A 57671-nucleotide genomic window follows, 5' to 3' on the forward strand; every position below is an offset into this window, starting at 1 on the left:
TCAAGGCATATTACGATGATGGCATTAGGCGGTGCCATTGGGGCAGGTTTATTTAAAGGAAGCAGTTCAGCAATTGATATGGCAGGCCCATCCGTACTAATTGCTTACTTGATAGGGGGCATCATCCTATTATTCATCATGCAAGGTTTAGCTGAAATGGCGGTCCGTAATACCGGTGCAAGAACATTCAGGGATCTTGTCCAATCTATTTTAGGAGAGTATCCTGCCTATTTCCTTGATTGGATCTATTGGAAAATGTGGGTATTGAACATCACGGCCGAATCAGTCGTTGCGGCTATTTTCATTCAATATTGGCTGCCTAAATATCCAATCTGGATACTGGCATTAGCTGTTTCTGTTTTAGTTACAGCAATCAACTTGCTATCAGTAAAGGTTTTTGCTGAAACGGAGTACTGGCTTGCTTTAATTAAAATTACCGTCATCATTGTGTTCATCATGGCGGGATTATTGTTGCTGCTCGTGACGTTTGGTGATCATACAGCAGTCGGTTTCTCTAATTTGACTGACTATGGCGGTTTCTTTCCGAATGGATCAACAGGTTTAATCACTGCGATGCTGGTGGTAATTTATTCATATGGCGGTACAGAAATTATCGGGGTCACATTGGCAGAAACGAAAAATCCTGAAAAAGTGGTTCCAAAAGCCGTTCGCAGTACATTGGTCAGGATCATTTCTTTCTATATCATTCCATTTTTCATCATCGTTAGTTTAATTCCTTGGAACGAAGTAAACGGGGTGCCTGAAAGTCCGTTTGTGATGGTCTTTCAAATGATAGGGATTCCAGGTGCTGACCATATTATGAACGCCGTTGTTCTAATAGCAATTATTTCATCGATGAACTCTGGATTGTATGGTTCATCCCGCGTTCTGTATACACAAGCCGTGGACGGTCGCATTCCGAAAATCTTTTCAAGTTTATCCAAGAAGAAAGTTCCTGTTTATGCAATATTAATGTGTACTTCCACTTTATTTGGTGGTGTACTGGTTTCCTTATTTGCTGGAAGCAAGACCTTCGATTTCCTGATGGGATCGCTGGGATATACCGTATTATTCATCTGGTTGATCATTGCCTTCGCCCATTTGAAATCACGTAAACAACAGCCCGGAAAAACTAGTGCCTATTCAGTTAAATGGTTCCCGTATACGACTTGGGCTGCGATTATCGCTTTAATTACGATCCTGATCGGAATCATTTTCACGACATCCATCATCGTAACGATCATTACACTTTGCATTTACATCTTTATTACCTTAACGTATGTATGGAAAAGACGCATTAACAAAATCTAGCAGAAGTGATAATTAATAAACTAACTGGTGCTTGAGTTTAACGAAGAGTTGCGGCAGCAGCTCCTATTCTTATTGTGCTAACGAAGCAGTTTAGTTGAAGAAGAAAAGAAGGAATGTTATAACAGTTAATGGAATTTTAATACAGTATTTAAGTTATACAACTTACACAAAGAGCAAGTTTGGGGGAGGTAAAGAAATGCTGAGGAAAAAATCATTAATAGGAGTTTTTTTCCTCAGCAGTATGGTTTTATCAACTGGTTGTAATAGTTCAAAAATAACCGAAGAACAAGCAATAACAACTGTTAAAACAGTGGAAGACGACGATTATGGTAAAATTAAAATTATTTCTGTAACTCATAAGAATGGAGATTATGTAGTCAAGTGGGAACGAAAGAGTAATTGTGAAAGTGGAACCGATTACGTCAGTGATATAAGTGGTAAGTTGACTCACGGTATATATAGAATATGTTAAATATTAATTATTCAATGGCGAGTTCAGTATCAATCTTGTTAAACTAACTGGGTGCTTTAGTTGAAGAAAGCCATTAATTGGACCTAAACAGGTCCTTTTTATTAACAAAACGTTAGTTCGTATATAATGAAAATCGAAGAGGTGATTGAATGTTCATACGGGACCTCGGTAAAATTAATGGCAACCTGCGTCTTTTTTACATTTAGCATTCGATATGCAACGTTTGTTTTCCTTACGTAGATCCAATTTCTCATCAACTTCGTGCAGCAGTAAAGCCTTGCGAGTTTATTCGGGGGGCATTCGAGGATGTGGTTGGAGTAGGTGGACCTAAGAGAATAAGATGAATAGTTTTATCCTCTTTTCTTAAAAAGCTTTGTAAAAAGGTCACGAAAAAAGTTCTTTTTAGGTGTTTCGACTAGATTTTCAACAGTGTGCTGATGATGTTTGGTGAAAAAATTCCAAATGATTTCTGTTGCATTTGGCCCTAATGGGTCGGTATATGAACCATTTGAGCTCCCGCCAGACCATGCGTGCCCCATTTGATCGATCATCCATAGTTCCATTAAAAGTTCACCGCCCCCATCACCGTATACATGTTTAGTACAACTTTTTCCATTGATAAGGTCTGATTTGACCTGGTAAGGTGTAATATCAGCTCTTCCTGTACCACCTTCTACAAGAAAATTAGTTTGTGCCCACTGTATGATAACCTGTTGTCCATTAATGGGATGTACAACTGTATCGCAGATACCATGGAAAACAATAACAGGCATTTTCTTCTTGAACTTTCCCATTTCCTGAAAGGCGCTGTTACCACATGCATAGGGGTCCGAAACGCCATTTTGCATGCTTTCTTTAGCAGCCTTAGCCATTGGATCGGTTAGAAAAAATACATTCGCAGCATCATAGGGAAGTCCCGCACATACTCCGATACCGCTAAATATATCTGGATAGGTAACTCCAAGAATGCAAGCAAGTGCCGCACCTGCAGATAAGCCAACTGCGTACACCTTACTTGAATCAATGCGGTATGTACCTTTAATCTGATTAATAATCGCATTAATTAACTTGGGATGTCCCTCTCCACGGTGCTGGTTTTTATCCAAAAACCAGTTCCAGCAGCCAAAAGGGTTATAAGCAGCCGGATTCGAAGGATTAAACAGGTGATTCATGTCAGGATAGAGTACGAGAAAGTTTTCTTTTTCAGCAAGCTCGTTCATATTTGTTCCAGCAGCAAAATCATCCGGATCTTGTTCACATCCATGAAGCATCACCATCAAAGGAGTATCTTTTTCCGCTTGATATTCGCTCGGAACATAAAGTTTGTACCTAAAATCCTTATATGAAAAATTTAGAAATTCCCCCAACTTTATCAACCCTCCTTAACTTAAACTAAATGTTTCCATTATACTTCTACATGTTCCTATTTTTATCGAAAGAAGCATTCCATTCAATATTTGATGAAATAACATGCTGCTCAACCTCCTACTATGTATTTTAAGAGACGAAAGAGGAAAGTAAATCCTTCTATTTTCCTTTAGCCGATATGTCTAAAGTAGTAATATTGGATTATTGTATAAATATTTAGAAGAAGATTGGCATGAAATTCTATTAGAAATAATGACTAACTTTTTTCAAAAAAGATACGTTTTTGATTCAAAAACCTTCCTTTTCCATTCTTCGAGAACCGAAGGAAAGAATATGTGAACTTTGTGTCGGCGAAATGAAAATGAGTTATTGGACAAAACGAACATAATACCACTAGAAGAGAAGGTGCTTATTGAACTAACAGGTGCTTTACTTCAATAAGGAGTAAGGCTTTTTTCTTGTTCAACGAAAGGGGCAGGTTAGTTGAAGAAAGAATGGTAAAATAAAATCTAATAATATTATTTTTACTTGGTGGTGTTTAACATAGATAAATTGAAAATATATGAAGAATTGAAAACCTTAAAGGAAAGTCTATATAACCCTTTTCCATACAAGGATACTGATAAAATACAAGAGGATTTCTATAAGGAACTTTCTGAGGAGGATTGTCTGACAGGCGATTTAAACACATTTTGGATGAATATTGCAGGAAGCCTAATCTATGTATTGAGAGGAAATTCAAAAAGAATTCCCCAAGGACAAATAGAATGGCTTCATTTTTCTTTCTTTGATATATTTCATCAATATCGCTTTTTAGAAGAAAAAATGGCTGATTATCCAACATTTTATGAAGAGTATAGGTATAATGAAAAAGCACGAAAATTATTATTAGATTATTTATCTTTTAACTAATCCTTAGTCAGCTAACGGGTGCTTGAATTGAAGATGGTGGTCACTGCGGAGAACTTTTTGCTTGTTGTGTTATCAAATACAATTAGCTAAAAAATACTAGGAGGTTTATGCTGTGAGCATCTTATTTAGTATGAATTAGCTCTCTCCTTGTAACCACCAATAAATAAACAAGCATAGTCCTTCTATAATCCATAATGCAGGAAATACATTTAACATTGCAGATTTCAGGTGTTGTCCATCCCGAAGAAATCTCTTTGAAGCTAACACTGTTAATATTACTGTCACAACAAAACAAGGGTAAGAAAGGAAAAGTATCCATCTGAAAATTTCCTTTTCTGAACCAGGGGCATCAAAAATCATCCCCATCATAATACCAGGTATAAATCCTATTACAATCAAAATTCCAAATATCGATTGAGTTGTATTTATTAGTTTTTCTACCCTTGTATCCACCAAACCCACTCCTATATTCACCCTGTAAATTTACATCAATATTACCATAGACTCCAACTCTTTAGTCCTAAGTACCTTAACAAAATTAAAGTATTTTGTTAGTTGGTTAACACATTCATTTTATTTACTTTCTTCAAGGCTTTTCAATAATGTATCGGCAAAATCAAAAGCTTCTGTATGTCCCAATTGTGGCTATGTAGCTCTTTACATTGATGAATTTAAAGAATTTAAACAGTAAATATGTTTTATAATCTAAAGTAGCCACTGCTTCAATAACGAAGGATATTATTGAAGTAACGGGGTGCTGATAAGAAAGCCGATTAAGGAGAAAATAGAGAGTGTGATTGAGGTAACGGGTCCGTTAGATGAACATGAGGAGGACCGTCAGGAGACGGTCTTTTTATTTACTATTATTGTTCGCTCTAATGTGCATTTCCACTGAATAACTAGCTAATTTAATACGCTTGTGTTGATTAGTCCTCATTTGTATCTAAATAAGGTTTGCCGCCAGCGTAACTAGAGTGAGTTGATGGATCCTCACTTGTTGTGTCTAAATAAGGATTATTAATCTGAATTGAAGTATTCTTACTTGTATCTAAATATGGAAGTCCTCCATCATAATTATCAGTTTTTCTTGGTAGTTTATGAATTTGTTCTCGCATAAAAATTCACCTCCGTTATTATATGTTGTGTGGTTGTGGTGATAAATATCAGGAAGTTTGGAGGGAATTAGAAAAAACAGGTTAGTTGTAATGGGAGGGTGGTTTTAGAGGTGAAAACTTCGGTACCATGTAATGGGTAATACATATAATAACTACAGTTAATCTACTAAATTTAGACGAGGAGAAAATTTTATGCTTACCGAAGCCGATGCATTTAGAGTAGGCAATATATTAACTGTAAGACTCATTGGTCAATTCCCCACACCATGTGATGAGGTAAGAGAACTCGTAAATTACCCGGCTAATGGAATTGGTTCTGCTCGAGTTTTTCTTAGAGAAGGCAGAAAACCCGGAATGGAAAATATGTACTGCACCCAGGGATTGGGGGGAATATGGAATATAAATTCATTGATACGTGACAAATATTCTAAGACTGTTGAGATTTTTATAAATGACCATTTTGTGAGGGAAATTCGAGTCATAGAAATCTCATCAGAAGGATGGCATAACATCCATTGAATGAAGCTTTATCAATAATTGAAATTGAAGAAAAACACTTTTAATTTAAATGGGATTAATAATATACACCACGGGGGATTCCGCCTCCTATGGTGTATTTTTTATTTGACTCGCTTTACCATATCCAAAATGTCAATAACTATCATAGCCGCTTGAAAGGCTGGATGGACAGGTTTAATGGCGTGGCAACTAAATACCATGAACATTATTTGAGTTGGCTTCAATTCCTGGGCGTGATTCGTTTCCGTAATGATTCTGCAACAATAAGCAAAATGGTTATTGAGAGTTGTCTGTTATCCACCAATGCCACTTATGAGAGGTTAAGAATATCGACATTTAAGTTATAATGCCTTTTCCTTGCTTGATTAACGGAATAGCTTACTTGAACAAGATTCTTAAGTATTACGAACTGATTGTATAATTTTTATGATATATTAATTAACTTTTTTCTCTTTTATTCATCCTTCTCTTCAATTTTTATTCAGTAGATGAACCCTCAACTGGCGTATAAATGCTACACCAAAAATCTGTATTACTATGAACTTGTAAAGAAGATAAATTAAATAGCATTTTTCCTGCCTTGGAATGCCTAAATTCAATTAAAACTTCTGGTGCCATACTTACCTGATTTTCTTGCCATAAAGACTCAAACTCTGGATTAAGATTAGTCATTTCTTCGAGAAATTGAGTGTACCATTCATCTCCCATATATTGGCCATAATAAACCCGAAAGATGGATAGAAAACCTTTCACAAAATGCTCCCAATTGACAGTTAAAGCCCTCAACTCTTTCCTAGTAAACACTAAGCGGATTTTTCTTCGGGGCAAATCTTTTTGACCCGAAAGAACTGTTAGAAGGCACTGGGAAACGTATGCGTCACATCAAAGTAAGGACAGTGGTGGAAGCAGGGACTGATGAATTGGCAGAATTGATCCGACTGACCTGGGCCGATGCAGACACCGACTGTTGCCAGCCTGAATCCAAAAGCTAGGGGCACATACTGATGGCCGATTGTGAAGAAATGTACTTAAACTATCTGACAGATTAGTTTAAGAAGGATTTTAAATCCCCTTGGAGAATTTTTAGATTATCCTATTTAAAGAGAAGTGATTTTTAGTTGAAATATGAGCAAAAGGATTTCACTGAAGAACTAAAGATAAAGATAAAAAATACTGATTCGGCAATAAAAAAACATATCGAAAAATTGTTAAATGAGAATAAAACTGTTTTTTTAAGAAGAACTTACAATTTGATGCTGATTTCAATAAAGATGGCGATGACCCTTTTAAGCCTGGGTATAGTTCCTCAGTTGCAATAGGTATTTCTGATATACCTGACAAAAATGGTGAACTTATTGACTTACATATTATTAAAATATGGGAATGTGAACGCACCCTCTTAGGTATGCCAATTTCAAAACACATACCAGGAAGCAAGATTATCGGTGAACTACTTGATGAAACATTAGAAGAAATTAAAGAGGAATTAAAGGAATATATTGAGGAAGTATTAGTTGATGCAAATTAGAGTTCTTCTTCAACAAACAGGGGCAAGAGCTGCAGAATAGCAAGGTAAATCTATATCACTTGATCTAGTTATTTCGAGGGAAGGAGAAGTTATCAATGGGAATGACATACGAAGATTGTAAAAAAGTTATTAGAAATATGGAAGAAAGACTGGATTACCACAAGATGTTAGCCAGGTACACTAAACAAACAGTAAAGTTAAAAAAACATCAAGCTGACATAAAATACTGGGAAGAAGCTATAAAGCAAGTAAAAGAGGACTTTGGCTCTGTTTACGATAATAGATAAAACAGCAGAACGGTCTTTAACTCTCGGGGGCGACGCTTCAATAACGAAGGATAACTTTTTCTTATTGAAGTAACAGAGCAAGTTAGTTGAATAAGAAATGATATAATTTGGTATTAATTTGTATAATGAGTATCAGTTTTAAGGAGGTACAAAATGAATCAAATACATAAAAAGTCTGATACTTTAATCATTGTAATAACGAAATTTATGGAATAAACCAACATATGCAGAGTTTTTGCGATTTATTATCGAATCAGAGTTTTAATGTCATTTGTCAAAATTTATTAGAACGAGAGATACCTTTTGATTATTCACAAGAGGAAGATGCTTATCGTAATTTTATGGAGAACGTAGGATTCGCTAATGCTTTGCATAAAATAAAAAATATATTATCAGATGTTAAAGATGAATACGAAAAAATATTTATTATTGGCTTTAGTGAAGGGACGACTATTGCTTGGTTATATAGTGACCAAGATTGTATCGATGGAATAGTCGGATACTATGGTTCACGTATTAGGAATTACGTGGAAAATAACACCACAATGTCCTACAATACTATTCTTTCCGCAAGAAGAACAATCATTTAATGTGGATGAGTTAATTTTAGATTTAGAAAAAATGAATATCGAAATGCATAAATTTAAAGGAAAACACGGATTCAGTGACCCATACTCTCCACAATATAATGAAAAATCAGCAGAAAAAGCATTTAGTGAAATGGTGGGAAAATATGGGGGTAAATATGAATAAAAATCTAATGTCATTTTCTATTATCTTTTTGGGGTTATGTATAGTCTTAGGATCTTGGTTAATATCACAGTCTTTAAAGCTACCAAATAAAGAGGAAATAATAAAACAGGATGATAAATTCAGATATGAGTTAGTTTCACCAAATGAAAGCAACATTATATTATTTGATAAGCAGAGTGGAGACTACTGGAGAAAGTTTATTGAAAGCAGCGGGGGACCAACAAATTGGGAAAAACAACAATCACCTGTCTCACCGTAAGAAACTTAAAACAAACTATTGCTAACGGAGACATTTGTTTAAGATCAGAGCTGTCATTTGCGGCAGTCTTTTCTAGTTCAACGAAAGTGGCAGGTTCGTTAAAGTGCGTTTCACACAAAGTTATAGAAAAAGCCGATTATCCTACTAACAAAAGGGAAATCGGTTTTTTTTAGTCATCAATATTTAATTAAAAGATCTCGTCGAACAAGATTAATTATGACCAACAATTGGGTGTGGTACATATGGTTCTTCTAGGAACGCCATTTCTTCAGGTGTTAATTTAACAGATAGAGCACCTACTGCATCTTCGAGATGAGTGATTTTCGTAGCACCGATAATAGGAGATGTTACTGGTTCTTTCTGAAGCAACCAAGCTAGTGCGATATGAATACGTGGAACACCATGTTTTTCTGCAAGCGATGCAACTCTCTCTACAACGTATCGGTCCGCATCAGCAGTCGCATCATATTTAGATTTTAGAATGAAATCTGTTTCAGAGCGTTGAGTTGTTTCCGACCAATCACGTGTTAATTTTCCTGATGCAAGTGGGCTATATGGAGTCACACCGATTTTTTCTTCTTTACAAAGAGGAAGCATCTCTCTCTCTTCTTCACGGTATATGAGGTTGTAATGATTTTGCATCGATACAAAGCGAGTCCAACCATTTTTTTCAGCTACATGTAATGCCTTTTGGAATTGCCATGCATACATGGCAGAGGCACCAATATATCTTGCCTTCCCAGCTTTCACCACATCATGCAATGCCTCCATCGTCTCTTCAATAGGGGTATTGTAGTCCCAACGGTGGATAATATAAAGGTCTACATAATCTGTTCCTAGTCTCTTCAGACTCTTATCAATTTCACTCATGATGGCTTTTCGAGAAAGACCCGCACCGTTTGGACCTTCATGCATTCGCCCATGTAGCTTTGTTGCAATTACAACTTCATCACGATTAGCATAATCCTTTAAAGCTCGTCCAAGAAATTCCTCGCTGGTTCCCATTGAATATACATTTGCCGTATCAAAGAAATTGATCCCAAGATCAAGTGCTTTTTTAATAATAGAGCGACTTTGCTCTTCATTAAGTACCCATTGATGAATCCATTTTTCTGCTTCACCAAAACTCATACAACCAAGACAAAATCTAGATACATCCAATCCTGTATTACCTAGTTTCACATATTCCATCTATTTATTCCTCACTTTCATTTATTAGCACATTTCGATTTTACTTTGTTATTACACTTTTAATTATGTCACATATATTAAACAAACCCTAAACCCATTCGTATCAAGTTTTTGCCTAATCCTATCAAATCACTTTCTCACTTAACGAATATCTAGTAAAATGAAACCATCTAAGTTGAGGGAATAGGAGAATAAGATATGTCTGAGGAAATCGACAAGCAGCATGAACTAGGCAAACTTATTGAGCGTTATACAGGTCAGGATGGTGTTCATCCTACCTCTATTCCATCATTATTTCTCATTTATGAATCCATTATCACCGAACCTATCTCTAGAGTTAACGAACCGTCCTTTTGCATTATCGTCCAAGGAGAGAAGGAGGTATGGTTGGGAGAGGAATGCTTTAGGTATGGCTCTGGTAATTACATTGTTGCATCTGTTGACTTGCCAGTAACGGGTCAAGTTATCAAAGCATCATCCGATTCTCCATATTTAGCACTTAAACTTGAATTTACATCGAGCGAAATCTTAGAGGTTTTAAGTGACACGGATATTCAATCTGGACAGAGGAAAAATGTGAAACGAGCGATGTTTATTAGTGAAGTAGAGCCTTCTTTGTTGGATGCGGTTATCAGATTAGCTTGTTTGCTAGACAATCCAAAACATATTCCAATACTTGCTCCATTATTTAAGAAGGAAATACTTTATTGGGTTCTACAAGGTCCGAACGGGGAAGCACTGGAGCAAATGGCGATAGAAGGTAGCAATGCCATCCGAATTAGAAATGTAATCGAACATATCATTCATAACTATGAAAAGTCTTTTCGAATAGAGGATTTAGCAGAAATAGCGAATATGAGTGCGGCTTCGCTTCATCGGCATTTTAAAGAGGTGACTGCTATGAGCCCAATTCAGTTCCAAAAACAATTAAGATTACAGGAAGCTAGGCGTTTGTTATTAGCTGAGTCATCAGATGTATCTGATGTTGCATTCAGGGTGGGCTACGAAAGTCAATCGCAATTCAGTCGAGAGTATTCACGCATGTTCGGCTTTTCACCTAGAGCGGATATAAACAGACTGAGAAAAAACTATGTTTAAACTAATAAAGTGTATGAATAATCAGCTCAATGAAGTTGAAACCCTCTGAATGATACCTAGACGTATTTTATTGATAAAAATACAGATTGTGAAGGATCGTACTTAAAAAATTGAAATGATGATGCTAATCTTTCTAATGTTCTTTTTTTGAACAATCATTGCAATCAATAAAGACGAAGACAAAGAGACTTATTGTTGTTAATACAGCAATTAATTTATCCAAGGGACACAACTTCGAGTTCTTATTCTGATACTGGCTTAGGCCATAGCCCTCCTAAAAGGGATAGAGGAAGCACAATAATCCTAAAATAAGTAAAAAAATAAGTAGTAGGGATAGTACCAGCGAAGCTGTCACCACCCGTAATAAGGAATACCAAGTTAATTTCAAAAGTTTATCGCTTCTTTTAGGCTTTATCACAGGGTTCTTGCTCTAATGCGTAACATAGCGAACAAATGACTGTTTTCCCGTTATCTGTGCCAGGGTGCCCAACAAGCTAACACCGCTAAAACTTAGAGTTGAACCTTTTATCGGACGTTTGAAGACTTAGGGCTTTTTTCTTTGTATTTTTTTCGTATAAGAGCGGCAAACAACAGAAAAAGCGGAATCATGATTTCTATCAAGGGAACATAAAAAGCCCCAGTCGTAGAAAAATAGTGACCCATATATTGAAGATTGGGAGTTACCCATATACTGCATATAACTTGAAGGAAACCAAATGGAAGAACAATCGATTTGTAATCTGACAAATCCAGCCACTGGGCTGTCCCAAGTACAAGGGCGTAATAAAAAAACGAAAACTTAACAAACACACCGGCTATCCAAACTGCCATGATAATCGCTTCAACATGCTCAAAAAAATCAGCTAGGCTGATATACCTGACTATATTCATCACTGGATATAACTCTTGCTGAGTAACCCCGCCAAGTACAAGGACTGAAGCTAAATTTGTAACCACCATGGTCAGGATGATAGCCATAACAGAAATCGTCCCCCATTTCCCCACTTTTTCTCGATCTGTCAAAAACGGTAGCAAAAAAGATAGGTAAAGAAGATCGCCAAACCATGCCACAATAAAAAAAGCTCCTTTTAAAGAAGGTATAAACCCATTACCCATGATCGGAAGTATGTTTCGTGGTTCCATATCAGGCAAAAGCATCAAACTCACCATCAGAAGAGGAATAGTAAACAGTGGAAGAAAAACCAATGCTGCGCGCGCCAGCACTTCCACACCGCCTCGTACAGCGAAGGCACAGACTAGAACCATACCGGCAATCACCACTATGATCGGAGTTTTAAAAAGTCCGGTAGTGATGATGAACTCGGCATACTCACGTAGAATGAGACTGTTATTGTGAAGGAAAAAAAACAAAAAGAAAATCCCGAGTGTTTTCCCGCCAAATCGCCCCATAATACGCTCACTATATTGAATGATATTTTCTCCTGGATAAAGCTTGTGCAATTGGAGGACAACAAACACCATCAACAAACCGATGGGACAGTTCCATATCGGAGATATCCAGAGATCCTGCTTGGCATATGTTGCTGTAATGGATGGAACAGTAACAATGCCTGTAGCCAGGATGGACGGATAGATCATAGCACCCATCTGAAAAGCAGATATTTTCCCTTTTTCGATCATTCTTTTTTAACCTCATTAATTAATTTTTTATTAGTATCTCCTTAAAATATTAGGAAAAACATTTTAACGTTCGATAATTATCATTATGATAAATTATTAATTGATTAAATGGTATTTACTCTCATAGTGGCCCCTCAATCCACGAATCGTTTCCGTATCCCCTTATATACAGGATTTTTTCTTATCAAGTTAAACCCTTTTGTACACAAAGGAATTTGTAATGCGAAATTTCTGTTAGGAATGACATGTATGTTAACTGAACATGTACACATTATTCATAAGTTTTATTACGGCTAGACAGGGATGCGTTCGTATATGGAATATCATGTTGAAACCTTTCTTTTCCGAGTAAGGGCGATAATGAATAATACTGACGGAATGGTAAATTCAATGGTTATATTAAAGGGAATAGCTGTTGTCCCTAAAAAACGAGAAAATTCTTGCAGATTCGGAGCTACCCAAATGCTATATAGTGTAATGTAAATCCCGAGCGGAAAGACAAGTGGGCGATAGTTGCTAAGTCCAAGCCATTGGGAAGTGCCAATTACAAGTACATAATAATACATGGATATTTTAACAAATGCCCCAGCAACCCATATAGCGATAACAATAGCTTCTACATGTTCAAAAAAAGTAGCCATACTAATGTATCTAACAATGGAAAAGACCGGATAAGTATAACTGGTTATGGACCCTCCCAATATGAGGATGGTAGCGATATTGAGAGCTAACAAGGTTAGCATAACACCAAATACAGAAATGACTCCACATTTCATTCCTTTATCTGGATTAATTAAAAACGGGAGAAGCATTGCGAGAATCTCATAGTGGTTAAACCAGTTTGCAAGGGGGAGTGCTCCCCTAAAGACAGGTTTCATTCCATCTTCCATTAGGGGAAACATATTCTTGATTTCTATATTAGGAAGAAGCAGGAGGATTACAATCACCCAAAGTATCATTACGATAGGGATGAATATCTGTGCAGATCTTGCGATGACTTCTATACCGCCTCGTACGGCGAGAGCGCAAACAAAAATCATACTGCATATCACAACAATCAGGGGGGTTTTTGGCATAAAGCTTCCTATGATAAATTCACCGTATTGTCTTATGTTTAAACCATCGGCAAATATAAAATAGCATAGAAAAAGGAAACCGACTATTTTCCCGAATAACCTGCCAATAATTTGTTCACTGTATTGGATGATGGTTTTCCCAGGGTATCGCTCGTGTAATTTAGATACAATATATACGAGAATAAAACCGGTAACTGAAGCGATCATCGTTGAAATCCACAAATCGCGTCCGGCATATGTAGCTACCATTCTGGGTACTAGTAAATCTCCAGTTGCTACGACTACTGGATACATCATAATTGCCATTTGAAGTGCTGAAATCTTACCTTTCTCTAACACACTCTTTCACCTCAATTATTTGTCCTTCCTTAACGGTTCGTATATTAATTAAAATACCCTTTAAAATGATCGCTATTCTATTACTTTAGGTAACATCTAATTATGTAAAATAGGCAGGCAAAGAAAATATGTTATTTTTATTCAGTAATCGGGCGCAATCGCAGCAAGAATTGTGCCCTTTCTTTAGGTTAAGGGCCATTATATTGAATAAGAGGTTGCATAAAATCCTACTTTTTTATGCAGTCACCAGGATTCTTAGAAACCGAAAACGTTGATGTATCAATTATGTATAAAAAACTGTATAAACGATAAAAAACGAACAAACGCCAATCCCTTGATATTATGGGTTTGGCGTTTTTTCTAACTTTATATAGTGTCATGTTATGTTAACTTAATATGTATAGGGGATATATTCGTATTATACCGGTCTTCAGTACAAATGGCTTATAATCTTTTACGTCTAGGCACTGAGCTGCCCCAAGTACGAGCACATAATAAATGGCTGAAATTTTTAGAAATATTCCTGTAACCCATATAGCCATTACAATCGATTCAAGATGCTCAAAAAATTGGCCGAGACTGATATACCTAGCAACATTCATTACTGGATATATCTGTCCTTTAATAACACCATCCAGTACAAAAATCGTAATTAAATTTGTAAACACCATCGTTAGCACAACCGTTACAATAGAAATTATGCCCCATTTCCGTCCCTTTTCTGGATTCGTCAAAAATGGAAGAAAAAAACTAATATATAAAAAGTCACCCAGCCATGATTGAACTGCAATCGCACCTTTTAATGATGGTAAAATACCATTGCCCATAATTGGAAGTATATTTTGGACTTTCATATCAGGTAAAAGAAGAAATCCCATTATCAGGAAGGGAAAAACAAATAATGGAAAAAAAGTTTGTGTCACACGTGCTAATACTTCTAGTCCTCCGTATGCTACAGACGCGCTGACTAAAACCAGACTAGCTATTACCACTAGTATAGGAGTCTTGGGAAAGAAGTTTGCAATAAACTCAGCATACTGACGTAGGACAATCCCATTTAAAAAAAGATGGAAAAACAAAAAAATAATTGCAAGGATTTTTGCAGCAAACTTTCCCATTATATGCTCACTATACTGGACAATATTTTGCTTTGGATAAAAAATATGCAACTTCCAGAGAATACTCACTACTAGAAACCCAATGATTGAAGCCCATATTGGTGATATCCAAAGATCTTGTTTTGCTTCTTTTCCGGCAACTGCTGGAAGAGACAAAATAGCTGTGGCTAATACTATAACATATAGTATCATACCCATCTGAAGAGCTGAGATTTTCCCATTTTCGATCAATATCTATTTATTCCCCTTTTTCCCCTTTATTTTCCAATTGGTCTTATGTTTATTTTTCCTCTTCCGTATAATTGTAATAAGTAGGGGCAACATTGGTATGAATATAAAAATAAATGTTATATAAAAAGGAGTAATGGTTCATAAATAATGCCCCATAAAATCGGTTTTTTTGTCTAAATTTGATTATGTAAGGAAATCAGTGTTTCATCTTCCAAAAAAGTAAGCCGAATAGCATAAATTTTAAGCCATACCAGTATGTATCCTAATATAAATCTGCTAACAAGGCTATTCCTCTAACGATATATAGTACTCCATAAATACGAAATATCTTTTTAAAAATTTTACGCAATTGTTACCGGTTCTCGCTTTTCATTTAATTTCTCCTTTAAATATTTAAAAACAGGAAAATTTTCACTTTTGTATTTTTTACCAAATAATGTTTTTTATACACTTCCCTACTTACAAGCTGAATCCCTCAGGGATATTTTGCTGTAACTACCGATAACACTTGATTTTGTGAACAAAAACGCTCTCCAGTTAAGCCCAGTACCAGTGTTGCTACGATGAGGGGCAAAGTAAGAAATAGAATAGCCAAACTCTAAGTGATTTTAGATGTATGACAAAGGGTTTGAATTAATATTGATACATAATAATTATGTGACAGTATTTGTGTAGCACTGTATCTGGTGTATTGTGGCGATAAATATAGTGCAAATTGGCACTGTATCTAAACAGATCATTTTTGTTACGGTAATTGTTTAAAAAAGACTGCTTTACAAAAAGTAGCGATAAACTTTTGATATTAACTTTTTCATGATAATAAAGATAAAAACCCCAGTCATTCTATTCCACAATCGGGCGCGATTGTTGAACAACAAAGGTAGAAAATGATCAAACTTTTTTATAAAACCCAAAATTCAAGCATGGATAAAGGTTAGTGATGAGTAGGAAAAGATTGAAAAAACACATTCCGATAAACCTGCAGAAAAGTATCCTTTTGATAAAGATTTCCGCGAAGTAATCAGCGAACTAATCGAGTGGAAAAGACAAATAAATAAGTAAGGATATAGGTGTCTCAAGAAGTTTATTTGAGACACCCTTATTTTTTGATGGATTTTGGAGTTTTACTAAAAACCTTTATGCCTTTTTTAGGTAACCCTAGTAAATGACTGTCTTTATTCTTTTTTATCTTAAGGCTTATTAGTAATGGAAACTCAATAACATGGCGTCTGTCAATGGTAAGCGGACCGAAGGGAGCATTAGGAGTTGACAGACTCACTACACCAAGACCCTATTGTTGTATCAAATCACTCGTTTTGCGCTTTCTGTCGATTTCTATTCCGTAAGACAGCGATAAGTAGCAAGAACGTTGGGATGACCATTTCGATTGTCATATTATAAAAAGGTACGATTCTAAAAAAATGGACCAATTCCAACAAGCTAGGGATGGACCAAAAACTAAACAGTATCAATAGAAAACCAAGTGGTAATATGACCGGTCGACAATTAGAAAGATTCAACCATTGGGTTGTACCTAGAACAAGTGCATAATAATATACTGAGATTTTGATAAACGTACCTGACACCCAAATCGCCACGATAACTGGATCTATTTGTTCAAATAAATCAGCGATGCTAATATAACGAACAGCGAACATCACAGGATAGAGATAGTTAGCAGTATTTCTTCCAAAGACGAAAAATGTGGTCATATTGAGCAAAACTAAAGTGATCATGATACCAAATATAGAGATGATTCCCCATTTCATCCCTTTTTCTTGATCAGTTACAAAGGGAAGTATAAAAGAAATTAGAATGAAATGGGTGAACCACCCCATTGGGGTAATCGCCCCTATAATGGGAGGGGTAATTCCCTTCTCCAAAATAGGAAGAATATTCTTCGGGTCCATGTCCGGAATAAGTAGAATTACTATTACTCCCCAAAGTAAAACCACAATCGGTACAAAGAATTGGGAAGCCCTCCCCAATACTTCTATACCACCACATACGGCAAAGGCACAGACGAGAATCATGGTTGAGATAACTACGCTAATCGGGGTTCGGGGAAGAAAGCTACCTACAATGAACTCCCCATACTGCCTAATTATTAGGCCATTCACGTGCAGAAAAAAGGATAAGTAAATAATCCCGAGAATTTTACCAGGAATCCGGCCAATAATGTGTTTGCTATATTGGATAATGGTTTGTTTCGGATACAGTCTGTGTAATTGATAAGCAATAAACAAGGTAAATAATCCCATGAGGGAAGCGATTATCGGTGAGATCCATAAATCGTTCTTGGCAAATTTTGCGGTAATCCCTGGGAGTAAGAGATCAGCTGTTCCCACTACTACCGGATACATCATTATTCCCATCTGAAAGGATGAAATCTTTCCTTTTTCCAACATCTTTTACCCCTTATTACTTTTTTATTAGTATATCCATATCATGTAAATATTTAGCCGATCTTAACGATCTCTTTAAAATAACGACCTACAATTAGGAGTAGTACCAGTGTCACATCAATCAAGGGCAAAGTATGACCTGATATTCTTGTTTATCTGTGCACAAATATAGCTATTTTTTGAAATCATTATGTTTTAATACGTTTTAAAAGTTGGTGTGAATTTAATAAACGTTTATATATGTTTTCAATCATATTTGCAAACTTGATATTTCGCAGTTTCATAGATGTGTTCTTTCTTCCCTTATAAGGTATACCTTCAACGTTATGTTGAAAAGGTTGAAGAATTTCCAATTAGATAGGATAGATTTTCTAGATACATCGCAAGATAAAGATAAGTTTCACCACGATTTTCCATACAACCTTGAACAAAAGGAAGGCGCTGTCCATGTTCTTTCGAAAAAATCGAAAAAGGTTCCATCAGCAAAAACAACTCAATACGCAACAACAGGTTACCGGGCAGCAAGTTTTGCTATCTTCCGATCTGGATGAAAACTTACAGGTTCTTCAATCCATGTATCAGGATTGCATGGATGTAGTTTTTCGGACATTTTTGATTGGTGGACAAACAAGAGCCGTCCTAATATATATAGAGGGTTTATCTAATCTTGAAGAGCTTGATGATAATGTACTTGCCCCACTTGCATCAGAAACAGAAGGCAGGGTTCGCAGTCCGCGTGAATTGTTAGAGAAAAAGATACATATTTCAAAAATGAAAGAAGTTAAGACGTTCGCAGAGTGTATAGAGTATATCTCAATCGGGTTCCCCGTACTTTTAGTACATCAAGCAATGACCGGACTTGCTTTGGGTTTGTGCAAATGGGAAAAGCGATCGATTGAGGAACCGACGGCAGAGAGTGTCGTGCGGGGGCCGCGGGAAGGTTTTGTGGAAACATTGCAAGTCAATACCTCCCTGCTCCGACGAAAGATCAAAAGTCCTGATTTCAAAATGAAATCGATGAAAATCGGGCGCTATACTGATACTCTTGTTGTAATTGCTTATATTAAAGGACTTGCTGATCAAAACTTGATCGAGGAGGTCGAAAACCGGTTGCAGCGGATTGACATAGACAGTGTATTGGAAAGTGGCTATATCGAGGAACTGATTGAAGACAATGCCTATTCACCTTTTCCTCAACTCATCAATTCAGAGAGGCCGGATGTAGCAGCTGCTAATCTCCTGGAGGGGCGTGTAGTGATCTTGGTAGACGGTACACCCTTTGTCTTAATTGCTCCGATTAGTTTTTTTTCCTTGCTTCAGTCGGCGGAAGACTATTATCAACGTTACATGATTAGTTCAGCCATCCGATTGTTGCGCTTTGTGTTTATGGTTTTTTCTATTCTTTTGCCTTCTCTCTATGTAGCGATACTAACCTACCATATGGAGATGGTGCCGACATCCTTGCTGATTAGTGTAGCATCTTCACGGGAATCTGTGCCTTTTCCGGCGCTGGTGGAAGCATTAATGATGGAAATAACCTTTGAAGCGCTGCGTGAAGCAGGGGTTCGGCTTCCGAAACAGGTCGGGGCGGCCGTTAGTATTGTCGGCGCTTTAGTCATCGGGCAAGCGGCCGTTCAAGCTGGTCTGGTTTCCGCTCCGATGGTCATTGTTGTTGCGATTACAGGCGTTTCCTCCTTTATGGTCCCGCACTATACGCAAGGGATTGCGTTAAGAATGCTGCGCTTTCCTATAATTTTTCTTGCTGGATCCCTGGGTTTGCTTGGGATTATGCTTGGGGTGATTGCCATCGTCGTCCACTTATGTGGGTTGCGTTCGTTTGGGGTTCCATACCTTTCACCAATCGCTCCGATGCAGAGTGGTGAATTGAAAGATGCCTTGATTCGAGCACCATGGTGGAAGATGAATAAACGACCACATTTAACTGGTGAATTCAATCCATATCGACAGGCCCCCGGGCAAAAACCGAATCCGGGCAAAGGAGACGAATCGTAGAGTAAAGATTTAACGAGAAGGATGTGAGTAAGGATGAAACTCTTTCGGTCTCAAAACATTACAAAGTTGTACCTCGTTCTTCTCTTGTTATCGGTTAGTTTCCTGCTTACCGGTTGCTGGGACAGAAGAGAAGTGAATGATACGGCGCTGGTATTAGGGGCTGCTATTGACAAAGAAAAAGGGAAAAACATCAGGCTTACCCTTCAAATTTTGATTCCCCGGGCTGTGAGCAGCGGGCAGCAGGGAGGAGGGGGAGGCGGAGGAGGTCCTCAGGTCTTGGTGAGATCGGCAATTGGTGAAAATATGGCAGATGCTGCGTCAAAGCTCCAGACAAAATTTCCACGCAAAATCTTCTGGGGGCATTGTAAATCGTACATTATCGGGGAGAAGATCGCGAAAGCAGGAGGTGTTCATGAGCAAATTGACTTTTTACTTCGCCACCCAGAACCTCGGGAACGTGCTTATTTGTATGTTAGTGTCGGGAAAGCAGCAAATATTCTAGAATTACAGCCACCTTTAGAGCTATACGTAGGAGACGCGCTCCGAAAGCTTGCTGAGAAAGGTATTGGTGCGAGTATTACCGTGAAAGATTTTGAACAGATGTTAACAGGTGATACAGGGGCGGCTCTCCTGCCATTGATTAAAAAGTTACCGCCATTGACTGGAAATAAACAAGAAACGATTGCTAATATAATCGGGACTGCTATTTTTAAGAAAGATAAAATGGTCGGTCAAATTGATATCAGTGTAACCAGAGGACTGTTGTGGTTACGCAATGAAGTCGAAGTGACTGCGGTGACGGTAAAACCCAAAAAAGGAGAATCTATATCGTTAGATCCCATTCGTGAAAAGACGAAGCTCATCCCTACCATAAAGAATGGAAAGTGGAAGATCCTAGCCAAGGTCAAATCGGAAGGTACGATTGTGCAAAATGGAAGCCATCTTGACATTATGAGCCCCATCATTACGAAAAGGGTAGAAAAGGAGTTAGAAAAAGACATCAAACAACGATTAAACTTATCCCTGAAACAAGTGAAGAAAGAGATGAATATAGATGCGTTCGGTTTTGGAGATGCGTTTCACCGTAAATACCCTAAAGAATGGGAGAAAGTCAAAGATCATTGGGATAAGATTCTTCCGCAGGTAGACGTAAAAATAGCTATTAAAACGCGTATACGCCGACCTGGTTTGAGTACCACACCGGCGGGTGTTCCGGAAAATGAGGTAGAAAAGAAATGATATGGACTGTGTTAGCAATAACAGTAGTTGTGGTTCTTATCACATTATATGAATGGCCAAAAATAAATCAAAATCAGAAAAAGGAGAAAGCGGCCTTTGTAACCTTAACGGCCATGGGGTGGATGCTTTCCATTCTCCTTCTGTACTTTCCGGACATGCCAGGTCCTACACAGATGATTGAAAAACTTTTCAAACCGCTTGGTAAATTGCTTGAGAAATAGTAGAATCATGGGAAATTAGTCAATAGAAGGAGACAAAAAAATGATGGAGAAAGGAAAAATTTCTGCATTTCAGATGGCACTTATGATATTACCTCCGATAATATCAACCAGTATTCTCGCTGTTCCTGCTGTTACGGGCAGCTATGCGCATCGTGATATGTGGATTTCTCCAATTTTGGCGTCCCTAAACGGATTTTTTACAGCATTTATTGTATATCAGTTACATAAAATCTATCCTAAGGAGACTATCATTCAATACAGTCAGCATATTGTGGGGCGGATTCTAGGAAAATTACTTGGATTGATCATTTTGTTCTTTTTCTTGTACATATCTGGTACGATCTGTAGGGAATATGCGGTTTTTGTTATTGCTTCCTTTTATCCTAAAACCCCGATGATCGTAGTCATTGGAAGTATGGCTCTTGTTTCTGCTTTCGCTGTTCGAGGTGGTGTAGAAGTGTTGGGAAGAGCCGCTCAACTGTTCGTTCCGATCTTTTTGTTCCCACTGTTATTGTTGTTTCTACTCATACCTAACTTTAAACCAGAGAATATGTTTCCGATCCTGGAGCGCGGTATCATGCCTCCAGTCATGGGAGCAGCTCAACCGATGGTTTGGTTCGCTGAAGTCTTTCTGATGTCTATACTGCTTCCTTTTTTGACAGATCGTGAGAACGGGTTGAAATGGAGTATGATCTCGGTGGTTGTCGCTATGTTAACTATGGTTTATCTCGATATAGTTAGCCTTTTCGTGTTGGGAGAATCAGCAACCAATTATACATATCCAGTATTTATTGTTTTCCGAGACATTAGTGTTGCTACCTTTTTTGAACACCTTGAGTCCATCGTGATGGTTGTTTGGGTGCTGGGGGTTTTCGTCAAATTTTCAGTGTTTTATTATGCGCTTGTTCTAGGAACTGCCCAATGGTTAGATCTATCTAACTACCGACCCATTGTATTTCCACTTGGTTTTTTGATAATTTTATTCGGTATATGGGAATATCCCAACTTTCAGGAACTGACCAGATTTGTTAGAACTATCGCTCCCTTTTATGAAACACCTATTATGACGTTAATTCCGATGTTGCTATTACTTATTATAATTGTAAAGAAAAAGATCAGTAAATTGAAAAACAAATCAAACACTATAAATGATTAATGTACATTTGAAAATCATTCGGTCCTGATGTAAGCCACAGAACTACCGATAAACCTTTCTTATAGATTGTGAAGGAATGTATTTAAAGTAACTGCCAGGTGGAACTGCGAATGAGCGAGTATTCGGGAGAAAATCGTATTAAATTGAGGGAGGTAAATATATACACAGTTACTGACCCCACCAACATTGGTGGGGGTTTTCTTTGTCCTAATATCTAACGAACTAACTATATATTAAGTATGTTAATTCAATTATAAGTTAATTGAAATTGAATTTTATTCTATGTAAAACCATTTATTATAAATTATATTTAGTTAATTATTGAAAAACAGATAATAATACGTTAAAATATCAATTATACAAAATATAATATTAATCCAATTATTGAAGGAGTACAAAATGGCGATAATTCTCGACGATTATGATAAGGCAATATTAAGAGAATTGCAGGAAGATGCTTCCATATCAAATCTAAATTTATCTAAGAAAATTGGGCTTTCACCATCGGCTTGCCTTGCAAGAACCAAAAACCTAGTAGAAACAGGTATTATTAAAAAGTTTACGACAATTGTCGATGAGAAAAAACTGGGAATTGAAGTTACAGCATTAGCTCTTATCAACTTATCACCTCTGAATAGGGAAACTATTCATTCATTTTTAGAGGATATAAACAAATATCCGCAGGTTCAAGAGTGCTACACACTTACAGGAAGCCATGACTATATGCTTAAGATTGTCGCAAAGGACATGGAAAGTTATCGGAATTTTATCATTGATTCCTTAATGCAGAATCCTGCAATCAGTGGGGTTGAAACAAGTATGGTTATGAGTACAGAAAAACGGACTGTAAGTGTACCGATTGACGAAGTGTAGGAGGATACGGATTTGAATGCATACAAAGAATCGTTAGATTTAAATACTCTTAGGAAATCCAATCAAACAAATAGAAGAAATCAAATATGGATTGCGTTTCGTACGGCTTTCCCATACACCGTCCCGATTTTTGCAGGATTTGTCTTTTTGGGAATTGCATATGGAATCTATATGAATTCGTTGGGCTTTAGGGCAATTTACCCGATTTTGATGAGTCTACTAATATTTGCAGGTTCAATGGAATTTGTCGCTGCTAATTTTATGCTTATGGCTTTTCATCCGATAAATGCACTGCTGCTAACATTAATGGTGAATGCCCGACATTTGTTTTACGGCATTTCCATGTTAGATAAGTACAGGGGGATTGGGAAGAAAAATTTTTACATGATTTTTGGTCTTTGTGATGAATCTTTTGCGATCAATAGTACGATTAGTGTACCGAATCATGTGGATAAAGGCTGGGTTATGTTTTTTGTTACACTACTTAATCATGTCTATTGGGTAGTAGGTGCAACTTTAGGCGGCATTTTTGGTCATTTTATCAAGTTCAATACAGAAGGGCTCGATTTTGTAATGACGGCTCTCTTTGTTGTCATCTTCATTGAAAACTGGATGAAAGAGAAAAAACACCAAAGTGCTCTGGCGGGGCTTGGTCTATCAACTGCCAGTCTTATTATTTTTGGGGGAAACAACTTTATTATTCCAGCTATGCTTGCAATTCTGGGGGTACTTTCCGTGCTTAGAAAGCGATTGGATGAAGTTGAGGTTAATGAAATATGACTATGAGTTTGATGCAGCAGATTATTACCGTTGTTATGGTGGTTGTAGGCACAATGCTTACAAGGTTTCTCCCATTCATCGTTTTTCCACCAGATAAACCTACACCAAATTATATAAAGTATCTCGGCAAGGTTCTCCCTTCAGCGGTAATTGGACTTTTGGTCATATATTGTTTTAAGAATGTGAGTATACTTTCTGGAAGTCATGCCATCCCTGAACTGATTGGAGTGTCAGTGGTAGCCCTGCTTCACTTTTGGAGGAGAAATATGCTCCTCTCTATTGCTGGGGGAACAATTGTCTATATGATTTTAGTGCAATTTATTTTTTAATTACATGGGAAAAAGTCATTAATCAAAGGGGTAGGTATTTATGAAGAAGAAAATTGATGAGTATCAAATTTATGAAAAACACTACGAGCAGATTTATAATCTAGTAAAAAAATGAAAGAGACATTCAGAAACAAACTCATGTTTGTTATTACTAGATTGTGAAGGATTGTACTTAGACTAAAGCACATTATAGTTTAAGTACAATTCCTTACAATGTTGTTGAGGTCCAAACCTTTTCGATACAATTCCCTTTAAATGGTATTTATATAAGACCGTATTTTTTAAAGCTTTTAAAAATACCATCATCATTGGGTGTATCGGTAATATCGTCAGCTACTTTCTTAACTGCTTCTTTTGCATTTCCCATAGCAATACCATGCTTAACAAATTCCAGCATTTCTATATCGTTCATACCATCTCCATATGCAAAGGTATTCTCTTTATCAATATTTAAATGCTGAATTACCTTTTCAATAGCTGTAGCTTTATGAACGCCAAGTACAGATAATTCTCCACTGTTGTTACCTAGTAGGAAAATTGTACTAGGAATCACGGTAAATGTAGCTTCAAATTCTTTCTTTATCACTTCAAACGGAACATCTGAGCCTAGAAAGGAAATCTTATTTATACCCGCTTCAACCATTTCTTCGCCTTCAATTAAAATATCCAAAAATGGCTGAAAACCTCTTTTGATTTCTTCTCTGGCGTTAGGATGTTCTAGAATATATTTTTCTATAATGGTACCGATATGATTTTTGCAGTTTTTACTAGCAAAAAGGCCATCATTTGACTCAAGGTAAAAGTCAATCCTATGTTTGTTAAAAAACTCAATGAGATGTTCCACGTCTTCAGGTTTCACCATTTCGTGAAAGAGTACCTTTTCTCCTATTTCAACATATCCCCCTGCTGCCGCAATCATACCATCGAAACCGACCTCTAGGATTTCGGAGAATATTTCTGCTTTAGAACGCCCTGTACATATGAAAACAAGGTGTCCATTTTCTCTTGCTTTTAAAATAGCAATTTTAGCTGATTCTGGAATTACTCCGTGGTCATTCACTAACGTTCCATCTATATCTATGAAAATTATTTTTTGCATAGTTACCTCCGATGAATAAATTATTAAAATGGATTACTGGAAAAAATTAATAAATATCGTTTAAAGATTACCTTGTAATCTTAATGCCATTTGGAACAATAGTAAACAAATGCAAACCTTTTAGTCATAAATAACAAGAGGAGGAATTTGTTACAAAAATGTAACATGGTGTTTCTTTAGTTAAAAAGCCTTTTTAAGAATTTCACCATATATATTTGTTCCATATATTCTAGAAAGCAATACCATTTAAGTTATGAAAGTTTTAAAGTTTTAGAGCATTCCTTTGTACTGAGGAGTGCTTTTAATCTTTGTATTAAATCTAAAGGATGTTTATAAGCAATAAAAATATAATTATAATCATTAATTATTTATTGTAAAACGATAAAACGGATGATAAAATCATATCAAAAGAAAGATTTCTTTTACAAAAATTAGAATGAAATTCATAAAAGGGGAGTTACTCATGAATTTAACCATCCAAAGTGATTCTCAGAAGAAACCTTTGAAGACCCAATTCATAAGATCATTTAAACAACTCGTTCGTTTTGGCTGGGAGCAGGCCCTATCATGTTTGTTTCCTGTCGTTATTTTTGCCTCATTGGCTATTACACAAAACATCTCGCTTCCATTCCTGCCGCGGTATGACTGGCTCCTCATCATCTGTCTTCTAATGCAGTGGTGGATGGTGCGTTCTGGGCTTGAAACACGGGATGAACTTAAGGTAATCACTTTGTTCCACCTTATTGGACTTACTCTTGAACTTTTCAAGGTGCATATGGGCTCCTGGTCTTATCCGGAGGAAGGATATTTCAAAATTTTTGGAGTACCTTTGTATAGCGGATTCATGTACGCAAGTGTAGCGAGTTTTCTTTGTCAGGCGTGGAGGAGGCTTAAGGTTGAACTGGTTAAGTGGCCACCGTTTTTGGTGGTAGTCCCGCTTGCCGCAGCGATTTATTTGAATTTTTTCACCCACCATTATTGGTTGGATGTTCGTTGGTGGTTATCAGGACTTGTCATCATCATTTTTTGGCAATCATGGGTCACATACGAGGTGGATGGAACTCGGTATCGAATGCCTCTCGCCCTTTCATTTGTACTCATTGGATTTTTTATATGGGTAGCTGAGAATATCGCAACGTTCTTTGGAGCGTGGGAATATCCAAACCAAACCGATGCTTGGAGTCTTGTCCATTTAGGAAAGGTGAGTTCCTGGCTCTTATTAGTGATTGTTAGCTTTCTGATAGTAGCAACGTTAAAGCAGGTTAAAGGGGAAAATTCCACTAGGATAGGGGAAAGCGTTATAAATAAAAGAGATTGAATACATCTTGAGACGGAATCACCAGATAAAAAAGGTCAAAGACTGTATTAACTGGGTATTACATTTCTTTGTCCCATATACGTATCTTCAGACTGATCTGCTTTTTTAAATCCCTTATGTATCCAGAGCATAAGGGATTTTTTCTAATTAGATCGACATTCAATTAAACACTTGCCCATTGACAAAATCAACTGTAACGATTATATTTACAGTATGATAACTGTAATGATTTTTGTTACATTTGAATAGGTTGGCCAGAATATACGTAAGGAGTGTGTAATGATATGGTAACTTTGTATACGACACCAAGCTGTGGGTCTTGCCGAAAAGCAAAAGCTTGGCTTGAGGAACATCAAATTGACTATATAGAAAGAAACATCCTATCTCATCCTCTTACAATCGATGAAATTAAATCGATTCTTCGCATGACAGAAGAGGGGACGAGTGAAATTATTTCAACGAACTCTAAGGTGTACCAAGAGTTAAAGGTAGATATTGAAACACTTCCACTTAATCAATTGTATAAATTAATCATCGAGCATCCCAAAATGGTACGCAGGCCAATTATCATGGACGAAAAAAGATTACAGGTTGGCTATAACGAAGATGAAATTCGTAGTTTTCTGCCGCGGAGAATTCGAACCTATTTGTACAACGAATTGCAAAAAGAGGCGAATTAAAGGCAAAAGTATAGTCTTTACAGTAAAAAATGTTAACCTTAATTACAAAAGGAGGAAAAACGGATGATTGAAGTATTTGTTAAAGTATTATATAAAGATCGAAATTACCATACCAATGTCATAGTGGAAAAAGATATGTCCTGGGAAAAAATTAAACAGATTGCAGAAGAACAAGTGAAAAAACAATGGGATATTTAATCATTATTGACATAGATAGAAAGCTATGTGCTTAACTATCAAATCTGTAACTTTTACTATTACAGTAGGTTATGAATTTTATAAAAGTTGCAGACGATACCGTTTTCGTAAAAATAGATGAGAAGTTTTATGTCTGAGGAGGCAAGCTCATGAATAGTGATTTTACCCTTGCCATTCATAGTTTAATATATCTTGCGTTACAGACGGACCGTATGTCAACTAGTGATGCAATCTCTGAAAGTGCAGGCGTCCATCCGGTACGCATTCGAAAAGTCCTAAGTTTGTTAAAAAAACATGGATTTATTAAATCCAAAGAGGGAACTGGCGGCGGATTTCTTTTCGCGCTCGATCTAAGTGAAGTGAACCTTTGGGATATCTATAAGATCACCTCTGAAGGTGCACTGCAGCCCAAGTGTCCTGAATCCAATGAAAAATGTATTGTCGGGGCAAATATGCAAAGAGTCCTATGCAGCATTTTCTTCGGTGCAGAAGAACATATGGGAGAATATTTAAAGGATTATACAATCAAAGAAGTGGTTGATCTTGTTAATAATCGGAAGTGACCGATAGTGGGTCGCATACTTCTTTAATTAAAATGTAATAAAAAAGATTACAGATTAATAATCTCTGCATATCCTAAAAATAAACAAAAAAATTAAGAAGGTGAAAAAACTATGTTCTCCAATAATCATACGATTATAAAAACAGGAGATTGGATTAAGGCAGAATCAGCGGAAGGTGAATTAATTATTGGTTATATTGAATCACTGTCTAGTATAGAAGGAATAGTGAAAGTAACCGTTGTTACAAGTGATAATAATCAAACGATTGGTAAAACCATACCTATTTTAAGTAACCGAGTGAAAAAAATGCCTGCTTCAAATGTAACCAATAAGGCACAAATAGAATTTCTCCTAGATTTGGCTTTATCAACCGGAGATAAAGAATGGTTTTTGGCGCTTTCTTCAGAGTTAAACGCGATGAAGCAGCTTGCAAATGGAGTACATTAAGTCTTACAGCGATTCAGGAGTTTTGTTCCTATATCGTTATTCATATCAAAGTCACCATTTAATCAGATAAAGAAAATTCCCAAACAATTTGTTAACGGGTTCCGTTGCCTATCGCAAACATCAAAAATGTAACTAAAAATGAGTGCCAAATTGTATAAGCATTTGGCACTCATTTATTGTTTTATCAGTTTTGATTGATTGGGATAGATCTACGATTTAGGTACCTTTTTTTAAACAAAAGGACAGGATTGTTATTTAAACCTTGACCAGTAGACACCTACTGCTACATAAAGAAAAGGACTAATCAAATTAATTAGTCCTTTAGGAGAAGAGGTTAATTGTTACCCGTTTTTTCTTGGTAATAACTCCAAGCAGACATTGCCCAAGCTGCGATTAAATCACCAACAAAGCTAATAAGTCCAACAATTAACTCCATAATAATCAACTCCTTCAAATTATTATCGCATTGTTTTGTTGTTGTATCCATAAATTTCCTATATGAAATGTAAATTTTACGCAGTAAGAAAATCATGAACACTTTTAAACCAAAGGGGCAGGTTAGCTCAAGATGAATCCAGTCATAATAAAAAAAAGACGGTTATCCGTCTTCCTGTTTAATTCAAAGGTGAGTTTGACTCTTTTTTTGTTTAATGAAATCAGAAATACCAGTTCCTAGGTAATAAATGAAGAAATAGCCAAAAAGAATAAGAGTAGGGCTACGGCTCTTTTTTCTTTTTCAACTAACAGAGCAGGTTAGCTTAAGAAGAAACCATTATGGGTCATTCGAATAAAGCGATAAATTAAGCACAAAATGAAGAGGGAAATGAATTCCGTAATACAAATAAGAAGAAATGTAGGAGTGAAAGTATGGATAAGAACAAAGGGAAAACACCAAATGTATCAGGAAGTTTTCAAGTGATTGAAGACGACCGAAAAGAAACTATTGAGGAATTGAGAAAAGATAACAAATTAGATGAAGAAACGGAATACTATGCACGAATTTTTATGGAAGAGTAATACTTGAAGGGCTGGCTGCTATTGCCAGCTTTTTTTTTTCAACTAAACCAGCTAATAGTTTGTCAATATTTTTCAATAAAAACTTAAAATATCTCATGTTATATTAAAAATATTTCTACAAGTAGGGGCGAACCGTTTAGTTGACGAAGGGACACTTAAAAAAAACCAATTCGCAATAAAAATGGTGCTTCACAACTTTGAAAGCACCTTTATTTCGCACTAATCCCAGATACGGATTCTTGGAACACCTGCGGTTCTTAAATAATCTAATAACTGACCAGTATGAACAGATTCATGATACGCAATGCGTAGGAGCATATCCCCCAGGTCTCTTATGTATCCTGCATCAGAACGGTCAATCTTAATATTTGTTAAGTCTTCCTCAGAAAATGATCTGATTGTAGTTATGAATTGATTACGATAGGGTTCGGCAAATTCCAATTCAGAATTTACAGAAGTAAAAGGTCTGTTTTCAAAAGGGGAATTAAAAACGGATAAACTTCCTTGATTTTTAAGTGCAAGGTGATAATAATGTTCGCTTTCTAGTACGTGTCTGACCATTTCTAGGCAATTCATTGCTTCATTATCTGGCTTCCAACTTAGTTTTTCTTCAGGAATAGATCTCCAGACTTTTATGCTTCTTCTTCTAACTTCATTTAAATTTAAAATAATTAATTCAATTGAATTCATAAAAGTTCCTCCTTTGATAAGCATATTATCATTATACACGAATAAACGTTCGTGCCAATCTGAAGGAGGAATATTTTACAATATTTAGTTGTACTTTATATGAAAGGTGCAAGAGTTGAAGATCCTGCTCCCATTTATGGCAGCTTTTCTTATTGATCTTGAAGAAGGAATTTGTATTTTCCTCCAGAATATATTTAATCAATAATATATAGGAGGAAAAAATAAGTGACGGCAATTATGGTCGCATTAGCGATAACAATACTGGGTTCAGTAGTTGCTTGGCAATTCAGCAAAGGAAAGTCAAAAAAGAGAAAGTATATCATTTGGGGCATTACCATAATGGTAGCAATCGCACCCTTCTTATCATTTTCAATCGGTTTAACATATGCTTTTATTGTTAGAAATGGCTGGGCTGCATTAATAATGTGGGTTTTGTTTCCAATTATTTTCATCTTAGGGCTTATTGTATTATTGGTGGGTGTCTTTAAAGAAAAAGGAAAAGAAACAATGTAGAATTATTTGCTTAGGGGTGAGTATCTAGTTTGTGAAGAATTACACTTAAACTAATGGGTGCTTGACTTCAAGATAGATAACTGCGGCGGTCTTTTTTGCTTGTTGTGCTACGGAACAGGTTATTTTAAGGGAATTAAAAAGAGGATATAGTACATACCGTATCCTCTAATCTTTTGCTGCATACAGTCCGTAGTAGATGGAGGATTAACTGAAAATGATGGTATTCATGAGCAATTCTGGAGCCAAGCCCAGCAGCGACAAGTGAATACTCTCAAGACTTTTTCAACTGATTTCCCTCGTTATTCCCAAATATTTTTCCGTAAAAAGTCCGGCTCCTAATGGAATATTATAAATGTAAAAACTATGGCTGGGATTGAGGTGCATAAAGACTTATTGATCTAAATCTATACTTCCTTAGTTAGATGATACTTTAACAACTTTTGTTGGTCATAAATTTTTTCAAAAAGAATTCCTGTTAAATAGTAAAACACGAGGCCAAAACAAATGTGGATAAGTGTAAATTTGGAACCAAATGAAGTGAATTCATATACTAGAACTGGCAATTTCACTGTTGACCAAGCGCCTAAGAAAAACACTATATAGCGGACACTGGCTCCTTTTTTCAATAAAAGTACTGCAATTGGAAAGGCTATATAAAGAGGGCCTGCAGCTACTGTTGCTAATAATAAGGTGAAGAAGACACCATATATACCTGATTTTTCACCCATAAATCGAATGAGTGATTCTTTCTTTACCCATTGATCCAATAATCCCACTAATATGAATATAGGAGGAAGTAGGAATATCATATCCAAAATACTTTTACCAGTTAACTGAACTGTTTTCATAGCAATAGCTTGATTCATAAACGCAATAAGAAGAAGCCCTAATAATAAAATGAAAAAGAACCGATATCTTTTTAGTTTTGTCATGTCATCACCACCCAAATAATCAATGCAAATAGAAGAGACATTATCATGGCAGATATATTTCGTGCATAAGCAAAACTTCGTCCAAAAGTTTTTTGCTCCATAGATAAAGTTGCAAGTCCTACAGACATTAATGTCGACATTAATACCGCTACTTGTGGAAGAGCAGCACCATTTTGAACTAATGTATGTCCGAGAGGAAAGACAATAAAGCTTGGAACTAAAGCAATTGAGCCAATGATTGTTGAATAAATGATGCCTAGTAAGCCAGAATTTTCGCCAATAATTGAAGAAATAAGGGACGGTGTCAATAAAGACAATGCTAGCCCAACAAAAAGCATAATAGCTAATAAATCCGGTAAAACATTGCGAAACATTTTCAGTGAACTTAATAAGGCTATCATTGTTTTATGTTTGTCTTTTGTGAAGGAAATACCCAAATAAATAGTGGCTATAGTATAGAGAATAATTCCACTAATCATTATTTTGAGCCTTCCATTCTTTATATTTTTCTTGGAAAAACGATAAATTTTTAATTTTTTCTTCAATATCTATTTGAAAATCTTCTAATTTTCTTTTTCCAACTGAAGTGATTCTGTACATCCTTATCGGTTTATCTCGATAAGATGTATCCAGATAAGACTCAACAGCATTTTCTTCCTCTAACTTTTTTAGTGTACGATATAGTATGGCACTATCAATTGGATTAATCGGAAGATCTTCCTCACATCTTTGCAGTAGTTTCCCTCCATAGTTATCTCCCTCTGTTAAAAACAGCAAAAGAAATGCACCTGTATGTCTCCCTGTATGTTTCATGAAATATATAGCCTCCTAATTTTAATGTAAAAAATTTTTTCGGTAACTCATTCCTGTTAATAACAGTATGCTGTCACAAACAGTAATGTACCAATTTTTTTCTCTGTGAACAAAAAAAATTAAAATGTGAAGAATTGTACTTATAGTAAAAGGTGCAATAGTGGAAGAACGAGGATTGCTGCGGCGATCCTTTTTTTGTTATTGAGCTAAAGGGGCTAAATAGTTGAACAAGAGGTGTGTGGGATAAAATAAAAAAGCTGCCTCTTAAATAAAAAGGCAGCCTCTATTTTTAAAATAAATCAACCAAATATTAAATCAGGGGCCATTGCTAAAGGAGGTTCCTCTAACCAGCCATTCTCTATCATTATTTTGGCCCCGTCTCAAGAAAGTCTTTTTTAAGAATTGTAAAAGTGGCTAATATATCATAAAAAATAATCTAATCATATAAATAAAAACGTTGTTCTTGTCCAATTCTTCTTCAAGTAACAGGTACTTTTGTTCAATATGCCTTCGAAATTAATACTGGATGTAGCCTACGATTATAGGGGATTGGGCTATTTTTTTATAAACAAAAAGCACCGCAAATACGGTGCCAATTGATATGCATTGTACTTTACATATTTAACTATAAATTCACGTTTTGTGAAAGGAAAAGGAACCCGTTAACAATTTGTGGGATTTTTTCACAGTTACTTTTTTTATATTTCCTTTGAAGAAAGGGGTAAGAACAGCTTAACCCCCCGTTTATTAAATGGTAGTATTTTTAAATCCGCTATTAGGTGACTGAGGTATCCACCAAAACAGGAATAGAAAACACCCTGAATTCCAAGAGAATCCTCTAAATTGGAAGCAATAACCCCAAAGAAAGCAATGCCTAAAATCGAATGGGTATAGCTGCGATGAGAAGAAAAGGACGCAATGACTATATAAATCCCTAGGAGAATTAACCATAGTTCCCCTAAAGAGAATCCGCCCGCCAGGACAGCAATTCCTGTAATGGTTAACATATGTCTTTGTTTAATGAAGGATGCAACCAATACAATCAAACATCCGATTCCAATCCCCAGCCATCTTTCTATCGTTGTTTTTTCAAACAAACTATATAGAATCATGATTACTCCAATGATCATAGCAGAAAATTGAATCACCTTATGAGACAAAGTAATTTTTCCGCGAAGCTTTCCGTCAATATCAAGATCAGGCATTAATCCTGAGACGCCTCCTAATCCTACAAACAAGAGTGTCGCAGACGGAGAAGTATGAAATGTATTAGCAACAATAAATCCAGTTGCTGCCCCAATTGCTGCGTGTGATGTACCATTCAATTAAATTCCACCTCTATTAATTATTTATGTAGTAAAACAAAACGGACATATCTATATTACAACAAAACATTTGTTCTGTTTAGAGGTTTAAAGATTTTAAGTAAACTTTATGGATAGATTTACAGAGACAGAAGTAATTGTAGTAAAAATGAAAAAAAACACGCTGGGTTAACTCAACGTGTTTTTGCAAACTTCCTTAAATGATCATTATGATCGACATTAATGATTGCCTGAAACATTTAAAAATAATCCGTCTAGCGGGTGCGGATAACGTAATTGTACTGATTTTCCCTTTGGAATTTCTGGTTTTACAATCACCGTTTGGCACTTTTCTTGATTTTCTTGAATTCTTGCTGTTATTTGGTTTAAGTTTCTCCCATCAAAATATGGTGGATAGTTTCGATCTAATTGCATACATTTTCTCTCCTCTTAATTGAGGCAGCACAGCCATCATAGTATAGAACCTTAGACCTGTAACTTTGCGTCCCAATCTTTCGAGAGGTTTGCCTTTATCTAGTTTTTAGTATTATTGAACTAGATTTATAGTACTATAATTATTGTGAGAAACGAATATAAATAATTCGGAAAAGTTCGACAAAAAATGATAAATTCAAGTGATAATAGGATACAGTACATTTTGCATCCAAATCCCTTCCGAAGTTCTTTATCCATTCGGGTAGGGTGGGGGGCTAACCTTCATTCCCTTTTTTTATTTCCTCCGAAAATAATTTTACCATCTGCATTATAAACCGTTACCTTCACTGGCAATGTAACTTTATCTTTCTGAAAAGCAGCATACCAAACCCATAAGTTATCACGAACGAAAAATCTGTTTGGCTGGATGTTGCTTTCACTATTTATTACAATGGTTTTCGCCTCGTCTTCTGCAAAACCGTATATTACCGAAAAATCCTTTTGGACATTATTTTTAGCTCGCCAGTCTATTGGTCCTCTCTCGACATTCTCCTCCTTGAACTCCTGGAAATCCATCATTGGAAAAATGAATTTATTAAACTTAGTAAACTCTTTATTTGTAAGCACAGGAAAGATTCCAGAACTGCTCTCGGCAAAAACTAAATTTGAATTAGCATCAAACAAAAGAATTTTTTTGCAATCTCCAAATTGTGTTGTTACTTTTTCACAGATACTTTCTTCCAAGGAGGTAGAAGGAATATTAAGTTTAGTAGGAATTGCAGGTTTAGTTGGACTAGTAGGGCGTGATGACAAAAAATAAATGACCGCACCTAACCCTAAACAGAGTACAGCTATGAAAAACTTTTTTCTCATTTCAATCGCCCCTAATTGAAAATAATTTTTATATTCTCAGACAATTATATGATAAATCACACGCAGTCTAAGACATCAAATTTAATTCAACTATAAATGACTACGTCAAGATTAACAACATTTTCCATGTAGTTTAGGGGGACGGAATTGAGGAAGAACTTAGATCAATAAGCAATAAACAACTTTTTGCAATTGGGATTTAATGGTATAATGAAGGGAGTGGCTGTAGGATTTAAGGTAAGGGGGAGTATCTATGTTATCGCGTCACATTCAGTTCGGACTTGCCATTATAGGACTGGTTTTCTCTACTGCTATTGCTTGGTATGAAGGAAGTGCAATTTTAGATAATCGGTGGGAATGGAAATATTCTACGCCATTTTCTCAATTGTTGAACGGGCAAATACTAAGTAATAGCGATATATCTCAATTAGATTATTTTGTGTACGCCGTTAAATTTCAACCGACTTTTCCTCTGATTATGCAACTAAGTGGTTTATATTTGTTTATTCTAATCGGGTACAATACTTTAAAGAACAAAAATAAATGGTTTCCTTATTATCTATCTTTTTTGGGCGTGGTTTTATTTTTGGTTAGTTATTTAATTTTGCATTCTCCTACGGTAGGAGGACGAATTTTTTTCACTAGTAGTTTCTTAAGTGGTTGTTTATGTACAATATACGCTGTGATATCTTATTTGCAGATTTTAAATCGTTATAAAACCAAAATTACAATATAACCTTCATCTGCTAATAGATGCGTTTCTTCAATAAGTAGAAACGCATTTTTTAGTAAATTAGCACGTTTGTTGAAATTTGAAATAGTTTTGGCGGATGCTTCTGCATACGTTCACCCAGGTTCAAGCGTCCGCTTGCGATGGGCTATCCGCCGTTCTTATTTGTTAACGGTTTTCAATATATTTTACGACGTCACCGACCGTTTGAAGTGTTGCGGCAATTTTTTCACTAATTTCGATCGCAAATTCATCTTCAATTTCCATCGTCAGGTTCACCATATCAAGTGAGTCAGCTTCGAAATCGTCTTTAAATGATGCATCTGGTTTGATATTCTCCATTTTCACACCGAGTTGATCGGCAATAATAGGTTTTAATTTTTCAAATGTGGTCATTGGATATCCTCCTATGTATTCGTAGCCACCATTATAACAACCGAATTCAAGGCGTAAAACATGAAAGTTTTGCCAATTTCCGTCATATTCAACTGGAGTAAGATTGAAATGGATGAGAAATACATGTATTTCAGTTTAATAAAGCTTATTCGAGTACCTGATAGAAAAAAAGGAAATAAGCCCTTTTCAGTGCAAACGGTGAGGGGCTGTATTTATTCTTTATTTTCATTGCTCACAGTGGAAAGTTGTCCACCAAATTTTTTCCGTATTAAATGGACCACAAAAAGCAACAAAGGAAATACTACAGCAATGAGAGGTAAGAGAATCTTAATAGCCAATTCTCCTTCTTTGAGATGCTCTGATAAATTACTGGCGATCATCTTGGAGCTTAAAATGACCAAAAATCCGATAGGCAATACCAATTTTTTTTATTTTGTACTTTAAATATGTCAGATACCATAATTACTATAGCTGTACAATAGATAGAAATCTTGAAAAAGACGCAAACAATCAAAGCTAATACAGCAAGCATATCAAGCCTCTGAAGGAAATCTCCTAACTCAATTTTTTGAATAGTCAATAACAAAGGAAAAGCGGACCTACCGTACCTAGATTCCCCAAGTACAGAAATCTCAATGGCATGAGTAAAAGCTAAAACGATTGTGCTTAAAGTTAAGGCAGAAATTCCTGTCTTTCTTCCAGATTTAAGATTATTTAAATTCGGGAAAATCGATGCAAAGCAAATCATTTCACCGAATGGAAACATCAATATAGCTGGATAGGCATTTTCAATAATAGGTTTCCATCCTTCTTCTAGAAGTGGTACTAGATTTTCCACTTTAACTATTCCAGATACAATGATGAAAAGATAAACGAAAAAGCCAAAAATAATAAGAACTAAAAAGTAAATCTCAGCAGTTCTTGCTAAAACCTCAATCCCTTTATTCAATGCATAAATTACCACAATGATTAGTAAGGTAACGATTACTAAAAACGGAGTCTCAGAATAGACACTTGAGGTTAATAAATCGCCTGTTTCCCTTAAGTCTCTGGAACAAAAATAAATGAAAAAAATAATATATATAAATGAGACAAACCAACCAATATATTTACCAAGAATCTTCTGGGCATACCCGCTTAACGAAAGATCTGGATACTCCGAAGAAAGATAATGATAAAGAAGATAGAGGAGTATTCCCCCAATAGAAGCAAGAATTATCGATAGCCACACTGCCCTATGTGATACCAATCCGACTGGAAGGACAATTGCGGTACCCATTTCAAACAAAAAAATTATCGTAAATAATTGACCATTGCTTATTTTTTCTTTTTCCATCGACAAATCAGTCCTTTTTCAATGGACTCAAACCTGCTGCGGGCAATTTTGGTATTTTGTTAGCATCCTTCCATATAGTGGAATATATACAATAAAAAACTAAATAGGTCTGATGAAATTATTCGGTAGGAAAGAATGTTTTCTTATTTTAAGGATAAAAACACAATAAAGAATAGCTACTTATTAAAGTAACGGATGCTTGAATTCAAAAATGGTGCATTAAGTTAATGGAAAAGCAATCAAAGATAGAATGTAAATAATTATTAAAATTATTGTATAAATATACATCGTGTGTTAATATAATAATAGTTTAAATTCTTCAGAGTTTAGACCTCCTAAAATGGACTTAGCCTAGACCACTAAGTTCAACTTTGACCTTTGATTTAATAAATCAAAGGTATTTTTTTGTTTGGATATTGTTGTTTTTAGATGAAATATATATATAGGTTATTAAATGCATAAATAAACTATATATGGAAAATTGTACCATTTTATTTAATAAGTGGGTTTGATTTATGGTACAATGAGAATATTCCATATATTGTGAAATAGGAGGTTCAACTTTGTCCAAGGTATTACCATATATTTTTCTAGCCATATCCCTTATTCTTTTTGGTCTAATCCAAGCGAACATTTCGTTCGGAAATTTGGGGCCTATCGTTGTTATCTCAATGATTCTGTGCCCTATTATCGCTCTTGTATTAGGTATTAGAAATTCAGGGAAAGGTAAATGGATTTCTGTTGTTCTTAGTATCGTTGTGATTCTTACTGTTTCCCTAATAGGAATCATAGGAGCTGCTTTCCTAAACGAATTTTAATAACCCGAAGATCGCCATCCAACAATGGACGTTCTTTTTTTCTGCAGTTAAGACACTCGAAGCGTTTCAACTGTCGTAATACTTGATTTTTGACACGCCAAAATAAGCATTTGTTCCACTAGTTTTTCAAATGCCAAATTTTTGCTAAAGTCCAACCAACTAAACCAATATAGATAATTATCGAGGTACTTTGTAGCGACAACCTGGAACCGTTAAGAGGAAAGGAGGGAATAGTAGTAAAGAGGTGCAAAAACTCGTTTCCGGGTTAATGCACCTTCTTTACATAAGCATAAGCTTAATGGCGTTACATATTTTCATGTAATCTAATCCACTTAATTTCCTAATTTGTTACACTAAATTTGAAAGCAAACAAGTAACAAATAGGAGAAACGTGTTTTAACAGCACATCCACTTTAGTCCGTTAGAACATGCCGTTCTCATTTTGGGAATCTTCTGGTATGGGTTGTCCAATATCCCACAATTCAACAATTTGGTTATCCTGGAAACGGAAGATATGTACCACAGCTCCTCCAAGATGATCCTCTGGATGCTGCCTTATATGTGAGTAGACCGCAACCTTATCATTCTCTTGAATTGCAAGTTTGACCTCAAGGATTTTGTTGGGATTTAATGCTGCATTCTCTTCCATAGCGATCATGAGTGATTCTGCATCGCCGCGGAAATAAGGGTTGTGGTGACGAAAGTCAGGATGAACGAAAGTCTGGTATGCTTCGCGAACTTTCCCTGATGCGACGAGCTGTAAAAAAGACACTGCTTTCTCTTTGGTTGAGAGGTTGGATGTAACCTGCTGTTCCGTGTTCATATTAAGCCTCCTTTTTCCTTATTTTCATCGATGTTGATCGAAGAGAAGTTGATTCCCGTCTGGATCTTCTATGATAAAATGTGCTGGTCCTTCTGTGTTTACGTCTGCCTCCGTCAGCATTTTTATTCCTTCAGTCTTAAGTTGTGTTTGAATATCACGAATGTCCGTAAACGATTCGAGATTTTCGGCATTTTCATTCCAACCAGGATTAAAGGTCAGAATGTTCTTTTCAAACATTCCTTGGAAAAGCCCAATGATGCAATTTTCATTCTTCATAATAAGCCAATTTTGACTAATGTCCCCGCCAAAAGATTGAAATCCTAGCTTTTCGTAGAATGACTTGGATAGATGAATGTCTTTTACGTTTAAACTTACAGAAAATGCGCCAAGTTTCATATATTCTCCTCCTTTTACCTTACTTATTTTTACTATAAATGAGTGCTTTGAAATTCACAACATTTCCCATAAATTTTAGGGGGACTTGAGTACATTTCACATGTGATATTTTTCAGTTGAAAAAATTTTCGAGAGGTAAAAAATGGAAAAAGAATTGTATAATAATGGTATTATAAAAGGTGAGATTTTTGATGTACAATAAAACAATTTTTTGGTTCCGATCGCTCCATACTTATATAAAAAAGATAATGTTTTGATTAAAATCTTGGGAAAAAGAAGAGATGGGAGAGAGTATGGTGAGTACATTTTATGAGAAAAGAAAGGCCCGAAGGAATAAGAGAAAAGAAGAAGGGAGGGAATCCATATGGTGGGAATTCCTTGATCTCTTTTTGGATTTAGCAGAATTAATCGGACCAGGTCTTATTCGGTCTATTCGGTCAGCTATTAAATTCCTGGAACATCATTAATTACATACTTTGTTTAAGAACCAGCTGCTATTTTAGTAGCTATTTTTTTTGAACGAAGAAGTGGGCCCGTCACATAACAATTGCTAAGGCCTTTTTTTCGTGTTTCACAGGGACTAGTATACTTGTACATCCATTTTCCGATGATAAATAAATCCCTTTATTCATAGGCGGGAGATTTGAATGTTACTCAAATATAATTTATACTTTAGTTAAGTAACATTGAAGGAGTAATGATTCGGTGGAAACAGTGGATGCACTTAGAGACTTAGAACAAATAAATGCCATGAAAAATTACCTTAAAGAACATTCATATCGGGATTATTTATTGTTTGTTGTTGGAATAAATACAGGGCTTAGAATATCTGAACTACTACTGATTAAGGTAAAGGAACTTTTTAATAGTAATGGTGAAATGAAGGATTTTTATCATTACTCCGAGCAGGAGAGTGAAAGGAGGAAGTCTGTATATTTAAACAAAAAAGTGAAAGAAGCAGTAAAGTCTTACTTAGACCAGGTCAACTGCGAAGAACAAATTTATTTATTCCAATCTCGTAAGTTTAAGCAGCCGATTACACGACAACAGGCCTATCGAATCATCCATGAAGCAGCTGTTAAGGTAGGCATTGAAGGGAAAATCGGGACCAATTCACTAGCGAAAACCTTTGGATTTCATGCCTTTATACAAGGTGTCTCGATTGCACTCTTACAAAAACACTTTAACCATTCAACACCATCGGAGACACTAAAATTTTTAGGAATAACAAAAGAAGAGTTAATTACCACTCAAATCGATGTAAATTTATGAGTTGATTAAATCCATAGAGATGATAAGTAAAGGGAAGAGAGGAAATATATGACTACAAACAAAACACATAAACCTAATAAACTAAAATTTTTTCTGCGCGGATTAATGGTCATTATCGGGGGATTAATCGCAGCCTATGGACTAGAAACGGTTCTCATTCCAAACCACGTATCTGATGGAGGAGTGACGGGTCTTAGTATCGTTGGTTCAGAACTATTTGATTTACCATTAGGTGTTCTCATTGCTGTTATTAACATTCCCTTTATCTGGTTAGGATATAAGCAAATTGGGAAAAGTTTCGCGTTATTTTCCATTATCGGGATCGCTTCCCTAGCGGTTGGAACAAGTCTCTTACACCATACCCCTGCTATTATTGATGGCGATACTTTGTTAGTTACCGTGGTTGGCGGTATTATCCTTGGATTTGGGATGGGGTTAGCCTTACGGAATGGCGGTGCGTTAGATGGAATTGATATGCTTGCCGTCCTCCTATCTCGAAAATTACCGTTTGGTACCAGTGATCTCATTCTTTTCTTAAACATATTTGTATTTATTTTCGTTGGCATCGCATTTGGTTTACAAGGGGCGATTCTGTCGGCCATTGCTTACTTTATTGCTTCGAAAGTGATTCACATTGTAGAAGAAGGGTTAAGCGGGTCGAAAACCTTCAATATTATCACCACTCAGCCTGAAATAATGGTAGATACCATCCGGGATCGTTTAGGTCGAAGTGCAACGTATAAAGAAGCTTATGGCGGCTTTTCCCATGAAAAATTTAAAGAAATCACCTGTGTCATTAACCGCTTAGAAGAAACAAAATTAAAAGAAATCATCAATGAGCTGGATCCAAAATCCTTTGTTACCGTATATGACGTAGCAGAGGTGAAGGGCGGAAATTTCAGAAAGCATAACATTCATTAGCTTAATGGGTGAAATCAAAATGAAGTGGCAATTGAAAATAAATCATAAATGCAAGTCATGTTTTTTAACGTGGTATGTATAAGAAAGGGCGATGACAGATAGGTGTGTCATCGCCCTTTTTGCAATTTCCTTATTATTGACCTAACGTATCTGATACGTGGTTACTATGCAGCCTTTGTTTTTTTGCTTTGCGGAAATGAAATAATTCATAGAAGGTTGGAATCACAATCAGCGTTAAAAGGGTGGACACGATGAGACCAAAAATGACCACCACCGCAAGTCCCTTTGAAACAAGATTTAAACTCATCGCCGATTCATGTGCAACAAGAAGCGGAAGCATCGCAAACACAGTGGCAAGTGCTGTCATCAGAATCGGCCTTAGACGTACCTTTCCCGCTTCCATAATCGCTTCGCGAATACTCATATTTGCCTCATTATGACGGATTCGATCTACCAGTACAATCGCATTTGTGACAACAATTCCAACAAGCATCAGCATCCCGATTCCAGAAGAGATATTAATGCTAGATTGAGTAATCACCAATCCTAATAGAGAACCTATAGCCGCAAGCGGCAGAGTAATCAGAATAGCAATGCTTGCACGGAACGACTTTAAGGTAACCAACAAAATCATAAACACAATACCAATCGAGAACATCGCCAGTTTACCCAGCTCTACTAAATCATCCGATGACTGCATCGCAGAACCAGTGATTGCTGCACTTGTTTCTTTTCCAAATTTATTATTTTTGTCCCATCCTACGATTTGTTTTTGAATCTCGCTCGCCACGTCCACCAGTTTATCTGAATCCACAAAAGCATTTACTTGAAGATAATGATGGCCGTCTTTTGAATAGATGGTACCTTGCTCCTTACTCGCTTCTATCTTAGCGATGCTTGATAAAGCAACTGGTCCATTTGGTGTCATGAGCTGCAAATCTTCTAAATCATTCACAGTTTGAATTTCTTTGATGGCACCTAATTTAACGGTAGTGGTCCGACCATCTATTTTCATACTTCCAATCGCAGTAGGCTGAATCATGGCATAAATAGATTGTGAGATTTCCTGTGCGTTGGATAACTTCGAATCCACCGTAATCGTAACCGTTGGCTTTGTATTTTGATCGTTACTGTCTACTTTTTGTACACCATCGATGGTGCTAATTTCTTTCTTGACAATCTCAGCTGCTTTTTTTATGTCTGCTTCATTTTTACCTATGATATCGACTGAAACCGTCGTTTTATTGACTCCTAACAAACCAGCGGTGTCTGCAGTCAGCTCCACACCTGGAAACTGATCTTTTGTTTTTCGGATGTCTTTTACAAATTTGGCGGAATCGGTCCCTTCTTTAGGGAAAACCATAAATTGAACGACGTTTGCATCTTGCAGATTGCCATACTGTGCAGCAGCTTCATTGACTCCTGCTATAGCAATATGGTTTTTCACCCCTTGTTTATCTGCAAGAATGCTCTCCATTCTCGAAATCCCGTCATTTATTTCGCTTAATGGGGTTCCGTTATGATAGCGAAGACTTATGGCTATGTAGGCGGAATCCTTCTGATCGACAGACCCTTTAGGCATGCTCACAAATAACCCAACTGACCCGACCACAACAAGAATTACTAGTATGATAGGAAGCCATTTATGATTAAGCGACCATTTCAACACAGTGGGATAGAACGAATTGGTCTTGTGTTCTTTCACCTTTACCTTTTTCATCATGCGGGCGCTAAGTGCTGGTACGACTGTCAGTGAAACAAGCAATGAAGCTAGTAGTGAACAAGTGATCGTAATCGCAAACGGGGCAACAAGGTCTCTTAAACCTCCCGAAACAATCATCATCGGAAGAAATACGGCCACCGTTGTAAGCGTGGATGACGTAATGGCTGCACCTACTTCTTTTACAGCTTCGATAAGAAAGGCAGGGGTTAGATCATGTTCTTTCTTCCTTCGGTAAATATTTTCAACGACAACGATACTGTCATCCACGAGCCGTCCAACCGATACTGCAATTCCTCCAAGTGTGAGGATGTTTAACGTAACGCCAAAAAAAGAAAGTAAAATCATTGTAATACAAAGAGAAAGTGGAATGCTGACAATCGTAATCAGGGTCATTCGGAAACTTCGAAGGAATAACCAGATAATAAGAGTCGCAAATAATGCTCCGGTCAATACTTCTCTAGTCATCGAGTTAATTGAATCAAGAACGGTATTCCCTAAATTCATAAAAATAGTAGCTTGTAGTGTTCCATTGTAGTCGTCATTGATTCTTTTCACCGTATCTTCCACCTGTTTTCCAAGGGTTACCGCATTGGAAGTGGAATCCTTCTGAATAACGACGTCGATAAAATTCTTCCCGTTCAAATGCGTGATGCTTTGGGTATCTTTTTGCATGGTGACATCAGCGACATCTTGCAGTTTGGTCTTATTGTTTAACTGGATGTTTTTGAGGTCATCAACTGATTCCAATTTTCCTGTTACGATGATACTTGTTGCATCGTTGTTTAGGGTTTGTTCGCCCACAGCAACAGATGCATTTTTTCCTTGAAGAAGAGTGTAAAGCTTTTCAAGCGGGAATTGTGCGGCCGCTAATTTGTCAGGATCGACTTTAATCAGCACCTGTTGATTGTTACCGCCGTTTGTGATGACATTACCGACACCTTTTAGATCTTGGAACATCGGCATAATCTCGTTTTCTACGAGATTTAGCTCATGATTTTCAATTTCTTTGTCAAAGGTAAGACCTAGTTCAACAATCGGAATTTCAGATGTGTTCAGGTTAACGACGTATGGCTTCATGACTCCATTGGGGAGATTAACCATTGAAATTCTTTCTTGTATTTGCTGTTTCGCTTCTTTTACATTAATGTCAGATTCGAAGGTGACTGTCATCTGCGTAAAGTTATTTCCTGTTTGCGCTGCTACGTTTTGTTTTCCTCTGACACCATTTAATGCTTTTTCAATTGGCTGTGTGACCTGTTCATCCATGCTTACCGCATCCATACCATTTCCAACCACTGATATGGTAACGTAAGGCTGATCAGCAGATGGCATCAGTTCCATTGGAATCGTGGTGTAACTAAAAACACCAAAAATCATTGAAGCAAAAACAGCGAAAGCTAATGCCGCTTTGTTCCGTAACGCCCATTTGGTAAACCAAGTCATAAAGAGGCCCTCCTAGTATTTAAGTGGTAAATTCAGGTAAATTATACCATCCGCCTAATACTATTAATAGGGTGTTTTTCCTAATTTTACAAAAAGTTAATTTCGAAAAAATAAATACCATAAGATGAGTACTGTTGTAGTCTTGAAAAGAAAAGTACGCAAAATTTGTCGATAAATAGGTGAAAAAATTAAAATAATAGTTTATAATCATTTAGTCATATAAATTAATATATCCTTGCATTTATGCAAACGAGGTTCTAGCCCCCCTCATTAAAAAAACTAAGATGAAGCAGTACTTCTATCTTGGGGTACTGTTTTTTCTATTTGAAAGGAAGTTTAGAGAAAAATGTTAAAAAACGAGAAGGCAATTGTTGTGTTTAGTGGTGGCCAAGACAGCACCACTTGCTTATTTTGGGCCTTAAAACAATTTAAAGAAGTAGAAGTCGTTACGTTCGATTACAATCAAAGGCATAGTTTAGAAATTGAATGTGCCAAAAATATAGCCAATGAACTTGGTGTCAAACACCATATTTTAGATATGGCCTTACTAAATCAATTAGCCCCTAATGCGTTAACGCGTTCAGATATTGAAGTGACTGATGGCGGTGAAGGGGAACTTCCCTCCACATTTGTGCCAGGTCGTAACCTATTATTCCTAACTTTTGCTGGTGTTTTAGCACGTCAGGTTGGAGCCAAGCATTTAGTCACAGGTGTGTGTGAAACAGATTTTAGCGGCTACCCAGATTGTCGTGATATTTTTATTAAATCCCTAAATGTTACCCTGAATCTATCCATGGACGATAATTTTGTCATTCACACCCCGTTAATGTGGATCAACAAAGCACAAACATGGGCACTAGCGGATGAATTAGGCGCATTGGAGTTTGTTCGTGAAAAAACATTAACTTGCTACAATGGTGTGATTGCGGATGGATGCGGCGAATGCCCAGCCTGCGTATTACGAAAAAGAGGGCTTGAAGACTTTTTAAATGGGAGGTTTTAGCGATGGGTTTTCGAATCGTTGATAAACTTCAAAAAATAAATGAGGACATTCATCCACATCAATTAAAATATCATCATAAACGTGTACTCGTAAGCAAAGAGTTTACCTTCGATGCTTCGCATCACTTGCATTGCTACGAAGGCAAGTGCAAAAATTTGCACGGCCACACGTACAGGGTTATTTTTGGAATCAGCGGTTTTGTTGATGAACGTGGCTTAATGATCGACTTTGGCGATATTAAAGAAATTTGGAAAAATGAAATTGAAATATTCCTTGATCATCAATACTTAAATGAAACCTTACCATACATGAATACAACTGCGGAAAATATGGTGGTTTGGATTTACGAGAAAATGAAGGAAGCATTAGCAACAGAAGGGCGAATGGATCAATACCATGGAGCAAGAGTGGAATTTGTCCGTCTCTTTGAAACTCCGACCAGCTATGCAGAAGCGAGAAGGGAGTGGATGGAGGAATGAGTAAGATTCCTGTTCTAGAAATTTTTGGCCCAACCATTCAAGGAGAAGGGATGGTTATTGGTCAAAAAACAATGTTTGTACGGACGGCCGGCTGTGATTATTCCTGCAGCTGGTGTGATTCTGCCTTTACATGGGATGGCAGCGCCAAAGAGGATATTCAACAAATGACCGCTGAAGAAATCTGGGAAGAATTAAAAAAAGTCGGCGGCGATAATTTCTCGTTTGTGACGATCTCTGGGGGAAATCCGGCACTGCTTAAAAATTTAGATGTATTTATTGATTTATTAAAAGAAAAAGACATCAAGATTGGTATCGAAACACAAGGGAGCAGATGGCAAGACTGGTTCTTAAACGTTGATGAGCTAACGATTTCACCAAAGCCGCCAAGTTCCAATATGGTCACAAATTTTGAAATCTTAGATTCTATTTTTCAAAATTTAAACGATAATGATTTTAAACATCAAGTGAGTCTTAAGGTCGTCATCTTTGATGTAAACGATCTTGAATATGCGAAAAAGGTTCATCACCGCTACCCAGAGATTCCTTTTTACCTCCAGGTTGGGAATGATGATATCACGAATGTGAATAACAATGAATTAATTGAAAAGTTACTGAAGAAATATGAGTGGTTAGTCGATTGTGTGGTTTTAGACCCAGAGTTGAATGATGTAAAAGTTTTACCACAATTACATGCCCTGCTTTGGGGAAATAAGCGAGGCGTGTAAGGACGAATAAAGGTTACAAAGAGAGTAGGGATAGAATGAGAATTCTATTGTATTTAATATCAATCGTTACGGCGAACGTTGTTACGGCAGCTTTCGCACCGTTGCAAATGGGCGTATTTATTGTTCCAATGGGAACATTATTTATTGGTGCCACGTTTATCTTTCGAGACTTGGTCCAAAATAAATATGGAAGAAAGAAGACTTATATTTTCATAGGAACTGCTTTATTTCTATCTGCAGTTGTGTCATCCATTTTAGGGGATACACTAATCATCGTCTTAGCTTCGGCTCTCTCGTTTGCTGTGGCAGAAACAACAGATACAGAGATTTATACAAGATTGAAACTGCCTATGAGCTGGAGAGTTTTTTATAGTGGAATCGTCGGGGGCCTATTGGATTCGGTGATCTTCGTCATAATTGGCCTTAGCCCGCTGGGAGCCAACTTCTTACCATGGGAGGCCGTACCTGCAGCAATTCTCGGGCAAGTCATTGTGAAAACGATTATCCAGGGAATCGCAGCAGTAATTTTAAGCCAGGTAACTAACTCAACGACTAAAAATGCACTGTCAAAATAATGTAAAAAAAAGCTCCAAACCAAGTTCATTCGGTTTGGAGCTTTTTGATAATCGCTACTATTTACATTAGATATAAAACAACTCTAAATCGCATAGGATTGTTTTGATTTAAGAAGATATCGTTCTATAAACTGAGCTAATCCATCATTTTCGTGGTGTCCTGTAATAAAATCAGCCGCCGCTTTAACGTCTTCACTTGCGTTCCCCATTGCTACACCAGTTCCAACATGTCGAAGCATCTCGATATCATTGGGTCCGTCTCCAATAGCGACAACTTCATTTGGACTGATCCGATATTCACGAAGGAGGCTTTTTAATGCAGACCATTTCGAAACATTAGGAGCAAGCAATTCAAACCCATCATTCCAATTGATGACTTCTGCTTCCTTGTTAAATAATGCGGAAATGTTTGGACATGGTGCACCTGTTCGAACACTATATTTAAGAACATCTTGGTAATTTGCCTGTCTTAAATCTCCAATATATTGTGGCGGAATTTGCCCCACTTGTGTCCAATAATCAATTTCTTCATTTGTCTCCTTGCAATAAACACCATTTGCTGTATGGATAATAACATTCCAAGCATTTTCAGCAGTCAGATGGTGGAATCGTTCATCGTTCAGTCGGACGGTTTTCATATGCATCGTTTTTCCTGACTCTGCATCGTGAATAGCGGCACCATTCAAACAGATCATTGGAGTTCGTAATCCAATTTCTTTATGGTAAGGAGCTGTTACTTCATAGTGTCGACCAGTTGCCAGAAACACCATGACTCCCTGATTCATGAGGGTATTAACGGCTTCCATATTTCGGCTGGAAATGTTGTTTGAGGCTTTTAGTAGAGTACCATCCATATCAATAAACATTGCACGCACATTCATTTATATTGCCTCCTCATTCGTTGTTAATCCAATCATAACATCTGAATATTAAAGTCTTGTAAACTCAGTGTACAGATTAAATTAAGTTTAAGTGGAGGCAAATGACGAACGAAAGGCGGATGGGCTTATCTAACTTCCCTTAAACCCTTCCATTTATGAATCTCTTGAATACCTTCCTCACAAACTCCATAGGAACGCCAGGAACAAGTTTTACACACAATTTGAATATCGGAGGGGACGACAAACTTTCTGATGCATGATTCAATGTCTTCCCATGTCAGAATTTGTCCGATTTCAAGTCCTATTTTATCTAAAATATCCTGATCTCTTCTATAAATATTGTCGTCCTGGCAGTGGTATTGACCAGAGTTGGGGTATTTTTCACACAACTGATCAGGACCCTTAACGAGCTGAATTAACGTCTTAGGGTTATTTCTCAAGGTTTGATGCAATCGTGTCATATTTTTTACATATTCTTCTGAATAGCCCATTCCCCGATAGCCCAAAAGGCAAAAAAGATGATGACCTCGAAGTTTATACATAATTCTCCTCCTAGTTCATAGATGTTAACTGTGAATTACAATGAGTTAACATTGCCTTTTTTCATCATAACATATTACATCTGAACAATTGATTACATTTTTTGTTTCACTAAGAGGAGCAAAAAATTCCATACACTCACAAACATCACCGACCGTTTGCAGCGTAGCTGAAATTTTTTCACTAATTTCGATCGTGAATTCACCTTCAATTTCCATCAAGCTGGTTCCATTTCTCCTCCTTGACCTCTAACATTGACTAAGTTTCACCATCGATAATGATGCGGCATTTATGTTGTTGTTCCCTAAAATCGGTAGTAGTGTATCTGTAGCAGTTCCTATATTTCGTAGCTCAATTGTGGAATTTTTGGGAATATGGATAATTGCTTGTCCTATAAGCATTAGCGTTGCATTATTCACTTGTCTTGTAATGCCAAAGTTGGTTGAATTCCCAGGAACCAAAGATTGATTCAAGAAAATACCATATACCGAAGTTGAAGCAGGACCATCAATGAGTAACGTATATTCTATCTTATAGTCTCCTGATTTCAAGACGGTTATAGTACCTCTATTCTGGGAAAATCTAATGTTTTTCAAAGAGCCGTGTTGATTAAATCGTATCTTTTCATTGGGTCTTACTAAGATTGGTTCGGTTCCTACAAGTGTAACATAACCATATGCCACAGAAGATTTCTTCCAATTTCGATCAGACAATTTTAAATCACCACCTTTTCAATCTACTATTATATGATATTAGAGAATGAAGGAAATGATTGTACGAATTTGACGAGCAACGTAGAGTTACATATACTTGTCAGGAAATTGCACGGTTACTTATATTAAAGGAGGTAAAACATGAATTACATTTCACCGAAAGAAGCGGTGTTAAAGGTGAAACGGTGGCCTAAAGATACCATAGCTGCTGGTCGTCGTCATACCGTTGGGCTTAAATCGGACGGTACGGTGACGGCTGTGGGTGATAATAAATATGGCCAATGTGATGTAAGCGGCTGGCGCGATATTGTGGCGGTCGCCGCTGGTAATGTTCATATGGCAACGAACACGGGTAATGCTCATACAATTGGTCTTAAATCTGACAGTACGGTGGCGGCTGTAGGTTGGAATAGGCATGACCAATGCGATGTAAACGACTGGCGTGATATTGTAGCAGTGGCGGCGGGTTGGTGTCGTACAATTGGTCTTAAATCCGATGGCACGGTGGTAGCAATGGGACGAAATAATGAAGGGGAATGCAATGTAAGCGGCTGGCATGAAATTGTGGCGGTCGCTGCGGGTGACTGGCATACGATCGGTCTTAAATTGGACGGCACAGTGAAAGCTGTGGGTAATAATCGGTATCGCCAATGTGATGTAAGCGACTGGAGCGATATTGTGGCGGTCGCGGCGGGTTATCTTCATACCGTTGGGCTTAAATCGGACGGTACAGTGACGGCTGTCGGTTTGAATAAACATGACCAATGCGATGTAAGCGGCTGGAGTGGTATTGTGGCAATAGCGGTGGGTAGTAATCATACCGTTGGCCTAAAATCGGACGGTACGGTGGCGGCTGTGGGTTGGAATAAGTTTGGCCAATGTAATGTAAGTGATTGGCGTGATATTGTGGCGATAGCGGCGGGTTGTGCCCATACCGTCGGTCTTAAATCGGACGGCACGGTGATAGCAGTGGGTGATAATGAATTTAGACAATGCGATGTAAGCGGCTGGAGCGGCATCCAACTGCAGCAGTGACACACGAATTTGGGCAATGCAAGGAATCCAAAGTGTTAATCTCTCTGCCGGTTACAGCCATGAACATACATCGTCTGAAACGTTGAATATTGACACCTGTTATAACACGGCTGCCTTAATAGGCGAGGTCTTTCGGGACTACAGAAATTTGCAAAGGACCTTGAGACAAATCGAGAGGCTGGAATTGAATGAATGGAGTGAAGTGAGATGAACAATATTTTTGTGTTCGTTTATGGCACGTTAAGAAAAAATGAGAGTAACCACTATTTAATGAAAGGTGCTACACTAATCGCCTGCCAAGCATGGGCGAATGGGCGTCTTTTTGATACAGGTCATGGTTACCCGGCATTGAAGGAATCGATGAGCGATAAAGTCTATGGTGAATTGTACCTTGTATCCGAGGAACAGCTTCTTAGGCTGGATGAATTGGAAGGATACCGTCCAAATAGTAGAAATAACTTATACATCCGCAAAAAGCAAGTTGTATTTTATGAAAATGGCAAAATTGAAGCCTATCTATATTTCATGGCGGAACAACATGGGAATATGTTGGAAAATCATATTGAATCAGGTGATTGGAAGGTTTATAGATTTGCGAAGCCTGCCTCACCGATTTTAAGGAAAGAATGAGATCCACTATTGGAACATCCGGACAGGTTTCTTGAAGGAAATATGGTTTTTTATAAATAACCGGAGAAGGGAGTTTAAATATGGGTGATAAAGAAAAAACGTATTATCAACGTGGCACCGAGGAACTCAAATTTAAAAATATGTCAGCACATAAACTTGTACTAGAATTTAACAATAGTGCGACTGAAGATTTCATCAAGAAAGAAAAGATTGTTAAAGAATTATTTGGTAGTGTAGGAGAGAACCCTAGTATTGAACACAATTTCCATTGTGATTTAGGATACAATATTCATGTCGGGGATAATTTCTATGCTGGATATAATTGCACTATTTTAGATATGGCTGAAGTTAGGATTGGACAAAACTGTATGATAGGTCCTAATGTCGGGATATACACTGCTGGTCATTCAACCGAGCCAAAGGGTAGAAACAAGAGTGGTTATGCGATTCCAATTAGGATTGGTAATGATGTATGGATTGGCGGTAGTTGTGTAATCCTTCCTGGAGTCACAATTGGTGATCATTCGATTGTTGCTGCTGGTTCTGTAGTTACAAAAGATGTTCCCACTAATACAATAGTTGCTGGAAATCCTGCAAAGATACTGAAAAATATATAATGTTTAAGCATTCCTAATCACGGAATTGCCGTGCGAGTTTTTACTACTAAAATAACAAAACTATCATAGAAATTTCAGTCTTACGAAATGGTATGTAATTTACTACACGAATTCAAAGTGGAAAATAAAATAGCAATGACATAGTAAAAGCCGCCAAATTGGCGGCTCTTAAGGTTTAGTGTTGGACTTGCTTTTGGTGCTCCAAGAGTGAAAAATAAAATGTACCCTATAGAGTAGACACTTAAAAAGGTCTGCCCTATAGGGTACTTTATTTGTCATGATGAAGGAATAAAAGCTTCATGAGCAGAATAAAAGTCATAGTGATCATGATTTTGTTGTATTCTCAAAAGAAATGATTTGAAAGATTAAACTAAACAGTGAGGAGATTGGTTGTATGCAAGTTGGAACCAAAATGTTTTTAGAACAACACGACATGCACTGCCATGAGAATGAGTGGTTTGCATCCATGGATCAAGCGCTTCATGGAGTCATCGCAGCTGAGGCAGCATGGACAAGTTCGGGAATCAGCAATTCGATTTGGCAGATTGTCAACCACTTGATATTTTGGAATGAAGACGTAATCCATCGAATTAAAGGCACAGAGAATCAGCAAAAGGCAGAAGACAATGAAGAAACCTTTGGAAATCCGGGGGATCCAGAAGACGAAATTGGGTGGGCCCAGACAGTGCAGCGCCTTAATGAAGTCATGAATAAATTAAAAACGGTCATTGCGGACCTTGACGATGAAAAGTTAAAAGCCCCGTATGCAGCTAACAGGTACTCTATTGAGCGCTTACTCAGCAATATCATAATGCACGATACCTATCATCTCGGCCAAATTGTTCTGTTGCGAAAGTTGCAATCCTCTTGGGGTGGCGTTGATTGGTCCTAACGCACCATAATTCAACGACCTTTCACCCCAGCCGTAGAAGCTTTATTGACGGTGAGAAGCCCTTTTCATTCTCTATAGTGAAGTGGGTGTGATTGTTAAATAAATTATAACGTATTTGCAGAGCGATCTTTCGCATATTTAACTGTTCAACAGTCGGGCGCTTTTCTTAAATATGAAGGCGTCTTTTTGCATGTACAACACATTTAGGGATTGAGTTTAATGAAGAAGGTTTTGTTATTAAAAAGTTTGGTTTAGCTTTTTTTCAATGTTTATAACCTGATTTAATATCGTTCCTGATATTCTCAGCATTTTATTCTACATCTGGAACAGCTCTTACTTTCCTAATTGTAGTAGACATTGTGGACTGGAAATATCAAAAAGGAAAAGCGAATAAGGGGAAATATTAAACTGTTTTAATTTGAAATTAAGCTGCCATAAGGAAAGAAAAATGCGATGTTTCTAGGCGTCACTTTTTACTTGTCCATTATTGTAAGTCTATTGCTTGTTACACTTGGCATTAAGAAGAAAAATACGAAATTTATCTGAATCTCTTCATTTCTTTCTATCATTTCAACCATATTAAGTTTTGGTCGATTTGGAGAATTATTATAGTAAAGCATTTGGAAACAACAAAACATGACAAAGTAATTCAAAACCCATTGAACTTTCACATTTATTTGCTTAATAACCAGCAAACTAGAATGCATGATGTGATTTCTTTTTGGGACATGAGGAAGGAATTTATGAGTTTTCCAGCTATTGCGGGGTAATATAAAAGGTGAGGTGAAGAATTCGAGTCGGGTACTTATTTTTTTTACGTGTTAGGTGTTAGTTAAGGTGTATTACTTGAAGCTAATCATGTCTTTATATATATAATAAGAAGGGAAAATAAACTAGAAAAGGTGATAATATGAATCAATTATCTGAGTTATTATCTAAGCAACATAATCAAAATATTGAGGAATTAAAAGAATTGCTCCGGATTCCAAGCATCAGTTCCTTATCCGAGCATAAAGAGGACATCCAAAAAGCAGCTTCATGGATTGCCAATAAATTAGAAAGCATTGGAATGGAACATGTGGAAATCATCCAGACAAAAGGTCATCCGATTGTCTATGCGGACTGGCTACACCAGGAAAACGCCCCAACCGTCTTAGTGTATGGGCATTATGACGTCCAGCCCGTTGACCCTCTTCATTTATGGGAAACGCCTCCGTTTGAACCAACGATCCGTGATGAAAAGATCTTTGCCAGAGGGGCAACCGACGACAAAGGGCAGACATTCTTACATATCAAAGCAGTGGAAACACTATTGAAAACAGAAGGTAAATTACCGGTAAACGTTAAGTTTTGCATCGAAGGAGAAGAAGAAATCGGAAGTCCTCATCTTCCGCCATACTTATCCGAAAATAAAGAGAAATTATCTTGTGATGTAGTCGTTATTTCTGACTCAGATATGTGGGATAGAGGCGTTCCTGCCATCACTTATTCGTTAAGAGGTCTTTGTGCACTGGAATTTTCCCTAAAAACCGCTAATTCGGATTTGCACTCAGGAATGTTTGGCGGGGGAGTCCAAAACGCCAACCATTTATTAGTGCAACTGCTTGCAACCCTTCATGATGCAAACGGAAAAGTAAATGTGGATCATTTTTATGATGATGTGGTAGAGCTTACAGATTTTGAAAAGGAACAAATTAAAGCATTGGGTTTTGATGAAGAAAAGCTAAAAAAATCATTAGGGTTAACAGATTTAACCGGTGGGGAAAACAATTTCCCATACCCTGAGAAAATCAGTTCGAGGCCAACCTTAGAAATCAACGGATTATGGGGAGGATTTCAGGGGGAAGGAACAAAAACAGTCATCCCGAACGAGGCTCATGCCAAAATCACTTGCCGTCTCGTCCACAATCAAAACCCTGAAAAGATTCAGCAATTAATCCAAAAACATCTAGAAGAACAGGCGCCAAAAGGCTGTACCGTAAAAGTGTCTCTTCAAGATACAGGGAATCCATTCTTAACGCCGATCGACAGTCCGATGATTCAAAAAGCGGCCGAAGCCTATGAAACCGTTTATGGGAAATCGCCGGTTTACAAAAGAGAAGGCGGTTCGATTCCGATTGTATCGGATTTCAACCAGTCTCTAAATGCACCGGTTGTCCTAATGGGATTCGGTTTGCCAGATGAAAATCTTCATGCTCCAAATGAACATTTTAACTTAGAAAACTTTGATAAAGGGATCTTAACAATTTGTTCATTTTTAGAGCTACTTAAGAAGTAAATAAGAAAGGGCGATGACAGATAAATGTGTCATCGCCCTTTTTGCAATTACCCTATTATTGGCCAAACGTATTTGATCCGTGATAATAATAGAAATTGTTTACAACCTGTAAAGCATTCTAAACATAAATCGTTAAGAATGCATTACAGGTCTTTTTTTTTGTAAATCAAAAGTTGATAGGATCGTTAAATTGAAGTTGGCACGAAAGTTGCAATAGTTAAAAATAATGGAGGTCAAGTTTTACAGACAGAAATATCTGCACTTGTATCAAAATAATTAAAAATGAAGGGCGAGGGGTATATGGCGTATCAAACAATTGTTTATGAAAAAAGAAAGCAAACGGCATGGATTTATTTGAACAGACCTTCGGAAATGAATTCCATCACCAAAACCTTATTAAATGAACTAACAGAGGTTCTTCAGGAGATTGAACAAGACGATTCAGTCCGAGTGATTGTTTTATCAGGTAAAGGAAAAGCATTTTGTGCTGGGGCTGATTTGAAAGAACTCTTATCAGATTTAGAAAAGAAGCCGGATGGACAAAAGGGCTTGTTGGATTTCGCAGGAGGAATTTTTGAAAAACTTAACAATTTATCGAAACCATTAATTGCTGCTTTGAACGGTGTTACCGCGGCTGGTGGCTTGGAAATTGCTATGACGGCCGACATAATAGTTGCCTCAGAAAAAGCAAAAATGGGTGATGCACATGCTAATTTTGGCGTGCTGCCTGGTGGAGGCGGGGCGGTAAGGCTGCCGCGGAAAATAGGAATGAACCGTGCAAAATATTTATTATTTACCGGAGAGTTTATTACGGCGCAGGAAATGAAGGAATATGGTTTGGTTAATAAGGTGGTCCCTGCCGAGGAACTGGAAACTTTAGTCCAAGAGATTGCAGATAAAATGTCCGCAAAGAGCCCACTTGTTTTAAGGGAAATGAAAAGGCTTGCTGCTGATGGACAAGAACAACCTCTGGATATTGCATTAAGACAAGAATTATTAGCGCTGAAAAATCATACTAAGTCTCATGATTTTCAAGAAGGCTTATCCGCATTTACAGAAAAAAGAACACCAAATTTTAAAGGATACTAAAAAATGTGAGGCAGACTCTGCCTCACATCTTTTTAACTGTACTAGTCTAATTGATATTTTTTTATTTTTGCATAAAGCCATGGTCTGCTGATGCCAAGTATTTGACTTGCTTTTGTTTTGTTACCTTTTGCTTCCTCAAGGGCAGATAAAATCATTTCTTTTTCATTGGAATGGAGCATCTGTTTATATGTGGAAGAAGGCTGCTTTATTTGTCCTGTTAATTCCACATTGTTCTCCTTAAAAGTTGGAATATCATCCCCATCAATGTAATCCCCAGTTTTTAAATTAGCTCCTCTTTCAAGAATATTTTGCAATTCACGTACATTTCCTGGCCATGAATGCTTCATTAATCTGGTCAAAGCGGAATGGGAGACTCCCCTTATGTAAAATCCACTGTGGTTTAAACGGTTGATAATTGCTTGAATAATATCCGGCAAATCTTCAAGTCTTTCTCTTAAAGGAGGGATATTTAAGCGCATGATATTTAAGCGGTAGTATAAGTCCTCTCTAAATTTCCCCTCAGCAACCAATTGTTCGATCTTCTGATTTGTAGCAGCAATAATCTTCGTGTTTAAATGAATTGTCTTAGAACTGCCAATTGGCTGAAATTCTTTTTCTTGCAGTACGCGTAAAATTTTGGTCTGAAGTGGGAGAGACATATCTCCGATTTCATCCAAAAAGATGGTCCCATTTTGTGCGAGTTCAAATTTTCCTTTCATCCCGCCTTTTTTGGCGCCGGTAAAGGCACCATCTGCATAACCGAAAAATTCAGATTCAAGTAATTCAGGTGGAATTGCCGCACAATTCACTTGGACGAAAGGTCCCATTTGGGAAGAAGCGGCATGTATCCCTTGTGCAAATAATTCTTTCCCTGTGCCGCTTTCGCCAATAATCAAAACGGTCGACATGCTTTTAGAGGCTAAGGCCGCCTCATGCTTTACTTTTCTAATGGCTTCTGATTCCCCGGCAATATCAAATAGCGTATATTTGGTTCCTTTTATTTCATTAATTTCTCTCTGGTAATCAGATAATTGTTTTTCTAATTTTTTCACTTTGGTTAAAGCCTCATGAAGATGTGTTAACCCACGGTAGGTCACTTTACAGATGGCACTGATGATTTCTCCATTTTCCTTTATCGGCATTATCGAAATAAGAGATTGCTGCCCTGCAATAATTCGAGGTGTATTGTGAATGCTGATTCCACTATTGATGACATTTTCAATTTCTAGTTCAGGGAATA

65 protein-coding genes, 4 pseudogenes and 1 riboswitch (1 of these 70 running past the window's edge) are annotated in these 57671 nt (G+C 36.9%); of the genes and pseudogenes, 40 read left to right on the plus strand and 29 right to left on the minus strand.

Annotated features, from left to right (window positions below; genetic code table 11):
• On the plus strand, positions 1–1311 hold a 1311-nt coding region (locus tag BR30_RS0109715; protein WP_026564867.1), incomplete at its 5' end, for an amino acid permease.
• A gap of 94 nt (positions 1312–1405) precedes the next feature.
• Positions 1406–1783, plus strand: a complete 378-nt coding sequence (locus tag BR30_RS0109720) for a hypothetical protein (protein WP_155928522.1) — start codon at positions 1406–1408, stop codon at positions 1781–1783.
• A 350-nt stretch (positions 1784–2133) separates the two neighbouring features.
• Here the strand turns inward: BR30_RS0109720 and BR30_RS32975 are convergent, their stop codons facing one another.
• On the minus strand, positions 2134–3150 hold the full coding sequence (locus BR30_RS32975) for an extracellular catalytic domain type 1 short-chain-length polyhydroxyalkanoate depolymerase (protein WP_051633543.1): 1017 nt from the start codon (positions 3148–3150) through the stop codon (positions 2134–2136).
• 553 nt (positions 3151–3703) lie between these two features.
• Between BR30_RS32975 and BR30_RS0109730 the strand changes: the two genes are divergently transcribed.
• Positions 3704–4063, plus strand: a complete 360-nt coding sequence (locus BR30_RS0109730; RefSeq protein WP_231507667.1) for a YxiJ family protein — start codon at positions 3704–3706, stop codon at positions 4061–4063.
• Between the two features lie 135 nt (positions 4064–4198).
• Here the strand turns inward: BR30_RS0109730 and BR30_RS0109735 are convergent, their stop codons facing one another.
• Positions 4199–4516, minus strand: a complete 318-nt coding sequence (locus BR30_RS0109735; RefSeq protein ID WP_026564870.1) for a hypothetical protein — start codon at positions 4514–4516, stop codon at positions 4199–4201.
• Positions 4517–4817: 301 nt separating this feature from the next.
• Between BR30_RS0109735 and BR30_RS37755 the strand changes: the two genes are divergently transcribed.
• Positions 4818–4958, plus strand: a complete 141-nt coding sequence (locus BR30_RS37755; protein WP_155928524.1) for a hypothetical protein — start codon at positions 4818–4820, stop codon at positions 4956–4958.
• A gap of 31 nt (positions 4959–4989) precedes the next feature.
• On the opposite strand, the gene BR30_RS0109745 is transcribed toward BR30_RS37755, so the two are convergent.
• Entirely contained in the window at positions 4990–5178 is a 189-nt protein-coding gene (locus tag BR30_RS0109745) for a hypothetical protein (protein WP_026564871.1), read from the minus strand.
• 192 nt (positions 5179–5370) lie between these two features.
• Here BR30_RS0109745 and BR30_RS0109750 point away from each other — a divergent pair, with 192 nt between their 5' ends.
• The gene (locus BR30_RS0109750; protein WP_026564872.1) at positions 5371–5697 is read left to right on the plus strand and encodes a hypothetical protein; all 327 of its coding nucleotides are present in this window, start codon (positions 5371–5373) and stop codon (positions 5695–5697) included.
• A gap of 113 nt (positions 5698–5810) precedes the next feature.
• Positions 5811–6044: pseudogene (locus tag BR30_RS35765) on the plus strand (IS1595 family transposase); the annotation flags it as partial.
• Positions 6045–6174: 130 nt separating this feature from the next.
• On the opposite strand, the pseudogene BR30_RS32980 reads toward BR30_RS35765, so the two are convergent.
• Positions 6175–6540 (minus strand): annotated as a pseudogene (locus tag BR30_RS32980) (MmyB family transcriptional regulator); the annotation flags it as partial.
• Positions 6541–7102: 562 nt separating this feature from the next.
• On the opposite strand from BR30_RS32980, the gene BR30_RS38400 reads away from it, so the two are divergent.
• The 4 genes and pseudogenes from BR30_RS38400 (at position 7103) to BR30_RS0109780 (ending at position 8524) form a co-directional block, all read left to right on the plus strand.
• Positions 7103–7225 (plus strand): hypothetical protein, encoded by a 123-nt coding sequence (locus tag BR30_RS38400; RefSeq protein ID WP_269320606.1) that lies wholly within the window; start codon positions 7103–7105, stop codon positions 7223–7225.
• A 95-nt stretch (positions 7226–7320) separates the two neighbouring features.
• On the plus strand, positions 7321–7512 hold the full coding sequence (locus BR30_RS0109770; RefSeq protein WP_026564875.1) for a hypothetical protein: 192 nt from the start codon (positions 7321–7323) through the stop codon (positions 7510–7512).
• A gap of 153 nt (positions 7513–7665) precedes the next feature.
• Positions 7666–8265 (plus strand): annotated as a pseudogene (locus BR30_RS32990) (dienelactone hydrolase family protein).
• Positions 8258–8524 (plus strand): hypothetical protein, encoded by a 267-nt coding sequence (locus BR30_RS0109780; RefSeq protein ID WP_035445323.1) that lies wholly within the window; start codon positions 8258–8260, stop codon positions 8522–8524. The pseudogene BR30_RS32990 and the gene BR30_RS0109780 overlap by 8 nt, the downstream one beginning before the upstream one ends.
• Before the next feature lie 210 nt (positions 8525–8734).
• Here the strand turns inward: BR30_RS0109780 and BR30_RS0109785 are convergent, their stop codons facing one another.
• On the minus strand, positions 8735–9715 hold the full coding sequence (locus tag BR30_RS0109785; protein WP_026564877.1) for an aldo/keto reductase: 981 nt from the start codon (positions 9713–9715) through the stop codon (positions 8735–8737).
• Positions 9716–9913: 198 nt separating this feature from the next.
• Here BR30_RS0109785 and BR30_RS0109790 point away from each other — a divergent pair, with 198 nt between their 5' ends.
• The gene (locus BR30_RS0109790; protein WP_026564878.1) at positions 9914–10813 is read left to right on the plus strand and encodes an AraC family transcriptional regulator; all 900 of its coding nucleotides are present in this window, start codon (positions 9914–9916) and stop codon (positions 10811–10813) included.
• A 525-nt stretch (positions 10814–11338) separates the two neighbouring features.
• Here BR30_RS0109790 and BR30_RS0109795 read toward each other — a convergent pair.
• The 4 genes from BR30_RS0109795 to BR30_RS0109810 all read right to left on the minus strand — a co-directional run bounded on the left by BR30_RS0109795 (position 11339) and on the right by BR30_RS0109810 (position 17626).
• Positions 11339–12454, minus strand: a complete 1116-nt coding sequence (locus BR30_RS0109795; protein WP_026564879.1) for a GerAB/ArcD/ProY family transporter — start codon at positions 12452–12454, stop codon at positions 11339–11341.
• 323 nt (positions 12455–12777) lie between these two features.
• Positions 12778–13869 (minus strand): GerAB/ArcD/ProY family transporter, encoded by a 1092-nt coding sequence (locus BR30_RS0109800; RefSeq protein WP_026564880.1) that lies wholly within the window; start codon positions 13867–13869, stop codon positions 12778–12780.
• Positions 13870–14255: 386 nt separating this feature from the next.
• Positions 14256–15218 carry a GerAB/ArcD/ProY family transporter gene (locus BR30_RS32995; RefSeq protein WP_051633544.1) on the minus strand — a complete coding sequence of 321 codons (963 nt, stop codon included), beginning with the start codon at positions 15216–15218 and terminating at the stop codon, positions 14256–14258.
• 1307 nt (positions 15219–16525) lie between these two features.
• Positions 16526–17626, minus strand: a complete 1101-nt coding sequence (locus BR30_RS0109810) for a GerAB/ArcD/ProY family transporter (RefSeq protein WP_197032313.1) — start codon at positions 17624–17626, stop codon at positions 16526–16528.
• Between the two features lie 444 nt (positions 17627–18070).
• Between BR30_RS0109810 and BR30_RS0109815 the strand changes: the two genes are divergently transcribed.
• From BR30_RS0109815 to BR30_RS0109845, 7 genes are all read left to right on the plus strand, one after another.
• A complete protein-coding gene (locus tag BR30_RS0109815; protein WP_035445325.1) occupies positions 18071–19636 on the plus strand; it encodes a spore germination protein in 1566 nt (521 codons plus the stop codon).
• A 33-nt stretch (positions 19637–19669) separates the two neighbouring features.
• Positions 19670–20875 (plus strand): Ger(x)C family spore germination protein, encoded by a 1206-nt coding sequence (locus BR30_RS0109820; RefSeq protein ID WP_026564883.1) that lies wholly within the window; start codon positions 19670–19672, stop codon positions 20873–20875.
• On the plus strand, positions 20872–21096 hold the full coding sequence (locus BR30_RS0109825) for a hypothetical protein (RefSeq protein WP_026564884.1): 225 nt from the start codon (positions 20872–20874) through the stop codon (positions 21094–21096). The genes BR30_RS0109820 and BR30_RS0109825 overlap by 4 nt, the downstream gene beginning before the upstream one ends.
• Before the next feature lie 40 nt (positions 21097–21136).
• The gene (locus tag BR30_RS0109830) at positions 21137–22252 is read left to right on the plus strand and encodes a GerAB/ArcD/ProY family transporter (RefSeq protein ID WP_026564885.1); all 1116 of its coding nucleotides are present in this window, start codon (positions 21137–21139) and stop codon (positions 22250–22252) included.
• Positions 22253–22651: 399 nt separating this feature from the next.
• Positions 22652–23125 (plus strand): Lrp/AsnC family transcriptional regulator, encoded by a 474-nt coding sequence (locus BR30_RS0109835; RefSeq protein ID WP_026564886.1) that lies wholly within the window; start codon positions 22652–22654, stop codon positions 23123–23125.
• Between the two features lie 12 nt (positions 23126–23137).
• Complete coding sequence (gene azlC / locus BR30_RS0109840) at positions 23138–23905, plus strand: azaleucine resistance protein AzlC (protein WP_026564887.1); 768 nt, start codon at positions 23138–23140, stop codon at positions 23903–23905.
• Positions 23902–24234, plus strand: a complete 333-nt coding sequence (locus BR30_RS0109845; RefSeq protein ID WP_026564888.1) for a branched-chain amino acid transporter permease — start codon at positions 23902–23904, stop codon at positions 24232–24234. The genes azlC and BR30_RS0109845 overlap by 4 nt, the downstream gene beginning before the upstream one ends.
• Before the next feature lie 262 nt (positions 24235–24496).
• Here the strand turns inward: BR30_RS0109845 and BR30_RS0109850 are convergent, their stop codons facing one another.
• On the minus strand, positions 24497–25333 hold the full coding sequence (locus BR30_RS0109850) for a Cof-type HAD-IIB family hydrolase (RefSeq protein ID WP_026564889.1): 837 nt from the start codon (positions 25331–25333) through the stop codon (positions 24497–24499).
• A gap of 517 nt (positions 25334–25850) precedes the next feature.
• Between BR30_RS0109850 and BR30_RS0109855 the strand changes: the two genes are divergently transcribed.
• The 5 genes from BR30_RS0109855 (at position 25851) to BR30_RS0109875 (ending at position 28539) form a co-directional block, all read left to right on the plus strand.
• Positions 25851–26651, plus strand: coding sequence for a DUF817 domain-containing protein (locus tag BR30_RS0109855; protein ID WP_026564890.1), 801 nt, complete (start codon positions 25851–25853; stop codon positions 26649–26651).
• 284 nt (positions 26652–26935) lie between these two features.
• Positions 26936–27331: a transcriptional regulator SpxA gene (gene spxA / locus BR30_RS0109860; RefSeq protein WP_026564891.1), complete on the plus strand. Its 396-nt coding sequence runs from the start codon at positions 26936–26938 to the stop codon at positions 27329–27331.
• A 63-nt stretch (positions 27332–27394) separates the two neighbouring features.
• Complete coding sequence (locus tag BR30_RS0109865; RefSeq protein WP_026564892.1) at positions 27395–27529, plus strand: BA3454 family stress response protein; 135 nt, start codon at positions 27395–27397, stop codon at positions 27527–27529.
• A gap of 149 nt (positions 27530–27678) precedes the next feature.
• Positions 27679–28092, plus strand: coding sequence for an RrF2 family transcriptional regulator (locus tag BR30_RS0109870; protein ID WP_026564893.1), 414 nt, complete (start codon positions 27679–27681; stop codon positions 28090–28092).
• Positions 28093–28203: 111 nt separating this feature from the next.
• Entirely contained in the window at positions 28204–28539 is a 336-nt protein-coding gene (locus tag BR30_RS0109875) for an IDEAL domain-containing protein (protein ID WP_026564894.1), read from the plus strand.
• Between the two features lie 334 nt (positions 28540–28873).
• Here BR30_RS0109875 and BR30_RS36580 read toward each other — a convergent pair whose 3' ends face one another.
• Positions 28874–29026, minus strand: coding sequence for a hypothetical protein (locus tag BR30_RS36580; protein ID WP_155928526.1), 153 nt, complete (start codon positions 29024–29026; stop codon positions 28874–28876).
• 380 nt (positions 29027–29406) lie between these two features.
• On the opposite strand from BR30_RS36580, the gene BR30_RS36585 reads away from it, so the two are divergent.
• The gene (locus BR30_RS36585) at positions 29407–29556 is read left to right on the plus strand and encodes a hypothetical protein (RefSeq protein WP_155928528.1); all 150 of its coding nucleotides are present in this window, start codon (positions 29407–29409) and stop codon (positions 29554–29556) included.
• A gap of 219 nt (positions 29557–29775) precedes the next feature.
• Here BR30_RS36585 and BR30_RS0109890 read toward each other — a convergent pair whose 3' ends face one another.
• Positions 29776–30246 carry a DinB family protein gene (locus BR30_RS0109890; protein ID WP_026564895.1) on the minus strand — a complete coding sequence of 157 codons (471 nt, stop codon included), beginning with the start codon at positions 30244–30246 and terminating at the stop codon, positions 29776–29778.
• 225 nt (positions 30247–30471) lie between these two features.
• Here BR30_RS0109890 and BR30_RS0109895 point away from each other — a divergent pair, with 225 nt between their 5' ends.
• Positions 30472–30759 (plus strand): ABC-2 transporter permease, encoded by a 288-nt coding sequence (locus tag BR30_RS0109895; RefSeq protein WP_026564896.1) that lies wholly within the window; start codon positions 30472–30474, stop codon positions 30757–30759.
• A gap of 404 nt (positions 30760–31163) precedes the next feature.
• Here BR30_RS0109895 and BR30_RS0109900 read toward each other — a convergent pair whose 3' ends face one another.
• The 6 genes from BR30_RS0109900 to BR30_RS0109925 all read right to left on the minus strand — a co-directional run bounded on the left by BR30_RS0109900 (position 31164) and on the right by BR30_RS0109925 (position 35116).
• Positions 31164–31691: a permease gene (locus BR30_RS0109900; protein ID WP_026564897.1), complete on the minus strand. Its 528-nt coding sequence runs from the start codon at positions 31689–31691 to the stop codon at positions 31164–31166.
• Positions 31688–32170, minus strand: a complete 483-nt coding sequence (locus BR30_RS0109905) for a hypothetical protein (protein ID WP_026564898.1) — start codon at positions 32168–32170, stop codon at positions 31688–31690. The genes BR30_RS0109900 and BR30_RS0109905 overlap by 4 nt, the downstream gene beginning before the upstream one ends.
• On the minus strand, positions 32163–32504 hold the full coding sequence (locus BR30_RS0109910) for a PadR family transcriptional regulator (RefSeq protein WP_026564899.1): 342 nt from the start codon (positions 32502–32504) through the stop codon (positions 32163–32165). Before BR30_RS0109910 ends, BR30_RS0109905 begins: the two co-directional genes overlap by 8 nt.
• Before the next feature lie 698 nt (positions 32505–33202).
• Entirely contained in the window at positions 33203–33829 is a 627-nt protein-coding gene (locus tag BR30_RS0109915) for a metal-dependent hydrolase (RefSeq protein WP_026564900.1), read from the minus strand.
• A 219-nt stretch (positions 33830–34048) separates the two neighbouring features.
• Positions 34049–34243, minus strand: coding sequence for a hypothetical protein (locus BR30_RS0109920; RefSeq protein ID WP_026564901.1), 195 nt, complete (start codon positions 34241–34243; stop codon positions 34049–34051).
• Between the two features lie 20 nt (positions 34244–34263).
• A riboswitch (cyclic di-GMP riboswitch) is annotated at positions 34264–34347 on the minus strand.
• Positions 34348–34525: 178 nt separating this feature from the next.
• Positions 34526–35116 carry a hypothetical protein gene (locus BR30_RS0109925; protein WP_026564902.1) on the minus strand — a complete coding sequence of 197 codons (591 nt, stop codon included), beginning with the start codon at positions 35114–35116 and terminating at the stop codon, positions 34526–34528.
• A 253-nt stretch (positions 35117–35369) separates the two neighbouring features.
• On the opposite strand from BR30_RS0109925, the gene BR30_RS0109930 reads away from it, so the two are divergent.
• The gene (locus BR30_RS0109930) at positions 35370–35852 is read left to right on the plus strand and encodes a YjdJ family protein (RefSeq protein ID WP_026564903.1); all 483 of its coding nucleotides are present in this window, start codon (positions 35370–35372) and stop codon (positions 35850–35852) included.
• 162 nt (positions 35853–36014) lie between these two features.
• Here BR30_RS0109930 and acpP read toward each other — a convergent pair whose 3' ends face one another.
• The gene (acpP, locus tag BR30_RS0109935; RefSeq protein WP_026564904.1) at positions 36015–36242 is read right to left on the minus strand and encodes an acyl carrier protein; all 228 of its coding nucleotides are present in this window, start codon (positions 36240–36242) and stop codon (positions 36015–36017) included.
• A 388-nt stretch (positions 36243–36630) separates the two neighbouring features.
• On the minus strand, positions 36631–37578 hold the full coding sequence (locus BR30_RS33000; protein WP_051633545.1) for a GerAB/ArcD/ProY family transporter: 948 nt from the start codon (positions 37576–37578) through the stop codon (positions 36631–36633).
• Positions 37579–38141: 563 nt separating this feature from the next.
• Here BR30_RS33000 and BR30_RS0109945 point away from each other — a divergent pair.
• Complete coding sequence (locus BR30_RS0109945; RefSeq protein ID WP_026564905.1) at positions 38142–38396, plus strand: hypothetical protein; 255 nt, start codon at positions 38142–38144, stop codon at positions 38394–38396.
• Between the two features lie 47 nt (positions 38397–38443).
• Here the strand turns inward: BR30_RS0109945 and BR30_RS38810 are convergent.
• From BR30_RS38810 to BR30_RS0109955, 3 genes and pseudogenes are all read right to left on the minus strand, one after another.
• Positions 38444–38608 (minus strand): annotated as a pseudogene (locus BR30_RS38810) (IS1595 family transposase); the annotation flags it as partial.
• Between the two features lie 209 nt (positions 38609–38817).
• Positions 38818–39219 carry a nuclear transport factor 2 family protein gene (locus BR30_RS0109950; protein ID WP_026564906.1) on the minus strand — a complete coding sequence of 134 codons (402 nt, stop codon included), beginning with the start codon at positions 39217–39219 and terminating at the stop codon, positions 38818–38820.
• A gap of 24 nt (positions 39220–39243) precedes the next feature.
• On the minus strand, positions 39244–39615 hold the full coding sequence (locus tag BR30_RS0109955; protein ID WP_026564907.1) for a VOC family protein: 372 nt from the start codon (positions 39613–39615) through the stop codon (positions 39244–39246).
• A gap of 296 nt (positions 39616–39911) precedes the next feature.
• Between BR30_RS0109955 and BR30_RS36590 the strand changes: the two genes are divergently transcribed.
• The 3 genes from BR30_RS36590 to BR30_RS0109970 all read left to right on the plus strand — a co-directional run bounded on the left by BR30_RS36590 (position 39912) and on the right by BR30_RS0109970 (position 41808).
• On the plus strand, positions 39912–40082 hold the full coding sequence (locus tag BR30_RS36590) for a hypothetical protein (RefSeq protein WP_155928530.1): 171 nt from the start codon (positions 39912–39914) through the stop codon (positions 40080–40082).
• A 238-nt stretch (positions 40083–40320) separates the two neighbouring features.
• Positions 40321–40887, plus strand: a complete 567-nt coding sequence (locus BR30_RS0109965) for a tyrosine-type recombinase/integrase (protein ID WP_026564908.1) — start codon at positions 40321–40323, stop codon at positions 40885–40887.
• A 48-nt stretch (positions 40888–40935) separates the two neighbouring features.
• Positions 40936–41808: a YitT family protein gene (locus BR30_RS0109970; RefSeq protein WP_026564909.1), complete on the plus strand. Its 873-nt coding sequence runs from the start codon at positions 40936–40938 to the stop codon at positions 41806–41808.
• A 133-nt stretch (positions 41809–41941) separates the two neighbouring features.
• Here BR30_RS0109970 and BR30_RS0109975 read toward each other — a convergent pair whose 3' ends face one another.
• On the minus strand, positions 41942–44974 hold the full coding sequence (locus tag BR30_RS0109975; protein ID WP_026564910.1) for an efflux RND transporter permease subunit: 3033 nt from the start codon (positions 44972–44974) through the stop codon (positions 41942–41944).
• A gap of 346 nt (positions 44975–45320) precedes the next feature.
• Between BR30_RS0109975 and queC the strand changes: the two genes are divergently transcribed.
• From queC to BR30_RS0109995, 4 genes are read left to right on the plus strand one after another with little or no spacing between them, the layout of a single operon-like run.
• Positions 45321–45977: a 7-cyano-7-deazaguanine synthase QueC gene (gene queC / locus BR30_RS0109980; RefSeq protein ID WP_026564911.1), complete on the plus strand. Its 657-nt coding sequence runs from the start codon at positions 45321–45323 to the stop codon at positions 45975–45977.
• Between the two features lie 2 nt (positions 45978–45979).
• A complete protein-coding gene (gene queD, locus BR30_RS0109985; protein ID WP_026564912.1) occupies positions 45980–46456 on the plus strand; it encodes a 6-carboxytetrahydropterin synthase QueD in 477 nt (158 codons plus the stop codon).
• Complete coding sequence (queE, locus tag BR30_RS0109990) at positions 46453–47181, plus strand: 7-carboxy-7-deazaguanine synthase QueE (protein WP_026564913.1); 729 nt, start codon at positions 46453–46455, stop codon at positions 47179–47181. Before queD ends, queE begins: the two co-directional genes overlap by 4 nt.
• Positions 47182–47216: 35 nt before the next feature.
• Positions 47217–47756 carry a VUT family protein gene (locus tag BR30_RS0109995; protein WP_026564914.1) on the plus strand — a complete coding sequence of 180 codons (540 nt, stop codon included), beginning with the start codon at positions 47217–47219 and terminating at the stop codon, positions 47754–47756.
• 83 nt (positions 47757–47839) lie between these two features.
• Here the strand turns inward: BR30_RS0109995 and BR30_RS0110000 are convergent, their stop codons facing one another.
• From BR30_RS0110000 to BR30_RS0110015, 4 genes are all read right to left on the minus strand, one after another.
• Entirely contained in the window at positions 47840–48637 is a 798-nt protein-coding gene (locus BR30_RS0110000) for a Cof-type HAD-IIB family hydrolase (RefSeq protein ID WP_026564915.1), read from the minus strand.
• 125 nt (positions 48638–48762) lie between these two features.
• Positions 48763–49179, minus strand: coding sequence for a DUF1284 domain-containing protein (locus BR30_RS0110005; RefSeq protein ID WP_026564916.1), 417 nt, complete (start codon positions 49177–49179; stop codon positions 48763–48765).
• A 45-nt stretch (positions 49180–49224) separates the two neighbouring features.
• Positions 49225–49395, minus strand: coding sequence for a hypothetical protein (locus BR30_RS37760; protein WP_231507668.1), 171 nt, complete (start codon positions 49393–49395; stop codon positions 49225–49227).
• A 30-nt stretch (positions 49396–49425) separates the two neighbouring features.
• Positions 49426–49890 (minus strand): hypothetical protein, encoded by a 465-nt coding sequence (locus BR30_RS0110015; RefSeq protein WP_026564917.1) that lies wholly within the window; start codon positions 49888–49890, stop codon positions 49426–49428.
• Between the two features lie 141 nt (positions 49891–50031).
• Between BR30_RS0110015 and BR30_RS0110020 the strand changes: the two genes are divergently transcribed.
• From BR30_RS0110020 to BR30_RS0110045, 6 genes are all read left to right on the plus strand, one after another.
• Positions 50032–50925 (plus strand): RCC1 domain-containing protein, encoded by an 894-nt coding sequence (locus tag BR30_RS0110020; RefSeq protein ID WP_026564918.1) that lies wholly within the window; start codon positions 50032–50034, stop codon positions 50923–50925.
• Positions 50926–51132: 207 nt separating this feature from the next.
• Positions 51133–51555: a gamma-glutamylcyclotransferase family protein gene (locus BR30_RS33005; RefSeq protein WP_051633546.1), complete on the plus strand. Its 423-nt coding sequence runs from the start codon at positions 51133–51135 to the stop codon at positions 51553–51555.
• A gap of 80 nt (positions 51556–51635) precedes the next feature.
• Entirely contained in the window at positions 51636–52172 is a 537-nt protein-coding gene (locus BR30_RS0110030) for a sugar O-acetyltransferase (protein ID WP_026564919.1), read from the plus strand.
• Positions 52173–52566: 394 nt separating this feature from the next.
• A complete protein-coding gene (locus BR30_RS0110035) occupies positions 52567–53064 on the plus strand; it encodes a DinB family protein (RefSeq protein ID WP_026564920.1) in 498 nt (165 codons plus the stop codon).
• 910 nt (positions 53065–53974) lie between these two features.
• The gene (locus tag BR30_RS0110040; protein ID WP_026564921.1) at positions 53975–55342 is read left to right on the plus strand and encodes a dipeptidase; all 1368 of its coding nucleotides are present in this window, start codon (positions 53975–53977) and stop codon (positions 55340–55342) included.
• Positions 55343–55624: 282 nt separating this feature from the next.
• Positions 55625–56431 carry an enoyl-CoA hydratase/isomerase family protein gene (locus BR30_RS0110045; protein WP_231507669.1) on the plus strand — a complete coding sequence of 269 codons (807 nt, stop codon included), beginning with the start codon at positions 55625–55627 and terminating at the stop codon, positions 56429–56431.
• Between the two features lie 41 nt (positions 56432–56472).
• On the opposite strand, the gene BR30_RS33010 is transcribed toward BR30_RS0110045, so the two are convergent.
• Positions 56473–57671, minus strand: partial view of a sigma 54-interacting transcriptional regulator gene (locus BR30_RS33010; RefSeq protein WP_155928534.1) — the 3' portion only. The gene runs 502 nt beyond the window's last position; the window shows 1199 of its 1701 coding nt (coding positions 503–1701); its start codon lies beyond the right edge, outside the window; it ends in the stop codon at positions 56473–56475.

The organism is Bacillus sp. UNC41MFS5 (assembly GCF_000686805.1).

Coding starts and splice junctions, on each gene's coding strand:
- BR30_RS0109745 (WP_026564871.1), bottom strand. CDS start 5,178: ATGCGAGAACAAATTCATAAACTACCAAGAAAAACTGATAATTATGAT.
- BR30_RS0109750 (WP_026564872.1), top strand. CDS start 5,371: ATGCTTACCGAAGCCGATGCATTTAGAGTAGGCAATATATTAACTGTA.
- BR30_RS38400 (WP_269320606.1), top strand. CDS start 7,103: ATGCCAATTTCAAAACACATACCAGGAAGCAAGATTATCGGTGAACTA.
- BR30_RS0109770 (WP_026564875.1), top strand. CDS start 7,321: ATGGGAATGACATACGAAGATTGTAAAAAAGTTATTAGAAATATGGAA.
- BR30_RS0109780 (WP_035445323.1), top strand. CDS start 8,258: ATGAATAAAAATCTAATGTCATTTTCTATTATCTTTTTGGGGTTATGT.
- BR30_RS0109785 (WP_026564877.1), bottom strand. CDS start 9,715: ATGGAATATGTGAAACTAGGTAATACAGGATTGGATGTATCTAGATTT.
- BR30_RS0109790 (WP_026564878.1), top strand. CDS start 9,914: ATGTCTGAGGAAATCGACAAGCAGCATGAACTAGGCAAACTTATTGAG.
- BR30_RS0109795 (WP_026564879.1), bottom strand. CDS start 12,454: ATGATCGAAAAAGGGAAAATATCTGCTTTTCAGATGGGTGCTATGATC.
- BR30_RS0109810 (WP_197032313.1), bottom strand. CDS start 17,626: ATGTTGGAAAAAGGAAAGATTTCATCCTTTCAGATGGGAATAATGATG.
- BR30_RS0109815 (WP_035445325.1), top strand. CDS start 18,071: ATGTTCTTTCGAAAAAATCGAAAAAGGTTCCATCAGCAAAAACAACTC.
- BR30_RS0109820 (WP_026564883.1), top strand. CDS start 19,670: ATGAAACTCTTTCGGTCTCAAAACATTACAAAGTTGTACCTCGTTCTT.
- BR30_RS0109825 (WP_026564884.1), top strand. CDS start 20,872: ATGATATGGACTGTGTTAGCAATAACAGTAGTTGTGGTTCTTATCACA.
- BR30_RS0109830 (WP_026564885.1), top strand. CDS start 21,137: ATGATGGAGAAAGGAAAAATTTCTGCATTTCAGATGGCACTTATGATA.
- BR30_RS0109835 (WP_026564886.1), top strand. CDS start 22,652: ATGGCGATAATTCTCGACGATTATGATAAGGCAATATTAAGAGAATTG.
- BR30_RS0109845 (WP_026564888.1), top strand. CDS start 23,902: ATGACTATGAGTTTGATGCAGCAGATTATTACCGTTGTTATGGTGGTT.
- BR30_RS0109850 (WP_026564889.1), bottom strand. CDS start 25,333: ATGCAAAAAATAATTTTCATAGATATAGATGGAACGTTAGTGAATGAC.
- spxA (WP_026564891.1), top strand. CDS start 26,936: ATGGTAACTTTGTATACGACACCAAGCTGTGGGTCTTGCCGAAAAGCA.
- BR30_RS0109865 (WP_026564892.1), top strand. CDS start 27,395: ATGATTGAAGTATTTGTTAAAGTATTATATAAAGATCGAAATTACCAT.
- BR30_RS0109870 (WP_026564893.1), top strand. CDS start 27,679: ATGAATAGTGATTTTACCCTTGCCATTCATAGTTTAATATATCTTGCG.
- BR30_RS0109875 (WP_026564894.1), top strand. CDS start 28,204: ATGTTCTCCAATAATCATACGATTATAAAAACAGGAGATTGGATTAAG.
- BR30_RS36580 (WP_155928526.1), bottom strand. CDS start 29,026: ATGGATACAACAACAAAACAATGCGATAATAATTTGAAGGAGTTGATT.
- BR30_RS36585 (WP_155928528.1), top strand. CDS start 29,407: ATGGATAAGAACAAAGGGAAAACACCAAATGTATCAGGAAGTTTTCAA.
- BR30_RS0109890 (WP_026564895.1), bottom strand. CDS start 30,246: ATGAATTCAATTGAATTAATTATTTTAAATTTAAATGAAGTTAGAAGA.
- BR30_RS0109900 (WP_026564897.1), bottom strand. CDS start 31,691: ATGACAAAACTAAAAAGATATCGGTTCTTTTTCATTTTATTATTAGGG.
- BR30_RS0109905 (WP_026564898.1), bottom strand. CDS start 32,170: ATGATTAGTGGAATTATTCTCTATACTATAGCCACTATTTATTTGGGT.
- BR30_RS0109910 (WP_026564899.1), bottom strand. CDS start 32,504: ATGAAACATACAGGGAGACATACAGGTGCATTTCTTTTGCTGTTTTTA.
- BR30_RS0109920 (WP_026564901.1), bottom strand. CDS start 34,243: ATGCAATTAGATCGAAACTATCCACCATATTTTGATGGGAGAAACTTA.
- BR30_RS0109925 (WP_026564902.1), bottom strand. CDS start 35,116: ATGAGAAAAAAGTTTTTCATAGCTGTACTCTGTTTAGGGTTAGGTGCG.
- BR30_RS0109930 (WP_026564903.1), top strand. CDS start 35,370: ATGTTATCGCGTCACATTCAGTTCGGACTTGCCATTATAGGACTGGTT.
- acpP (WP_026564904.1), bottom strand. CDS start 36,242: ATGACCACATTTGAAAAATTAAAACCTATTATTGCCGATCAACTCGGT.
- BR30_RS33000 (WP_051633545.1), bottom strand. CDS start 37,578: ATGGAAAAAGAAAAAATAAGCAATGGTCAATTATTTACGATAATTTTT.
- BR30_RS0109950 (WP_026564906.1), bottom strand. CDS start 39,219: ATGAACACGGAACAGCAGGTTACATCCAACCTCTCAACCAAAGAGAAA.
- BR30_RS0109955 (WP_026564907.1), bottom strand. CDS start 39,615: ATGAAACTTGGCGCATTTTCTGTAAGTTTAAACGTAAAAGACATTCAT.
- BR30_RS0109970 (WP_026564909.1), top strand. CDS start 40,936: ATGACTACAAACAAAACACATAAACCTAATAAACTAAAATTTTTTCTG.
- BR30_RS0109975 (WP_026564910.1), bottom strand. CDS start 44,974: ATGACTTGGTTTACCAAATGGGCGTTACGGAACAAAGCGGCATTAGCT.
- queC (WP_026564911.1), top strand. CDS start 45,321: ATGTTAAAAAACGAGAAGGCAATTGTTGTGTTTAGTGGTGGCCAAGAC.
- queD (WP_026564912.1), top strand. CDS start 45,980: ATGGGTTTTCGAATCGTTGATAAACTTCAAAAAATAAATGAGGACATT.
- queE (WP_026564913.1), top strand. CDS start 46,453: ATGAGTAAGATTCCTGTTCTAGAAATTTTTGGCCCAACCATTCAAGGA.
- BR30_RS0109995 (WP_026564914.1), top strand. CDS start 47,217: ATGAGAATTCTATTGTATTTAATATCAATCGTTACGGCGAACGTTGTT.
- BR30_RS0110000 (WP_026564915.1), bottom strand. CDS start 48,637: ATGAATGTGCGTGCAATGTTTATTGATATGGATGGTACTCTACTAAAA.
- BR30_RS0110005 (WP_026564916.1), bottom strand. CDS start 49,179: ATGTATAAACTTCGAGGTCATCATCTTTTTTGCCTTTTGGGCTATCGG.
- BR30_RS37760 (WP_231507668.1), bottom strand. CDS start 49,395: ATGGAAATTGAAGGTGAATTCACGATCGAAATTAGTGAAAAAATTTCA.
- BR30_RS0110020 (WP_026564918.1), top strand. CDS start 50,032: ATGAATTACATTTCACCGAAAGAAGCGGTGTTAAAGGTGAAACGGTGG.
- BR30_RS33005 (WP_051633546.1), top strand. CDS start 51,133: ATGAACAATATTTTTGTGTTCGTTTATGGCACGTTAAGAAAAAATGAG.
- BR30_RS0110030 (WP_026564919.1), top strand. CDS start 51,636: ATGGGTGATAAAGAAAAAACGTATTATCAACGTGGCACCGAGGAACTC.
- BR30_RS0110035 (WP_026564920.1), top strand. CDS start 52,567: ATGCAAGTTGGAACCAAAATGTTTTTAGAACAACACGACATGCACTGC.
- BR30_RS0110040 (WP_026564921.1), top strand. CDS start 53,975: ATGAATCAATTATCTGAGTTATTATCTAAGCAACATAATCAAAATATT.
- BR30_RS0110045 (WP_231507669.1), top strand. CDS start 55,625: ATGAAGGGCGAGGGGTATATGGCGTATCAAACAATTGTTTATGAAAAA.